The 57,671-nt window shown below is 56.3% G+C and carries 44 protein-coding genes, 4 tRNA genes and 1 pseudogene (2 of these 49 running past the window's edge); 25 read left to right on the forward strand and 24 right to left on the reverse strand.

The window, feature by feature from the left end:
- Both KW829_RS03470 and KW829_RS03475 read right to left on the reverse strand, forming a co-directional pair.
- On the reverse strand, positions 1–907 hold the 5' portion of the coding sequence (locus KW829_RS03470; RefSeq protein WP_371317567.1) for a DNA cytosine methyltransferase. Its footprint begins 509 nt before the window's first position; 907 of the gene's 1,416 nt are visible here — the first part of the coding sequence; its start codon is at positions 905–907; the stop codon falls past the left edge of the window.
- Positions 908–968: 61 nt separating this feature from the next.
- On the reverse strand, positions 969–1,670 hold the full coding sequence (locus KW829_RS03475; protein WP_218307597.1) for a phosphohydrolase: 702 nt from the start codon (positions 1,668–1,670) through the stop codon (positions 969–971).
- 285 nt (positions 1,671–1,955) lie between these two features.
- Here KW829_RS03475 and ompC point away from each other — a divergent pair, with 285 nt between their 5' ends.
- The gene (ompC, locus tag KW829_RS03480) at positions 1,956–3,110 is read left to right on the forward strand and encodes a porin OmpC (protein WP_218307598.1); all 1,155 of its coding nucleotides are present in this window, start codon (positions 1,956–1,958) and stop codon (positions 3,108–3,110) included.
- A 55-nt stretch (positions 3,111–3,165) separates the two neighbouring features.
- Here the strand turns inward: ompC and KW829_RS03485 are convergent, their stop codons facing one another.
- Positions 3,166–4,029 carry an N-acetylmuramic acid 6-phosphate etherase gene (locus tag KW829_RS03485; RefSeq protein ID WP_218307599.1) on the reverse strand — a complete coding sequence of 288 codons (864 nt, stop codon included), beginning with the start codon at positions 4,027–4,029 and terminating at the stop codon, positions 3,166–3,168.
- 163 nt (positions 4,030–4,192) lie between these two features.
- Between KW829_RS03485 and KW829_RS03490 the strand changes: the two genes are divergently transcribed.
- A complete protein-coding gene (locus KW829_RS03490) occupies positions 4,193–5,809 on the forward strand; it encodes a sensor histidine kinase (RefSeq protein ID WP_218307600.1) in 1,617 nt (538 codons plus the stop codon).
- The gene (gene dcuR / locus KW829_RS03495; RefSeq protein ID WP_218307601.1) at positions 5,806–6,525 is read left to right on the forward strand and encodes a two-component system response regulator DcuR; all 720 of its coding nucleotides are present in this window, start codon (positions 5,806–5,808) and stop codon (positions 6,523–6,525) included. Before KW829_RS03490 ends, dcuR begins: the two co-directional genes overlap by 4 nt.
- Here the strand turns inward: dcuR and KW829_RS03500 are convergent.
- Together KW829_RS03500 and KW829_RS03505 are read right to left on the reverse strand one after the other, a co-directional pair.
- Positions 6,506–7,468 (reverse strand): FAD:protein FMN transferase, encoded by a 963-nt coding sequence (locus tag KW829_RS03500; protein WP_218307602.1) that lies wholly within the window; start codon positions 7,466–7,468, stop codon positions 6,506–6,508. The two genes, dcuR and KW829_RS03500, sit on opposite strands and share 20 nt — an antisense overlap.
- A gap of 94 nt (positions 7,469–7,562) precedes the next feature.
- A complete protein-coding gene (locus KW829_RS03505) occupies positions 7,563–10,343 on the reverse strand; it encodes a flavocytochrome c (protein WP_218307603.1) in 2,781 nt (926 codons plus the stop codon).
- Between the two features lie 609 nt (positions 10,344–10,952).
- On the opposite strand from KW829_RS03505, the gene KW829_RS03510 reads away from it, so the two are divergent.
- Both KW829_RS03510 and fumA read left to right on the forward strand, forming a co-directional pair.
- The gene (locus KW829_RS03510) at positions 10,953–12,461 is read left to right on the forward strand and encodes an anion permease (protein WP_108417534.1); all 1,509 of its coding nucleotides are present in this window, start codon (positions 10,953–10,955) and stop codon (positions 12,459–12,461) included.
- A 55-nt stretch (positions 12,462–12,516) separates the two neighbouring features.
- Entirely contained in the window at positions 12,517–14,166 is a 1,650-nt protein-coding gene (gene fumA / locus KW829_RS03515) for a class I fumarate hydratase FumA (protein ID WP_214593825.1), read from the forward strand.
- On the opposite strand, the gene KW829_RS03520 is transcribed toward fumA, so the two are convergent.
- Positions 14,155–15,036, reverse strand: a complete 882-nt coding sequence (locus KW829_RS03520; RefSeq protein WP_010432293.1) for a LysR family transcriptional regulator — start codon at positions 15,034–15,036, stop codon at positions 14,155–14,157. The two genes, fumA and KW829_RS03520, sit on opposite strands and share 12 nt — an antisense overlap.
- A 116-nt stretch (positions 15,037–15,152) precedes the next feature.
- On the opposite strand from KW829_RS03520, the gene KW829_RS03525 reads away from it, so the two are divergent.
- The 3 genes from KW829_RS03525 to KW829_RS03535 all read left to right on the forward strand — a co-directional run bounded on the left by KW829_RS03525 (position 15,153) and on the right by KW829_RS03535 (position 18,878).
- Positions 15,153–16,451 (forward strand): serine hydrolase, encoded by a 1,299-nt coding sequence (locus tag KW829_RS03525; RefSeq protein WP_218307604.1) that lies wholly within the window; start codon positions 15,153–15,155, stop codon positions 16,449–16,451.
- A 327-nt stretch (positions 16,452–16,778) separates the two neighbouring features.
- On the forward strand, positions 16,779–18,074 hold the full coding sequence (locus KW829_RS03530) for an MFS transporter (RefSeq protein ID WP_218307605.1): 1,296 nt from the start codon (positions 16,779–16,781) through the stop codon (positions 18,072–18,074).
- A 15-nt stretch (positions 18,075–18,089) separates the two neighbouring features.
- On the forward strand, positions 18,090–18,878 hold the full coding sequence (locus tag KW829_RS03535) for a substrate-binding domain-containing protein (protein WP_218307606.1): 789 nt from the start codon (positions 18,090–18,092) through the stop codon (positions 18,876–18,878).
- Here KW829_RS03535 and KW829_RS03540 read toward each other — a convergent pair.
- The 3 genes from KW829_RS03540 to KW829_RS03550 form a co-directional block, all read right to left on the reverse strand.
- Positions 18,853–19,752, reverse strand: a complete 900-nt coding sequence (locus KW829_RS03540) for a LysR family transcriptional regulator (protein ID WP_218307607.1) — start codon at positions 19,750–19,752, stop codon at positions 18,853–18,855. The genes KW829_RS03535 and KW829_RS03540 overlap by 26 nt on opposite strands.
- Positions 19,753–19,844: 92 nt before the next feature.
- Positions 19,845–21,374 (reverse strand): cryptochrome/photolyase family protein, encoded by a 1,530-nt coding sequence (locus tag KW829_RS03545; protein ID WP_218307608.1) that lies wholly within the window; start codon positions 21,372–21,374, stop codon positions 19,845–19,847.
- Positions 21,371–21,517, reverse strand: coding sequence for a DUF2256 domain-containing protein (locus KW829_RS03550; RefSeq protein WP_074147234.1), 147 nt, complete (start codon positions 21,515–21,517; stop codon positions 21,371–21,373). Before KW829_RS03550 ends, KW829_RS03545 begins: the two co-directional genes overlap by 4 nt.
- Positions 21,518–21,730: 213 nt before the next feature.
- On the opposite strand from KW829_RS03550, the gene mtfA reads away from it, so the two are divergent.
- Positions 21,731–22,528, forward strand: a complete 798-nt coding sequence (mtfA, locus tag KW829_RS03555) for a DgsA anti-repressor MtfA (RefSeq protein WP_218307609.1) — start codon at positions 21,731–21,733, stop codon at positions 22,526–22,528.
- On the opposite strand, the gene KW829_RS03560 is transcribed toward mtfA, so the two are convergent.
- On the reverse strand, positions 22,525–23,736 hold the full coding sequence (locus KW829_RS03560) for an MFS transporter (RefSeq protein ID WP_218307610.1): 1,212 nt from the start codon (positions 23,734–23,736) through the stop codon (positions 22,525–22,527). The two genes, mtfA and KW829_RS03560, sit on opposite strands and share 4 nt — an antisense overlap.
- 138 nt (positions 23,737–23,874) lie before the next feature.
- Between KW829_RS03560 and KW829_RS03565 the strand changes: the two genes are divergently transcribed.
- The 6 genes from KW829_RS03565 to KW829_RS03590 all read left to right on the forward strand — a co-directional run bounded on the left by KW829_RS03565 (position 23,875) and on the right by KW829_RS03590 (position 32,081).
- Entirely contained in the window at positions 23,875–25,617 is a 1,743-nt protein-coding gene (locus tag KW829_RS03565) for an IucA/IucC family siderophore biosynthesis protein (protein WP_218307611.1), read from the forward strand.
- Positions 25,617–26,564: a GNAT family N-acetyltransferase gene (locus KW829_RS03570; protein ID WP_218307612.1), complete on the forward strand. Its 948-nt coding sequence runs from the start codon at positions 25,617–25,619 to the stop codon at positions 26,562–26,564. Before KW829_RS03565 ends, KW829_RS03570 begins: the two co-directional genes overlap by 1 nt.
- Positions 26,561–28,303, forward strand: coding sequence for an aerobactin synthase IucC (gene iucC, locus KW829_RS03575; protein WP_371317563.1), 1,743 nt, complete (start codon positions 26,561–26,563; stop codon positions 28,301–28,303). The genes KW829_RS03570 and iucC overlap by 4 nt, the downstream gene beginning before the upstream one ends.
- Complete coding sequence (locus tag KW829_RS03580) at positions 28,300–29,625, forward strand: lysine N(6)-hydroxylase/L-ornithine N(5)-oxygenase family protein (protein ID WP_218307613.1); 1,326 nt, start codon at positions 28,300–28,302, stop codon at positions 29,623–29,625. Before iucC ends, KW829_RS03580 begins: the two co-directional genes overlap by 4 nt.
- Before the next feature lie 26 nt (positions 29,626–29,651).
- Positions 29,652–31,841: a TonB-dependent siderophore receptor gene (locus KW829_RS03585; RefSeq protein WP_218307614.1), complete on the forward strand. Its 2,190-nt coding sequence runs from the start codon at positions 29,652–29,654 to the stop codon at positions 31,839–31,841.
- 164 nt (positions 31,842–32,005) lie between these two features.
- A tRNA-Asn gene (locus tag KW829_RS03590) sits at positions 32,006–32,081 on the forward strand.
- Between the two features lie 92 nt (positions 32,082–32,173).
- Here the strand turns inward: KW829_RS03590 and KW829_RS03595 are convergent.
- The 4 genes and pseudogenes from KW829_RS03595 to nac all read right to left on the reverse strand — a co-directional run bounded on the left by KW829_RS03595 (position 32,174) and on the right by nac (position 35,429).
- Positions 32,174–33,133 carry a zinc-binding alcohol dehydrogenase family protein gene (locus KW829_RS03595; protein WP_218307615.1) on the reverse strand — a complete coding sequence of 320 codons (960 nt, stop codon included), beginning with the start codon at positions 33,131–33,133 and terminating at the stop codon, positions 32,174–32,176.
- Positions 33,134–33,155: 22 nt separating this feature from the next.
- Positions 33,156–33,254, reverse strand: a pseudogene (locus tag KW829_RS03600) (RidA family protein); the annotation flags it as partial.
- A 210-nt stretch (positions 33,255–33,464) separates the two neighbouring features.
- Positions 33,465–34,415: an HTH-type transcriptional regulator Cbl gene (cbl, locus tag KW829_RS03605; RefSeq protein ID WP_010432106.1), complete on the reverse strand. Its 951-nt coding sequence runs from the start codon at positions 34,413–34,415 to the stop codon at positions 33,465–33,467.
- Between the two features lie 96 nt (positions 34,416–34,511).
- On the reverse strand, positions 34,512–35,429 hold the full coding sequence (nac, locus tag KW829_RS03610) for a nitrogen assimilation transcriptional regulator NAC (protein ID WP_010432103.1): 918 nt from the start codon (positions 35,427–35,429) through the stop codon (positions 34,512–34,514).
- 319 nt (positions 35,430–35,748) lie between these two features.
- Between nac and KW829_RS03615 the strand changes: the two genes are divergently transcribed.
- Positions 35,749–35,824 (forward strand) — tRNA-Asn (locus tag KW829_RS03615).
- A 134-nt stretch (positions 35,825–35,958) separates the two neighbouring features.
- Here the strand turns inward: KW829_RS03615 and ldtA are convergent.
- From ldtA to KW829_RS03630, 3 genes are all read right to left on the reverse strand, one after another.
- Positions 35,959–36,855 (reverse strand): L,D-transpeptidase, encoded by an 897-nt coding sequence (ldtA, locus tag KW829_RS03620; protein WP_218307616.1) that lies wholly within the window; start codon positions 36,853–36,855, stop codon positions 35,959–35,961.
- Positions 36,856–36,917: 62 nt separating this feature from the next.
- The gene (locus KW829_RS03625) at positions 36,918–39,611 is read right to left on the reverse strand and encodes a cation-transporting P-type ATPase (RefSeq protein ID WP_218307617.1); all 2,694 of its coding nucleotides are present in this window, start codon (positions 39,609–39,611) and stop codon (positions 36,918–36,920) included.
- Between the two features lie 47 nt (positions 39,612–39,658).
- Positions 39,659–40,090 carry a universal stress protein gene (locus tag KW829_RS03630; RefSeq protein WP_100165954.1) on the reverse strand — a complete coding sequence of 144 codons (432 nt, stop codon included), beginning with the start codon at positions 40,088–40,090 and terminating at the stop codon, positions 39,659–39,661.
- 397 nt (positions 40,091–40,487) lie between these two features.
- Here KW829_RS03630 and KW829_RS03635 point away from each other — a divergent pair, with 397 nt between their 5' ends.
- The 3 genes from KW829_RS03635 to KW829_RS03645 are packed head-to-tail and all read left to right on the forward strand — an operon-like array spanning position 40,488 to position 45,597.
- The gene (locus KW829_RS03635) at positions 40,488–41,573 is read left to right on the forward strand and encodes an efflux RND transporter periplasmic adaptor subunit (RefSeq protein WP_218307618.1); all 1,086 of its coding nucleotides are present in this window, start codon (positions 40,488–40,490) and stop codon (positions 41,571–41,573) included.
- Complete coding sequence (locus KW829_RS03640; protein WP_218307619.1) at positions 41,573–44,629, forward strand: efflux RND transporter permease subunit; 3,057 nt, start codon at positions 41,573–41,575, stop codon at positions 44,627–44,629. The genes KW829_RS03635 and KW829_RS03640 overlap by 1 nt, the downstream gene beginning before the upstream one ends.
- Before the next feature lie 2 nt (positions 44,630–44,631).
- A complete protein-coding gene (locus KW829_RS03645) occupies positions 44,632–45,597 on the forward strand; it encodes an acyltransferase (protein WP_218307620.1) in 966 nt (321 codons plus the stop codon).
- On the opposite strand, the gene pagP is transcribed toward KW829_RS03645, so the two are convergent.
- Positions 45,594–46,169: a lipid IV(A) palmitoyltransferase PagP gene (pagP, locus tag KW829_RS03650; RefSeq protein ID WP_174339782.1), complete on the reverse strand. Its 576-nt coding sequence runs from the start codon at positions 46,167–46,169 to the stop codon at positions 45,594–45,596. The genes KW829_RS03645 and pagP overlap by 4 nt on opposite strands.
- A gap of 256 nt (positions 46,170–46,425) precedes the next feature.
- On the opposite strand from pagP, the gene shiA reads away from it, so the two are divergent.
- The 3 genes from shiA (at position 46,426) to KW829_RS03665 (ending at position 51,058) form a co-directional block, all read left to right on the forward strand.
- On the forward strand, positions 46,426–47,742 hold the full coding sequence (gene shiA, locus KW829_RS03655; protein ID WP_010432076.1) for a shikimate transporter: 1,317 nt from the start codon (positions 46,426–46,428) through the stop codon (positions 47,740–47,742).
- Positions 47,743–47,815: 73 nt separating this feature from the next.
- Positions 47,816–49,270 (forward strand): AMP nucleosidase, encoded by a 1,455-nt coding sequence (locus KW829_RS03660; protein WP_218307621.1) that lies wholly within the window; start codon positions 47,816–47,818, stop codon positions 49,268–49,270.
- A gap of 15 nt (positions 49,271–49,285) precedes the next feature.
- A complete protein-coding gene (locus KW829_RS03665) occupies positions 49,286–51,058 on the forward strand; it encodes an aminopeptidase P family protein (protein ID WP_218307622.1) in 1,773 nt (590 codons plus the stop codon).
- A gap of 146 nt (positions 51,059–51,204) precedes the next feature.
- Here KW829_RS03665 and KW829_RS03670 read toward each other — a convergent pair.
- Positions 51,205–51,280, reverse strand: a tRNA-Asn gene (locus KW829_RS03670).
- 103 nt (positions 51,281–51,383) lie between these two features.
- Positions 51,384–52,838: a multidrug efflux MATE transporter EmmdR gene (emmdR, locus tag KW829_RS03675; RefSeq protein WP_010432069.1), complete on the reverse strand. Its 1,455-nt coding sequence runs from the start codon at positions 52,836–52,838 to the stop codon at positions 51,384–51,386.
- A 161-nt stretch (positions 52,839–52,999) separates the two neighbouring features.
- Here emmdR and KW829_RS03680 point away from each other — a divergent pair.
- Positions 53,000–53,075, forward strand: a tRNA-Asn gene (locus KW829_RS03680).
- Positions 53,076–53,128: 53 nt separating this feature from the next.
- Positions 53,129–53,461 (forward strand): gamma-glutamylcyclotransferase family protein, encoded by a 333-nt coding sequence (locus KW829_RS03685; RefSeq protein ID WP_218307623.1) that lies wholly within the window; start codon positions 53,129–53,131, stop codon positions 53,459–53,461.
- Between the two features lie 49 nt (positions 53,462–53,510).
- Here the strand turns inward: KW829_RS03685 and KW829_RS03690 are convergent, their stop codons facing one another.
- The 4 genes from KW829_RS03690 to dacD all read right to left on the reverse strand — a co-directional run bounded on the left by KW829_RS03690 (position 53,511) and on the right by dacD (position 56,902).
- Positions 53,511–53,846: a DUF496 family protein gene (locus KW829_RS03690; RefSeq protein WP_010432067.1), complete on the reverse strand. Its 336-nt coding sequence runs from the start codon at positions 53,844–53,846 to the stop codon at positions 53,511–53,513.
- A 147-nt stretch (positions 53,847–53,993) separates the two neighbouring features.
- Positions 53,994–55,052 carry an FUSC family protein gene (locus KW829_RS03695; protein ID WP_100165945.1) on the reverse strand — a complete coding sequence of 353 codons (1,059 nt, stop codon included), beginning with the start codon at positions 55,050–55,052 and terminating at the stop codon, positions 53,994–53,996.
- A 91-nt stretch (positions 55,053–55,143) separates the two neighbouring features.
- On the reverse strand, positions 55,144–55,617 hold the full coding sequence (sbmC, locus tag KW829_RS03700) for a DNA gyrase inhibitor SbmC (protein WP_010432063.1): 474 nt from the start codon (positions 55,615–55,617) through the stop codon (positions 55,144–55,146).
- A gap of 118 nt (positions 55,618–55,735) precedes the next feature.
- A complete protein-coding gene (gene dacD, locus KW829_RS03705; protein ID WP_256350436.1) occupies positions 55,736–56,902 on the reverse strand; it encodes a serine-type D-Ala-D-Ala carboxypeptidase DacD in 1,167 nt (388 codons plus the stop codon).
- Between the two features lie 198 nt (positions 56,903–57,100).
- Here dacD and sbcB point away from each other — a divergent pair, with 198 nt between their 5' ends.
- Positions 57,101–57,671, forward strand: the start of a protein-coding gene (gene sbcB / locus KW829_RS03710) for an exodeoxyribonuclease I (protein WP_371317564.1). 866 nt of this gene lie beyond the right edge of the window; only the first 571 of its 1,437 coding nucleotides appear in the window; its start codon is at positions 57,101–57,103; its stop codon lies beyond the right edge, outside the window.

A 57,671-nucleotide genomic window follows, 5' to 3' on the forward strand; every position in this document is an offset into this window, starting at 1 on the left:
GATACAGCGACGGGATATCCCGCAGGGTGAAATCGCCTTTCAGATTGAGGTCCCGGCGGAAACCTACCAGCACGATACGTTCGCGATGCTGCGGCAGGAAATATTTACCGTCGATGATTTTCGGATCGTCTGCGCCCATGTCCTGCGCATCGGCCACGTCGTAGCCCAGTTCATCCAGCGTTTGCATAATGATGCGGAAGGTTTTCCCGCCATCATGGCTTTTTAAGTTTTTGACGTTTTCCAGCACAAATATGGCCGGTCGGCGGGCATCGATAATGCGGACCACGTCAAAAAACAGCGTGCCCTGCGTATCACAGGCAAACCCGTGGGCGCGTCCCAGGGCATTTTTTTTCGACACCCCGGCGAGCGAAAAAGGCTGGCACGGGAAGCCAGCCAGCAGCACGTCGTGCTCAGGCACGGTTTGCCGAATATGCTCTGCGGCCTCTTCGTCGCTGACGCCGCTTTTGTGGCTCAGGGTCACATCGCGGATGTCAGCGTTGAAATGGTGTTCATCAGGGTCGCAATACCAGTTGGCCTTATAGGTACGCACCGCGTGTTTATTCCACTCGCTGGTAAACACGCACTGCCCGCCAATGGCCTCAAAACCGTGGCGGATGCCGCCAATACCGGCGAACAGATCGATAAAGCGGAACGCATAGTCTGGATGCGCGGCGGGAGGACGCGGCAGCAGATTTTGCAGGTAACGGAACTCGCCGTCGCTCATGCGGTGCCCTGCCCTGTCGCTTATCAGCAGTCTTTTGAGTATTGCCGGACTCCAGTGACTCTCGCCATGGGCCACCAGCTGGTTGGCAAGGGTTTTAACATCATAGATATCCAGCAGCTGCCGCAGTAATGCCTGCACGGCTGCCGTTGATTTCTCAGCCTGCGCTGGCGCGGGCTCAATCACTGATCGTATTTCCTGCATTCTCTTAACCGGGCAATAAAGACTGGAGACAGATTACCACAGTTTACCGGCTCACACTCCGACGGAAGCGGCTCAATACCTGGCCATCCAGCCCCAGGCAGTCGCCCTGCAGTTCAGCGCTCAGTTTCGCCATAAAATGAATCAGAAAATCGGCGTTATGTCGGGCAAGCTCACGCCCCACTTCGGTTTGCATCGTCTCAGGCAGGCGCAGCAGCTTCGTCTGGAAGTGATCGAGGGCGAAGGCTTTGTCGTCTACATCACGGGAATCCGCAAACGGATCGCGCGCATCAAACAGTGCGACACCCAGCGCACCGGATACGGCAAAAACGCGCGCAAGACCAATAGCGCCTAAGGCTTCCAGCCGGTCGGCATCCTGGACTATTTTTGCCTCGGGACTTTGTGGCGCAATCCCGGCGCTGAAGCTGTGCGCTTCAATGGCGTGTTCAACCGCGGCATACCTCTCTGGCGGAAAATCCGGGAAATCGCGCTGCAAAATATCACGCGTTTTACTCGCCGCCAGCCGTGAGGACTGGCGGCGTTCGGGATGATTTTTCGGCAGGCTGACAATGTCGTGAAAGTAACAGGCCGTCATCACCACCAGCGGGTCAGCGTGGTGATGAGACATGATTTTCTGCGCCGTCATCCAGACGCGACGAAAGTGTGAAATATCATGCGCAGCGTCGTCGGTAGCGTGATGTTGATCAAGCCAGGATTCGAAGCGCTGTTGCCACTGAGTGAGTTCCATCTTTCTTTCCTGTTACCAAAATTGAGAGTGAATTATAACATAGCCAAATTAAATCAATTAAAAAATAGACACACGAAATACTTAATAATAATTACCCCATATATTTTCAATAGATTAATTCACATGAAAAATAAAGAGATTAAAAGAAATATTTTGCAATATTTTTACTAATTTAATTACATTTATTTTTGAACCAAATTACTTGGCCATAGAATAGTATCAAACACGTAATTACGGAGGGTGATTACATATATTCATATAAATTATCTTTAAAGGGAATATATAATGAAAAGAAAAGTTCTGGCAATTCTTGTACCCGCATTATTAATGGCTGGCGCAGCAAACGCAGCTGAGATGTACAACAAAGACGGCAACAAAGTCGACCTGTACGGCAAAGTTGATGCACGTCATACCTTCTCAGATAACGCTGGCGACGACGGCGATGAAACCTATGTGCAGATTGGTTTCAAAGGCGAATCACAGATTACCAACGACCTGACGGGTTATGGCCAGTGGGAATATAAAACCTACGCTAACGATACGGAAGGCGCTGGTGATAAATCATTTAACCGTCTGGCGTACGCTGGCCTGAAATATGCTGAATTCGGTTCATTTGATTACGGCCGTAATTATGGCGTCGTGTATGACGTCGAAGCCTGGACCGATATGCTGCCGGTATTCGGCGGTGATTCCTACACCTGGACCGACAACTTTATGAATGGCCGTGCTAACGGTCTGGCAACCTACCGTAATTCAGGTTTCTTCGGCCTGGTTGACGGTCTGAATTTTGCGCTGCAGTATCAGGGCAATAATGAAGGCAGCAACGCAAATGAAGATCAGGAAGGCACCAAAAACGGCCATGAAAACGTACGTTTCCAGAACGGCGACGGCTTTGGTATGTCAACCTCCTATGACTTCGACTTTGGCCTGAGCCTGGGTGCTGCGTACTCTTCTTCTGACCGTAGCAACGCTCAGGAAGGAATGGGCCGAAATAGCGCCCTCATTGCCGGCGGCGAAAAAGCCGATGTGTGGACTGTTGGCGCTAAATACGATGCAAATAGCATCTACCTCGCAATGATGTACGCGCAAACCCGCAACATGACCCCATACGGTGATTATGGCATCGCGGATGAGACTCAGAACTTTGAAGCAGTTGCACAGTATCAGTTCGACTTCGGTCTGCGTCCATCCCTTGCCTGGGTTTACTCCAAGGGTAAAGACATGACTTATCCGGGTAACGGTAGCAATCCTCAGGGTCAACACGGCGATATGGATCTCGTGAACTATATCGACCTTGGCATGACCTACACCTTCAATAAAAACTTCTCTACCTACGTTGATTACAAAATCAACCTGCTGGATGAAGATAAGTATTTCTATGAAGCAAACGGCATCGCGACCGACGATATCGTTGGCGTAGGCATGACCTACCAGTTCTAATCCCCAGAAATACTCAAGCCCGCATTCGCGGGCTTTTTTATGCAGTGGTGAAATGTTACGGCGCTTCCTGCAGCGCCACGCGAATAAACCCGTTATTCTGCGCCAGCAGTTCATACGCCTTCCAGGCATCCAGCCCTGTCAGCACCATCAACACCGCCGTTTTGCAGTTGTGGTTACAGCTCTCAAGCGCGGCCTTCGCTTCAGCCCGGGTGCATCCGCCCGCTTCCATCACTATCGCGATTTGCCGTTCAGACCATTTGGTGCTGGTTGCCTCCAGATCCACGCGCAGGTTGCTGTAGACGCGCCCGGACCTCACCGCCAGCCCTGTGGTCACCATATTCAGGATCATTTTTTGCGCGATCCCCGCTTTGGCATTGGCGTATCCCGCTACCACGTCAGGCCCCAGTTCAGGCGCAATCACCATACTCGCTAACTGTGCCGCTTCGCTTTGCGCATCACCTGTCATCACCGCGACCGGTGAACCCAGCGACCATGCATGTCGCATGGCCCCCCATACCCACGGCGTTTTTCCGCTGACGGTCACCGCCAGCATCATGTCGTGCTCGCCAAACTTAAGCGCCTGCAGGTCGGCGACGCCGCGCTCGTAGCTTGCCGCTTCACCGTCCGTCGTAATAGCGATAACGGGATGTTTACCCGGCGCATACTCATCAGCCGCTTGCCTTGCTATACGTCCTGAAGGCCCCGCACCGACGAGCACCAGACGCCCGCCATGACTGAGCGTCGCCGCAGCGTTATCCACCACGCGCGCAATCGTTGTTAAGAAAGGGGTAATAGCAGAAGAGATTTGTGCATCATCCTGGTGAATGACGTTCAGCATATCCAGCGTGGACAATCTGTCGATATTCATCGTGCTGGCGTGCCGTCTTTCCTTGACCGAACCGGTAAGCATAATGCTCATAAACAGCCTCCTTATTATGAGTACCCCCACACTATAAAGTGTTTTATATGGGTCACATGAGAGGAGGGTCACGAAAAGAGGACCAAACACATGCTTTTACATGGCTTTAAGAAAAGCGCGTCATCAGCGATAATTACCTCTTTATAATCATCGCGGAGTGTTGATGAGCGATTTGCAGCCCTTCCCCCTGACGCGCAAGCGCCCTATGAAACTGAACACCCTCGTCACGTTGATGGTGTGCGCGATTATCGGTTCCGTGCTGCTGCTGGTCTTTGCGCTCTATTCTGTGCAAATCACCCGTGCGACTCGCGATGATGTCAAAGACACCGCGCTCGGCATTGCCCGCACCCTTGCGGACAGCCCTGAAGTCAAACGCGGCCTGATGCAGGCGCCCCAGGCGGATATTATTCAGCCCCTCGCCCAGGCGGTGACAAAACGTAACGATCTGCTGTTTACCGTGGTCACTGACATGCGCGGGATCCGCTACTCTCACCCGAACGAAGCGCTGCTGGGGCTGCATTTTATCGGTGACGATTTAACACCCGCGCTGGAAGGTAAAGAGAATGTCTCCGTCAACCGGGGCGCGCTCGCCGAAGCGCTGCGCGTTTTTACGCCCGTCTATGACGCGCAGCAAGAGCAAATCGGCGTGGTGGTGGTCGGCATCTCCCTCAAAAAAGTTGAAGAGCAGATCACCCGCGGACGGCTTAACGCCCTCTGGACCGTGTTATTCAGCATCTTGATGAGCTCGCTGGCGATCTGGGGCCTGGTCCGCGTGCTCAAACGCATCCTGTTTGGGCTGGAGCCGTACGAGATCTCCGCGCTGTTTGAACAACGTCAGGCGATGCTGCAGTCGCTCCGGGAAGGGGTTCTGGCGGTCGACATTCACGGCCGTGTGACGATGATTAACCACGCTGCCAGAGAGATTTTGCTCCTGCCGTCGGGCAAACAGACCGAAAACGCCAGCGAACCGCTGCTGGCAAGCCTGCGCGACGTGTCGAAAACCGGGGTGGCGCGTCAGGATCAGGAGATCAGCTGCAACGGACGGTTGCTGCTCTGTAATATGGTGCCCGTTAAAAGTCAGAATCGGGTGATCGGGGCGATCAGCACCTTCCGCGATAAAACGGAAATCAGCCAGCTGATGCAGCGCATCGATGGGATGGTCAACTACGTCGATGCCCTGCGCGCCCACACCCATGAATTTATGAATAAACTGCACGTGATCCTGGGTCTGCTGAATATTAAGCGCTATGACAAACTGGAGGAGTACATCCTGCAGACGGCGCATAATTACCAGACGGACATTGGCACCATCCAGAGCAAAGTCAAATCACCGGTTATCGCAGGCTTTTTGCTGGGTAAAATTCACCGTGCCAAAGAAGTGGGCATCACACTCACGCTGGCAGATGAGTGCCAGATACCGGATACCGCCAATGAAGAGCAGGTTGCGGTGCTGGTCACCGTGCTCGGTAATTTAATTGAAAACGCACTGGACGCAATGGAAGGCCAGCCGGAAGGCGAAATCACTCTGCTGTTACACTATCAAAATGGCTGGCTCAGCTGTGAAGTCAGCGACGATGGCCCCGGTATCGATCCGGTTCAGCTGGAGGCTATTTTTACGAAGGGCTTCTCAACAAAAGGTGAAAACCGGGGCGTTGGGCTGTTCCTTGCACGTCAGCAAATCCAGAATCTGGGCGGCGATATCACCGTCGAATCTGAACCTGGCGTATTTACCCAATTTTTTGTTCACATCCCCTGGGATAGCGAGAGGAATATCGCGTGATAAATGTATTAATTGTCGATGATGACGCCATGGTAGCCGACCTCAACCGTCTGTACGTTAACCGTGTTGAAGGCTTTAGCTGCTGCGGCGTCGCCTCCACGCTCAACCAGGCCGAGGCCATTATCAATAACCCGAACCAGCCCGTCGATCTGGTGCTGCTGGATGTCTACATGCAGCAGGATAACGGGCTCGATCTCCTGCCGATCATCCGTGTATCAGGCCGTCCGATTGATGTCATTATGATCTCGTCAGCGTCCGATGCGACCACTATCCAGACCTCCATGCATTACGGGGTTGTGGATTACCTGATCAAACCTTTCCAGTTTCCGCGTTTTGAAGAGGCGCTGAACGGCTGGAAGGCAAAGCACAGCCTGATGGGATCCCACCAGTATTATGAGCAGGCGGACGTGGACAGACTGATCCACGGCGGGGCGCCGGAACTCGCCGACAGCAAGAAATTGCCGAAAGGGTTAACGCCGCAAACGCTGCGCACGATTTGCCAGTGGATCGACGCGCACCCGGAGATGGAGTTTTCCACCGATGACCTGGCGAACGCGGTCAATATTTCGCGGGTGTCTTGCCGTAAATATTTAATCTGGCTGGCGCAAATCAACATTCTGTTCACCAGCATTCACTACGGCGCGACCGGGCGTCCGGTGTATCGCTACCGGCTGCAGCCGGAGCAAACGGGGTTACTCAAACAGTATTGTCAGTAACGCGATAGTCGTTATCCATCAGCGTGAAGCGGAAGTGGTGCATCGAGGAGATCACCACTTCTTTTGTTTTGGTCACAAAAATCGCTTCGATATCAGGACGAGCGCGCAGCGCAGCGCAGCCCTTTTCAACGCCCATGCCGTACATCAGCGTGGTCCAGATATCGCCGTCGATGGAATCTTTCGACACGATGGTGACGCTGTCCAGCTCGTTGTCCAGCGGATACCCGGTACGCGGGTCGAGAATATGGTGATAGCGCCTGCCGTTTTGTTCGAAGTAGCGCTCGTATGTTCCCGAGGTCACGATGGATCGGTTCTCTACCGCCATGGCGCCAATCAGCGCATCACCGGCGAACGGTTTTTTCAACCCGACGCTCCAGCCCCCTTCCGGTGACCCTAACGTCTGGATGTTTCCGCCGAGGTTGATCAGCCCCAGCCCGGCGCCCTCTTTGTGCAGATAATCCCGCACCCTGTCGGCAATATAGCCTTTCGCAATGGCTCCCAGGTCGATCTCCATTCCCGCTTTCATCAGAAAGACGCTGCTGTCCGGTTCATTCAGCACCACATCCGCAGGATCGGTTATGCCCAGCAGTGCCGTAATTTCATCGGCAGGCGGAACGCTATCGCCCTGAAAGCCAATTTTCCAGCGTTTCACCAGCGGGCCGATGGCCAGGTTAAACGCGCTGTCTTTAAGCACGCTTGCCGCTTTCGCGCAGCGAATCAGCTCAAACACCGGACGGCTGACGGCAACCGGATGCTGACCGGCCGCATGGTTGATATCCATCACCTGCGAATGCGCACGGTTAACGGTAAGCAGGTCTTCGTACTGTTTGATCAGGCGAAATACGCGGGACGCGAGGACTTCGTCATGGGAAAAGAGTTTGAGGAGGATGGGCGATCCCATCAGGACGGCGGAATAACTGTAAACGCGATGGTCATCAGGCATAGCATGAGTCCTCAGATGTAGCCCCGGCAAGCACCGCGCCGCCGAGGAAAATGCCGGATAACGCTGCGCGTATCCGGCATACAACACAGGGGTCTTACTGCTTTTTCGAACGCATGGCCGCCTGATGTCCTGCAAGCGTACCAAAAATAATGATATCTGCCACTGCGTTACCGCCGATACGGTTACCGCCGTGGATCCCGCCGACCACTTCACCGGCCGCAAACGCCCCTGGCAACACGTTGTGGTTGCTGTCCAGTACGCAGGTTTCGGTGTTGATGGTCACGCCGCCCATGGTGTGGTGCACGCCCGGCGCAATCTGAATGGCGTAGAACGGCCCTTCATTGATTGGCGCGCGCAGCGCGGTGGTACGGCCAAAATCATCATCGTGCTGTTTTTCAACGAAACCGTTGTAACGTTCCAGGGTCGCCAGGAAAGCGTGGTGGTCCATGCCCAGCGCTTCAGCCAGGGCTTTTGGCGAGCTGGCGCTGGTCACGAAACCTTTCGCGATGTACTCATCCGCCGCTTTATTTTTCGTGCGGACATGCTCATCAAAGACAATGTAGGCATATTTCTCCGGCAGGGCGATGATTGACGCCGAGACTTTATCGCGGGTCGACATTTCGTTGTAGAAGCGCTCCCCTTTCTGGTTCACCAGAATCGCCCCGCCGCCGCGGATAGATTCGGAAATCAGGTACGACGTTTTCTGCTCAACGGTTGGGTGGATCTGAATTTCGCCCATATCCACGGTGCCTGCACCGATACGTTCCAGCAGCGCGATGCCGCCACCCGTTGCCCCTTTATGGTTGGTGGTGACGAATCCTTCCAGGTCCGGACGGTATTTGACCACCATCTGGCTGTTGGCGCTGAAGCCGCCCGTCGCCACGATCACGCTTTTGGTGGCTACGGTGAGCGTTTCGTTCTCTTCGGTAGTCAGGCGCACGCCGGTCACTTCACCGTTCTCGAAGATAATGTCGCTGACGGAGGTATCCAGCATCACGTCGATGTTGCGTTTGTTGACGTTACGCACCAGGCCGCTGATCAGGTAACCCCCGACCGCAGAGCCGTCTTTTGGACGGTGAGTACGGTCGATGCTCATCCCACCGGTGGTGGTGATGTCGTTAAGCATAATGCCTCGCGTTGCCAGCCACTCGATGGCTTCTGGCGCATTTTCCACAAAGCGACGCAGCAGTTCAGGATTGTTCTTGTTACCGCCGCCTTTCAGGCTTTCCTGGTAGAACAGCTCTTTGCTGTCCTGAATGCCTTTCACGCGCTGGAAGCGGGTTTCAGCGGCGTTCATCCCGGCAGAGGCTTTGATGGTGTTCCCGCCGATGGTGGGCATTTTCTCGACGATCAGCACGCTTGCGCCTTCGTCGTGAGCCTGAATCGCTGCCGCCAGACCTGCGCCGCCGCTACCGATCACCACCACGTCCACGCATTTGCTTTCGTTCGGGTCAACGCCCTCTTCTGCCGCCAGCGCTTTGCTGGATTTCAGCATCGCTTTGGATACGGCTTTCTTCACCGCTTCGCTCTGGCTGGTTGCGCCAGTGATGGCATCCACGTGCGGAGTGTTAGCGTCCAGAATGCGGGTACGGATCTCTTCAAAGCTGGTCACAAACTCAACGTCTTCGCTCGGGCCAGATGCGAGCTCGATGTCGGCAATCCGGTCGGTTTCGAGGCTGACGTTAATCACCAGCTCGCTGGCGTCGTCCTGCACTTTCTCAGTGAAGGTGCCCGGTTTGAATTTAGATTCACCCATGCTCATGTCGCGGATCATCGCTTCCACCAGCGAGAAGCGCCACAGCGGTTCAGGGATGCTCAGTGCCTCGCGCTGGGTGCTGTCCATAAACAGCTCAAGGCTTTCGCCCGCTGCGATGCGGTCGGTCCAGTCAGGGTACGCAATGGTCGCACGACCAACGGCAATCAGATCGTAACCATGGTCCAGCGCTTCATTGACGTCAGCGGCATTCACCACGCCGCCCACGCCCATAACCGGAACCTGCGCCAGCGTGTCAGAACGCATCGCGCAGTATTTTTCGATAAGCGGCGTTGGGTCCTGGGTGTCGACAATGGAAGGACGCAGGGTCGCGCCGACGGAGAAGTGCAGATAGTCCACGCCGCGCGCCGCCAGTTTTTCCAGCAGGTACATGGTGTCGTCAAAGCGAATGCCGGGGACTTCCATCTCTTCTGGCGAGAAGCGATAGCCAATAATGAACGCGTCGTCCGCGTACTGGCGCACCATTTTGTGGGTGATATCCAGAACCGCCAGCGGGAATTTCGCGCGGTTATCGCGGCTGCCGCCCCACTCGTCGTCACGCTGGTTTGAATTCGGTGAGTAGAACTGCTGAATCAGATAGGTGTTTGCCCCGTGGATCTCCACACCGTCGAAACCGGCCTGAATGGCGCGGCGCACGGCTTCACCAAACTTACCGATCATGCCTTCCACTTCTGCAGCGGTCAGGGCAACCGGCGTTGCGGCACCGTCACGCGGCGCGGCAACGGCGCTTGGGCCAACCGGCGTGCGGCCACCGATCAGTTTTGGGTCGACCATACGGCCGCCGTGGTAGATCTGCAGCAGGGCTTTAGAGCCTTTAGATTTAATCGCCTCCGCGATTTTCGCCAGCCCGGCGATCTTTTCGTCGTTATCGATGCCGATTGCGCCCGGGAAGGCAAGGCCGAGATCGTCAACAAAACAGCACTCGACAATAATGGTCCCGATGCTGCCAGAACGCGCCCGATAGTACTCCACCAGCTCGCTGGTGACCGTGCCATCATAGTAGCCCGTGCAGGTTGTCATGGGTGCCATTAACAAACGGTTTTTCAGTTCAGTGCCATTCGGTAATGTGAAGGGGCTTAGAATACGTTCGTTAGTGCTCATAATAAAAACTCCAAACTTTAAAAATTAAGAATTCGTTATCGGACTCAGTTTTATTTCGCGTTTTTATGCCGATGTCATGATAGTAATATAATGATTTTTTTAGTTTCTAAAGTTATTACGTTAGTTAAAAAACTATTTAATCCCTTCAATAACATTAATAACACATTGGTGTTAGCAACAATAATTCACCCGTTCACAATAATTTAAAATTCGTTAAAATAACAATGGTCTTACCTTAGAGCCAATGTCAATTAAACATTATTAATATCAATTACTTAAATTGAAGCATATTTTTATCATGTTATCAGATTGATAAATTCAATCTTAAAAAAGCATAATACCCACATACGCCTGAGTGGTTATTAAAAAAAGAAGAAAAATAAGACGGCAATTCTGTTTTTTTGATCGTGATCAATAGTTATGGCATCCAAAGGCGCAATATATAAACATCATATTTTTTAATTTAACGCACACCAATATGCGTTAAACCATTATTTCAGAAACGACAAAAACGCACCTTAAATAACTAAATAAAGCTAAAGAAACTAAAGAAAGCGAATTTGTCATTTCAGTATAAAAAGCATTCTTAACAACTTAAGACGTGAAACTATGAATACAAAAACTGCTGTAACGCCTCCTGTGGCGAATCAGGCATCAAATGGACAAGCAAAACGACTGCTTATGATGGCGCTGCCCATCGTTGTCGCCGTACTGCTGCTGTTTGTTCCCGTTCCTGAAGGGTTGCCGCCTTACGCATGGCACTACTTCGCTATCTTTGTTGGCGTGATCGTGGGGTTGATCTTCGAACCGCTGCCGGGTGCGGTGATCGGTCTGACCGGTGTGGTCGCCATTGCCCTTTGCAGCCAGTGGGTACTCTTCAGCCCGGAACAGCTGGCTGACCCGAAATTCAAGCTGGCAGGTGCCTCCTTTAAGTGGGCGGTGAGCGGTTTTGGTAACTCAACCGTCTGGCTGATCTTCGGTGCCTTCATGTTTGCCGCAGGCTATGACAAAACCCGCTTCGGCCGCCGTCTGGCGCTGATTCTGGTGAAGTACCTGGGCCGTCGCAGCCTGACGCTTGGTTACGCTATCACCTTCGCGGACCTGCTGCTGGCACCGTTTACCCCGTCCAACACCGCGCGCAGCGGCGGGACTATCTACCCAATCATCGCTAACCTGCCGCCGCTGTACGGTTCAAAACCTAATGACCCAAGCGCGCGTAAGATTGGTTCGTACCTGATGTGGGTGGCGATCACCGCGGCCTGTATCACCAGTTCGATGTTCCTTTCTGCTCTGGCTCCTAATCTGCTGGCGCTGGCGCTGGTGAAAAGCACTGTCGGGATCAACATATCCTGGGGCACCTGGTTCATCGCCTTCCTGCCGCTGGGTGTGCTGCTGATTCTGACCATGCCGCTGCTGGCTTACTGGTTCTATCCACCTGAAGTAAAAGTGAACGACGAAGTACCGCTGTGGGCAACCCGTGAACTCGAAAAACTGGGCAAACTGTCCCGCAACGAAATCCTGCTGCTGGTGTTCGTATGCTGTGCTCTGCTGATGTGGATCTTCGCTGCCGCATGGATTGAACCGGCAATGGCTGCCCTGCTTATCGTCGGTCTGATGCTGTGGACCGGCGTACTGGAGTGGAACGATATCACCGGTAACAAAGCCGCATGGAACACCTTCGTCTGGTTCGCCACGCTGGTAGCGCTGGCAGATGGCCTCTCCTCCACCGGCTTTATTAGCTGGCTGGGTAAAGAAGGCGGTCTGTTAATGAGCGGTATCTCGCCGGGTGTGGCCACCATCGTCCTGCTGCTGGCGTTCTACCTGCTGCACTACCTGTTTGCCAGCACCACCGCGCACACTACCGCGCTGCTGCCAGCGATGCTGACCATCGCCTCCACCATCCCGGGCATGAATATGGAAGTGTTCGTTCTGCTGATGGTGACCTCGCTGGGCGTGATGGGGATCATCACCCCGTACGGTACTGGCCCAAGCCCGATTTACTACGGTAGCGGCTACCTGCCAACCAAAGACTACTGGCGCCTCGGCACCATCTTCGGAGCCATCTTCCTGGCGGCCCTGCTGCTGATTGGTTATCCGTGGATGTCCATGATGTTCTGATTCCTGACCGCCGGACTTCTCCTCCGGCGGTTTTATTTTTGTGGAGCAATACGCTATGTCAAACAAACCGTTTATCTACCAAAACCCCTTCCCTCTCGCGCACGATGACACCGAATACTATCTGCTGACCAAAGAGCACGTTTCCGTTGCCGAGTTCGACGGTCAGGAAGTCCTGAAAGTGGAGCCTGAAGCCCTGACCCTGCTGGCGCAGCAGGCCTTCCACGATGCTGCGTTTATGCTGCGTCCTTCCCATCAGAAGCAGGTTGCCGCGATCCTGAACGACCCGGAGGCCAGCCAGAACGACAAATACGTTGCCCTGCAGTTCCTGCGTAACTCTGAAATTGCCGCAAAAGGCGTGCTGCCAACCTGTCAGGATACCGGCACCGCGATCATCATGGGCAAAAAAGGCCAGCGCGTCTGGACCGGCGGCGGCGATGAAGCGGCCCTGAGCCAGGGCGTGTACAACACCTACATTGAAGACAACCTGCGCTACTCCCAGAATGCGGCGCTGGATATGTATAAAGAGGTGAATACCGGCACCAACCTGCCCGCGCAGATTGACCTCTACAGCGTGGACGGCGACGAGTATAAATTCCTGTGCATGGCGAAAGGCGGCGGTTCTGCCAACAAAACCTATCTCTACCAGGAAACCAAAGCGCTGATCACCCCGGCGAAGCTGAAAAACTACCTGGTTGAGAAGATGCGCACCCTGGGTACCGCAGCCTGCCCGCCGTACCACATTGCCTTTGTTATCGGCGGAACCTCAGCGGAAGCCACGCTGAAAACCGTGAAGCTGGCCTCCACCCGCTACTACGATGCGCTGCCAACCGAAGGCAACGAACACGGTCAGGCGTTCCGCGATGTTCAGCTCGAACAGGAACTGCTTCAGGAAGCGCAGAACCTTGGTCTGGGCGCGCAGTTTGGCGGCAAATACTTTGCCCACGACATTCGCGTGATCCGCCTACCGCGGCACGGTGCCTCCTGCCCAATCGGCATGGGCGTCTCCTGCTCCGCTGACCGTAATATCAAAGCGAAAATCAACCGCGACGGGATCTGGATTGAGAAGCTGGAACACAATCCGGGCCAGTATATTCCTGAGTCCCTGCGTCAACAGGGTGAAGGCGACGTGGTGAGCATCAATCTCGACAAGCCGATGAATGAGATCCTGGCGCAGCTTTCCGCGCACCCGGTCTCCACCCGCCTGTCGCTGAACGGCACCATCATCGTGGCGCGCGATATCGCCCACGCTAAGCTGAAAGAGCTGCTCGACAACGGGGAAGAACTGCCGCAGTACGTTAAAGATCACCCGATTTACTACGCAGGCCCGGCCAAAACGCCAGAAGGTTACGCGTCTGGCTCACTCGGCCCGACCACTGCGGGACGTATGGACTCCTATGTGGACTTACTGCAATCCCACGGCGCGAGCATGATCATGCTGGCGAAAGGTAACCGCAGCCAGCAGGTGACGGACGCCTGCCATAAACACGGCGGCTTCTACCTCGGCAGCATCGGCGGCCCGGCAGCAGTACTGGCGCAAAACAGCATCAAGAGCCTGGAATGCGTCGCGTATCCGGAGCTGGGAATGGAAGCCATCTGGAAAATCGAAGTGGAGAACTTCCCGGCGTTTATCCTGGTGGATGACAAAGGCAACGATTTCTTCCAGCAGATCCAGAACGCGCAGTGCAAAGGCTGTTCACAGCGCTGAGTCTTTCCACAATGACGGCAGCAGCGACAGCGTTTCATTAATTAACCCACGCTTGTCGCTGCCCGGTTTCCAGATCGTCACCATCGTCTGACCGATCCCCTGGCTGCCCACTTCGGTGTGCAGCCTTTTTACGTTTTGCCATCGCGCCGCCTGAAGATGCGTCGGCAAAAATCCCCAGCCGCACCCTTTCTCCAGCAGGCCGCGCAGCATCTCCAGCTCGTTGGTAAAAATCGTATGCCCAGAGATTTGCAGGCGACGCGCGACCGGTTCGTCAGACGCAGGGTGCATGACCACCTGCGGCACAAGGGAGAGGTCGAGGAGCGATACCGGCGACGCATTCTCCCTGAAAAGCACTTTCGAGGCGTAAAAATCCATATCAATGGCGCCGAGCGCCCGCCACTCCATCTCATTACCGACGCTGCGATTGCGCGCCTGGCAGATGCCCAGATCGGCCGCACCGCGCGCCAGCATCGCTTCCGCGTCGTCGCGCGAGGCGCAGGTCAAACTCAAACGCACGTTGCGCGTCGCCATTTTCGCCAGCAGCGCCTGCAAAAAAGCCCTTGGCGTGAACGGATCGTAGACGAGGGAAATGTCCTGCATCGCGCTGTCCGGCACCGCTCTGGCAAACGCCTCGAAGGCCCTCACCTGCCGCATCAGCAGATGGGCCTGACGCTGAAGCTGCTCCCCTTCCGGCGTTAATTGCAGGTGGCGCCCCTCGCGCACGAACAGCGCATAGCCCAGACCGTCTTCCAGAAAATCGATCAGATCGCGCAAGGTGGTGCGATCTTTTCCGAGCTTGCTGGCCGCCTTCATCAGGCTGCCGTGCTCAGCCACGGCGGTGAACGCCTCCAGCTGGGCAAACGAATACATCAATGTTGCCACACCTGACTCCCGTTAATTTACGGGGGATTTTCCCCCATAACGCGTTTTTTATTATAGACCTCGCGTTCGTAAACTGAAGCCCTCCCTGACCAAACGAGATAACCATGAAAAACAAAACCTTAAAACTTACTCTGCTTGCCGGTCTGGTTTTCAGCAGCCTGTTCTCCCCCGCCGTCATGGCTGCCTGTCACGGCAGCGAACTGACGGCCTGTCCTGCCCCGTATGATGCAAAACTGCCGGATGCGCATGCTATGCTGACCTGGAGCCAGACCGACCGCGTCGTGGGCTTTCGTAATGACTACCGCAACTATGCGGGAGACGTGTTCCGCCACGGCAACGCTACGCCGCTGCTGGCGGCAGATAAACCGCTCACCGATGCCCGTTACCGGGTTAACGGCAAGACCTGGAACCTTCAGGATTACCTTAAACGCCAGAACGTCAGCGGTATGCTGGTGCTGAAGAACGGCAAAGTGGCCTATAAATATCTGGGTGAAGGCAATACCGACTCCACGCTCTGGACCTCGCGTTCCGTGGGCAAATCGGTGGTCTCCGCGCTGGTGGGAGTGGCGCTCAAGGAGGGGAAAATCCATTCCCTGGACGATCTCATCACCCAATATGAACCGGATTTAAAAGGCACCGCCTGGGACGGCGTAACGCTGAAACAGCTCATCACCCATACCTCCGGCGTGGCGTGGAACGAAGACTACACCAACCCCAAATCAGACTTCGCGCAGCTTACCGAGTGTGAAGCGAAGCCGGGCACCTACGACTGCGTGCGAACGCTGGTGAAGGGGTTACACCACGAGCATCCCGCGGGCGAAAACTGGTCCTACTCCTCGGGCGGCGCATGGCTGCTGGGGGACGTGCTTGAACGCGCCACCGGCATGACGCTCGCGGCGTATCTGGAGAAAAGCATCTGGCAGCCTTACGGTATGGCGAGCGACGGCGTATGGCATGCCTACCGTAAAGGGCAGCACGACGTCGGCGCCCACGGCTTTAACGCCACGCTGGAAGACTGGGGCCGCTTCGGTCAATTCATCCTTCATAACGGCACATTGCCGAACGGGAAGTCGATCCTGCCCGCAGGCTGGGTGAAGCAGTCCGCAGACTGGGCGCAGGCAACGGGATCGGTGTCGAAGGCGCACCCGAAAGGGCTATACGGCTATCAGTGGTGGAATAACGAAGTGCCCGCCACGGCCACGGGGGTTAAGCCTGCGGTGCAGGATTCGCTGAAAGATTCACTCTGGGCGCTGGGGATCTTTGGCCAAATGATTATGGTGAATCAAAAGGAAAACCTGGTCATCGTCCAGTGGTCAACCTGGCCGCAGGCGGAACCGTCATTCAGCGCCCAGCCGCTGGAAGCGTCGCTGATGTTTAGCGCGATAGCGAACGCGCTGCGCTGAATAGTGCACTTCATTGATATTACTGCCGCTCGTAGAAGGCGGCTAAGTTGTTGATAACGGGTTAGCCATCCATCTCGGCCAGGTCTGCCTGGCTTCTTTTCTGCGCGATGTCACAAAACAGCGATATCAGCCACTTAGTGGAATATGGTGAACGAAAAATCAATGAATTGTTAAGTTATTGTTGGAACTGTAAATCCTGGTCAACGCCTTGTCATTGATGCACAGCACGCATCAGTTCATGCGCGATTTGCGCTTATTAAATTCCCTTTATTGAGCCAGTTTTCAGAAACAGACGAGCATAACGTCACGATAAAACTGGAGACAATCATGATTTCCTCGACCCCACCTGCAACCGTTCGTGCAAGAGCGGGCGCGATACTTCGCGTCACCTCCGGCAACTTCCTTGAGCAATTCGACTTCTTCCTGTTCGGGTTTTATGCCACCTACATCGCGCACACCTTTTTCCCGGCAAGCAGTGAATTTGCCTCGCTGATGATGACCTTCGCCGTCTTTGGCGCAGGTTTCCTGATGCGCCCTGTCGGCGCCATCGTCCTCGGGGCTTATATCGACAAAGTTGGCCGCCGCAAAGGGCTGATCGTCACGCTGTCGATTATGGCGGCGGGAACCTTCCTGATCGTGCTGATCCCCTCCTATGAGAGCATCGGCCTGTGGGCACCGCTGCTGGTGCTAATGGGGCGCTTGCTGCAGGGCTTTTCCGCCGGGGCGGAGCTTGGCGGAGTGTCGGTCTATCTGGCGGAAATCGCTACGCCTGGCCGCAAGGGCTTTTATACCAGCTGGCAGTCCGGCAGCCAGCAGGTGGCGATTATGGTTGCGGCGGCAATGGGCTTTGCCCTGAACGCGCTGATGGAAGAGAGCGCCATCCGCGAATGGGGCTGGCGCATTCCGTTCCTGTTTGGCTGCTTAATCGTGCCGTTTATCTTTTTCCTGCGCCGTAAGCTTGAAGAGACGGAAGAGTTTCGCGCGCGCCGCCACACGCTGGCGATGCGTCAGGTCTTTACCACCCTGCTGGCGAACTGGCCGGTTGTGGTTGCAGGCATGCTGATGGTGGCGATGACCACCACTGCGTTCTATCTGATCACCGTCTACGCGCCGACCTTCGGCAAAAAGGTGTTGATGCTGAGCGCCTCTGACAGCCTGCTGGTCACGCTGCTGGTGGCTGTTTCTAACTTTATCTGGCTGCCGGTAGGCGGCGCGCTGTCGGACCGCTTCGGGCGCAAACCGGTACTGATTGCCATGACGCTTCTGGCGCTGGCGACCAGCTACCCGGCGCTAACGCTGCTGGCGCAGGCCCCAAGCTTCTCCATGATGCTGAGCGTGCTGCTGTGGCTCTCTTTCCTGTACGGCCTGTATAACGGCGCGATGATCCCGGCACTGACGGAGATCATGCCGGTTGAGGTGCGAGTGGCCGGTTTCTCACTGGCGTACAGCCTGGCTACCGCCGTCTTTGGCGGGTTTACGCCGGTCATTTCAACGGCCCTGATTGAGTACACCGGCGATAAAGCCTCTCCGGGCTACTGGATGAGCTTCGCGGCAGTCTGTGCCATGCTGGCAACACTCTATCTCTACCGTCGCAGCGCGCTGCATCTGCAAACAGCCCGTTAATGCGGAGAGGATGATATGCACACATTTATACGTTCAGGACTGACCGGGCTGGTATTGCTGGCCACCAGCGCAGCGGCGCTGGCCCAGGAGGTGACCGTCATGATCTCGGGCGGTTTTAAAGCCGCCCTGGAAAAGCTCGCGCCAGAGTATGAAGCCAAAAGCGGCGACCGCATTGTGCTGATCCCGGGACCATCCATGGGAAAGACGCCTCAGGCGATCCCCAACCGGCTGGCGCGCGGTGAAAAAGCAGACGTGGTGATTATGGTCGGTGATGCGCTGGAGAAGCTTGAAAAAACCAGCCAGATCCAGCAGGGCTCGCGAACTGAACTCGCAGATTCCCCCGTTGGCATGGTGGTGAAAAAAGGTGCGGATGTCCCTGATATCAGTAGCGAGGCGACTCTGCGTAACGCGCTGCTACAGGCCAGCTCCATCGCCTACTCTGACAGCGCCAGCGGCAGGTATGTCAGCCAGGCGTTGTTCAAAAAGCTGGGGATTGAAAAGGAAGTGGCGGGCAAAGCGACAATGGTCGAACGTATTCCGGTCGCCTCAGAAGTGGCGAAAGGAAAATACGCCGTGGGTTTCCAGCAGGTCAGCGAGCTGCTGCCGGTTCAGGGCGTCACCTTTATCGGGAAAATTCCTGATAATCTGCAATACATCACGCGCTTTGCGGGTGCGGTCACCCGCCATGCAGAGCATCCCACGGAGGGGAAAGCACTGCTGAGCTATCTCGCCTCACCGTCCCCAAGGGCCGTCATCAAGGAGGCAGGGATGATTCCCATTACGTCCGGCGATACTGCTCGGTGATCTGCTTTTCCAGTTCAGCCGCAATGTAGGACTGGATGCGCCCCCGGCGCCGGATAAGCCCCACGGTGCGTTTCACTTCCGGCGCCATCAGCGGCAGATGCGTCAGCAGCGTGTGCGCTGACGTCGGCATCGACATGGCGGGAACGGCAGCAATGCCGATCCCCGCCTCTACCATGCCGAGCATCGTGGTAACGTGGCGCGTTTCACAGACGCTGGGGCGCTCGGGAACGATATTCCCCAGCATCCTATCGAGCAGGTTACGGTTGCCTGACGTTTTATCGAGGGAGATATAATCCTGCTGATAAAATGCCTTCCACGTCAGGTGACTCTTCTGCGCCAGCGGGTGATCCTTTCTGCACGCCGCAACATAGACATCCTCCACCAGCGGGAAAAATTCGATTTCCGACGGTAAGTTTCCTGCGAAGGAGATGCCAAAATCCGCCTGGCTTCGGGCCACGGCGTCAATCACATTCCCCGCGCTGCTGTCGATGATCTTAATGCGAACGCGCGGATAGCGAGACTGAAAACGACGGATCACATCAGGCATAAAGTAACAGGCGGCGGAAGGTACCGTTGCAACCGTAATCAGCCCCGTCCGCTCTTCACTGACTTTATCAACATCAGCCAGCATTGACTCAACGTTGTCGAGCAGCTGCGCGGAGCGTTCAGCAAAGTTTTGCCCGTATAACGTTAAGGCCACGCGGCGGGTGGTACGATCGAACAGCCGGTTTCCCAGCGCGGCTTCCAGCTTTTCAATCCTGCGGCTCAGCGCCGACTGGGATAAGCAGATAGATTCAGCAGCGACACGGAAGTTACCGTATTCCACTAACGCTCTGAAAGCATAAAGATCGTTAAGGTCAAAATTCACGGGCATAGCGTCTGGATGTCCTGTCAGGGAATACGCAACAAAGTCAAAAATAATAGCGTCTTATTGACCTACCGCAACCGGTGCGGTGTTGAAATACGTCAGAGGTCGTTGAGATGCAGGCGAACATACCCGGCGCGATCGGCAAGGGCCTGCCGCTCCTCTTCCTTCATGTTCTCAAGCTGTTTAAAAACGATGCCCAGGCGGGGATTGTTACCCAGACGCGCCTGATTGCGCGCAAAGAAATCCCAGTAAAGAGCATTGAAGGGACACGCCAGCTCTCCGGTATGCTGGTTGTGCTGATACCGGCACCCCTGACAGTAGTTACTCATCTTATGAATATATGACGCGCTTGAGACGTAGGGCTTACTGGCCAGTAACCCGCCATCGCCAAACTGGCTCATGCCGAGGGTATTGGGCAGCTCCACCCATTCAAAGGCATCAATGTAGACCCCCAGATACCATTTATGAACCGCCTGCGGCGACAGGCCGCTGAGCAGGCTAAAATTCCCGATGACCATCAGGCGCTGGATATGGTGGGCGTAAGCCTCGGTGAGCGACTGTCCAACGGCATGCGCCAGGCAGCGCATCTGCGTCTTGCCCGTCCAGAACCAGTCCGGCAGCGGGGTGTGCTGGTCTAAGGCATTCAGCTCCCGATAGCCCGGCATCTGCGACCAGTAAATCCCGCGCACGTACTCCCGCCAGCCGAGAATCTGTCGGATAAACCCTTCAACGGCAGGCAGCGGCGCATGGCCCGAACGCCATGCCTGCTGGGCGGCAGCCACCACTTCCCGCGGATTAAGCATTTTGGTGTTCAGCGCGAATGAAATTAACGAGTGGAAAAGAAAAGGTTCCTCCGCGTACATCGCGTCCTGCCAGGCGCCAAACTGCGGGAGCACGTGAGTGATAAAGTCATCCAGCCTGGCTTTGGCTTCCGAACGGTTGAGCGGCCAGCGAAAACTCCCGGCCTGCGGTTCGCCGAAGGTGTTTACGCCGCAGCGCTGGATCTCCGCCCATAAGGCTGAACGATCGTGGAGCGGACGCGAGTCTCCCGGCGCGGGCGGCTCGCCTGACCAGCGCCTGCGATTTTCAGCATCAAAATTCCATTTTCCCCCTTCCGGCTCGCCTTCTGACGTCAACAGTATGCCGTGCTGACGACGCATTTCCCGGTAAAAGTACTCCATTCGCCAGCTTTTGCGCGTTGCAAAGAACGCGCTCACCTGTTCACGGGTGGTGAAGAAATGCTCGCTGCTGACGCAGGCCGTTTCGACGGAGACCGTTTTCGCCCACGCCTGCAGCTGCGCATCAAGACGCCATTCGTCGGGTTCCTGCCACAACACCCTGTCAGCGCCGTAATGTGCAACAAGCGCGTTGAGATTGTCTTCCAGCGCGCCGCGGTTGGAGCTGTCAGAGAGCCGGACATACCTCACCCGATGTCCTTTCTCCTTTAACGAAGAGGCAAACGTGCGCATGGCCGCGAAGATGGCGATAACTTTCTGGGCGTGGTGAAGCACATACTCGGTTTCTGCCCGCAGTTCCAGCATCACGTAAATGACATTCGGATTGCAGTCATCAAACCAGCCGTGGTGTGGATTAAGCTGATCGCCCAGAATCAGGCGCAGTTCGGTCAACGGTGGCTCCTGCGACAACGCTCAGAACAGTATTTGACCTCATCCCAGCATTTCGCCCATTTCTTTCGCCACGTCATAGGCCGCTGGCAGTGCACGCATGCTCGGCTGGGCAGATCCTGCTTGTTACCTTTGAAATCGCTCATTTTTCAATACCGTACTGATTTCTTCACTGAACCTGTGGGCTAAGGCTACGACAGACTTCACAAAATGAAGGTGATGCCCGCAAACCGCTACCCACTGCTACGTACGAATGATAGTTTATTCAGGCTGGAATTGTCGCAGTGAGCGATTTTCTGGCATCTTAACCGAACCTGACTTTCCCTTTTTGTTCAAGTGACGAGTTTGCGAGCAAAGCGATGATTAAGTGGCCCTGGAAAACGAATGAGGCTGGCCGGGATATGGCGCTGCCGTGGGATGACGCGCTGGCGATCCCTGTTCTGGCTAATCTTAAGCCGGATGAACAATCGAAACTGGTTCAGATGGCGGATCGTTTTTTGCAGCAAAAACGCCTGGTTCCGCTGCAGGGGTTCGAGCTGGATCCGCTGAAAAATACCCGTATCGCCCTGCTTTTCTGTCTGCCGGTGCTGGAGCTCGGCATTGAGTGGCTGGATGGCTTCCACGAAGTGCTGATCTACCCGGCCCCCTTTATCGTCGATGACGAGTGGGAAGATGACATCGGGCTGGTGCACAACCAGCGCGTGGTGCAGTCCGGTCAGAGCTGGCAGCAAGGGCCGATCATCCTTAACTGGCTGGATATTCAGGACTCGTTTGATGCCTCAGGCTTCAACCTGATTATTCATGAAGTTGCGCACAAGCTGGATACCCGCAACGGCGATCGCGCCAGCGGTGTGCCGCTCATCCCGCTTCGTGAAGTTGCCGGATGGGAGCACGACCTGCATGCGGCGATGGAGAATATCCAGGATGAAATAGACCTGGTGGGGGAAAGCGCGGCCAGTATTGACGCCTATGCCGCAACCGATCCTGCCGAGTGTTTTGCGGTGCTGTCAGAGTATTTCTTTAGCGCACCGGAACTCTTTGCCCCACGCTTCCCGGCGCTGTGGCAGCGTTTTTGCCAGTTTTACCAGCAGGATCCGTTGCAACGTCTGCGGCAAAACGAAGACCCTGCCGGTCATTCATCCCACCAGGTTCATTAAGCTTTTTCAGCAGGGGCGCGCGCGGAGCAGCGTACCCCTATGCTCACCAGCAAAAACAGTAGCGCCATTCCCCATGCGGCAGCAATTAAAAACGACTCACCATAAAAACGGGTGACGACAGGCACCAGCATCGCACTCACCCCGTAACCTAACGTATGGCTGGTGGCGATAACTCCCGCCCCTTTCCCTGTCGTCAGCCTGTCGTTCAGCAGCAGTTGATAGCCCGGTGTGGCCATCGCCGCCCCGAGTGAAGTGATAACAATCCCCACGTAGAATAGCGTTAAACCCGCGACAGACATCAGCCCAAGTCCTGCCACCATTAACACCGCCGCGATGCAGAGCAGCGTCATCGGGCTGAAATGCTGCGGGCGAACCACCAAAAACTGGGCGGCGAGCGTGGCCAGTGCGGCCAGGCTCAGCAGCATCGCAACATGATGGCTGATTTGCACCGGGTCGCCCTGTAGCAACGGATGCAGGTGCGGTGACAGGCCAAGCTGCATCAGGCTCACCAGCGCCGCCAGCAGCAGTGCCAGCCCCAAGAACGGCAGCATCGATACCTTCAGCCGCGTCGACTGGTGCGCCACCGGCGGCAGCGGCGGATCGGCGGCTTCGCGCAGCACCAGCAGCAGCGCGCTGAAGGGCGCTACTGCCATTAGCCAGAGCGGCGCCACCGGGTTAACGCTAAGCATCAGCGCCGCCAGCGGCGGCCCCAGCAGACGTCCGCAGCTGAGACCCGAGCTAATGGTCGCCAGCGCCGCCATTCTCTTCTCCAGACCCGCGCGCTGAATGGCCCACGTCTGCGCGGCTGGCACCAGCCCGGAGACCGTCAGGCCGTACAGCGTGCGCGAGAGAACAAGCCCCGCCAGCCCCCACAAAGCATTCAACACGCCGTTACTCATCGCCCAGACCACCAGCGCCATCACCAGGAAACTGGCCAGATAGCCACCGAGGGAGGCGATCATGACCACCTTGCAGCCGTGTCGCTCGCTCTGCCGTCCCCACCAGGGAGAGGCGGGTAAAAAGAGCATTGAGCCAAACATCAGTAGCCCCGCCCAGACGGAGAGTGAGAGTCCGGTCAGGCTGACCAACTGCGGCAGCATGACCAGCAAACCATTTTGCCCGATACCTAATAAACCTGCGCACAGCGCCAGGGGCCAGTTCGCTTTCGGGGTGACGTTGTCCATCAAAGTTTCAGAGGTTGGGTGCATAGAATTGTGAAGATAGTGTCAATAAATATGTGGAAATTATGAAGTTTATGAAAACAAATATTGCAAAAATAGTTGCGACTGTAAACAGAATGAATATCATAACGAGAATTATTATCAGTCATGGAATGAGGTACTTTTATGCGTGCTCTGCTCCGCTCCGCCGGTACAGACGTTGCGGCCCAGTGTTTTTTGAACGCGCTGCTGCGCGAAACGAAGGACTGGCGCTATCACCCCGCTACCGCTGCGGATGAGTTATCGCAGATTCATATCCCGCTTTCCCAGACCCAGGCTATTCGGGTTCCCGTACGCTATTTTTCGCCTACCCAGCATCACCAGTATCATTTTCCGGCAACGCTGATCCACGCCGACAGCGATAGCGGTGTCGCCGTCACCTTTACGCAATTGGTTGATTTAATTCTTGAAAAATCCTCCGTAAAAGGCTCACTGGATAGCGAAACGCTGGCACGCTTTAAACAGCGCGTCCTTGAAAGCCATGCACATACCTGGCAGGCGATCGATCTGCGCCACAGCTGGGCAACCTTGCGCGATAAACCGCTGACGTTTGCCGAGGCGGAACAGGCGCTGCTGGTCGGCCACGCGTTTCACCCTGCGCCAAAATCCCATGAGCCGTTCAGCGAAACCGAGGCGCGGCGCTATCTGCCTGATTTCGCCTCCCGCTTCGCGCTGCGCTGGTTTGCCGTTGAGAGCACGCTTATTGCCGGCGATAGCCTGAACGTCTCTCTGCGCGAACGTCTGCTGCGCTTCGCGGCACAGAGCGCACCTGAGCTGCTCGGCCACTTCACCGACACCCGCTGGCTGCTGCCGATGCATCCGTGGCAGGCCGACTATCTGCTGGAGCAGGCGTGGTGCCAGCGTCTGGCGGAAAAAGGTTCATTGCAGGACCTGGGCGAAGCGGGCGCGCAATGGCTGCCCACCAGCTCGTCACGCTCGCTGTACAGCGAAACCAACAGCGACATGATTAAGTTCTCCCTCAGCGTGCGTCTGACCAATTCCGTGCGCACGCTGTCGGTGAAAGAAGTTAAGCGCGGGATGCGCCTGGCGCGCCTGGCGAAAACGGAACGCTGGCAAGATTTGCAGGCACGCTACCCGACCATGCGCGTGATGCAGGAAGACGGCTGGACGGGGCTGCGTGACGAAAATGGCATCGTTCAGGAAGAGAGCCTGATGGCCCTGCGCGTCAATCTGCTGTTCGATACGCCAGACACCCAGACCAACGTGCTGGTGAGCCTGACCCAGGCCGCGCCGGACGGCGGTGACAGCCTGCTGGCCGCGGCGGTGCGCCGTCTGAGCCAGCGTCTGGAATTACCGCTCGACCGGGCCGCCCGCTGCTGGCTCGACGCCTATTGCGACCGCGTGTTACTCCCGCTGTTCAGCGCCGAGGCGGACTACGGCCTTGTCCTGCTGGCACACCAGCAGAATATCCTCGTTGAAATGCAGCAGGATTTCCCCGTCGGGCTTATCTACCGCGACTGCCAGGGCAGTGCATGGACCGAAGGGGCCGATGCGTGGCTGAAAGAGGCGGGTGAAACGGAGGTAGAAAACCGCTTCGGCGACAGCCAGCTGCTGCGCTACTTCCCTTACTACCTGCTGCTGAACTCTACCCTTGCCGTCACCGCCGCCCTCGCCGCCGCCGGTTTTGACAGCGAGGAAAGCCTGATGTCCCGGGTGCGAGACGCGCTGGCCGAACTGCGCAAGACGGCAATGCAGACCCGCTGCCTCGACTACGTGCTCGACAGCCCGACCTGGAACTGCAAAGGCAACTTCTTCTGCTACCTGCACGATCGCAATGAAAACACCATCGTCGATCCGGCGGTGATCTATTTCGACTTTAGCAACCCGTTTTACAAGGAGAAGGCGTGATGGCCATTGCGAATATCGTCCATTCCGGCTACGGCTTTCGCTGCACGGCCACGGAAAAAAACCTGCCGCTGACGCTGGGTCTTGACGGCAGCGCTGTGCTGGAGCGTCTGAATGGGATCCCGGACGGCTGGCTGGCCGAGGCGCTGGATCAGCTGTTTGTTGCCGCCCCCACGCTGACCGGCATCACCCTGCCCTGGGCAACCTGGCAGGATGAACCGCAGGCGCAGGCACTGTTTCGTCTGGCAAGCGGGGATTATCTGGCGCGTGAAACCTTCTGGCAGCTGCCGCTGTGGCTAAAAGGCGAACAGCCCCAGTCCAGCGGCGGGATGCAGTTTGATGAGAGCCGTCAGCTGTACTTCCCGCTGCGTCCTCGCCGCCCGCAGGGCGAAGTGTACCGCCGTTACGATCCGCAAATTAAGCGCACCCTGAGCTTCCGCGTGGCCGACGTGACGCTGGACGGCGAGCGTTTTACCCAATGGATGAACAACCCGCGCGTGAACGCCTTCTGGGAGATGGCGGGCCCGCAGGCCGAGCAGGAAAGCTACCTGCGTCGCCAGCTTGACTCGACCTACTGCTACCCGGTTATCGGCTGCTTTGACGACCAGCCGTTCGGCTATTTTGAACTCTACTGGGCGGCGGAAGACCGCATTGGCCGTCACTATCGCTGGCAGCCGTTTGACCGCGGGCTGCACATGCTGGTGGGTGAAGAAAACTGGCGCGGCGCGCAGTACATCCGCAGTTGGCTGGGCGGCCTGAGCCACTATTTATATCTCGATGAGCCGCGCACCGCGCGCATTGTCGCCGAGCCGCGCTTCGACAATCAGCGCCTGTTCCGCCATCTGGCATCCGCCGGTTTTGACACGATGAAAGAGTTCGACTTCCCGCACAAGCGCTCGCGCCTCATCATGAGCCAGCGTCACCGCTTCTTCAGCGAGGTGGGCCTGTGAACGCGCTCTGGCAGAAAGTGAACCGCGAAATGGTGGCGAAGATCCTCGCCGAGCTGGAATACGAAGGCACCCTGCGCGCTGAGCAGGTTTCGTCGGGAGTCTGGCGCATCACCATGGGCAGAGAGTCCTGGCAGTTTCGCGCCGCTCGTGGGATCTGGGGCTGGCTGCACATCGATCCTGCCAGCCTGATCACCGCCAGCGGCGAAGCCGTCGAAGCGGAAAGCGCACTCCTGCAGCTCGCAACAGTGCTGGAGATGAGCGACGCGCAAACGGCAGAGCACATGGAAGATCTCTACGCCACACTGCGTGGCGATATGCAGCTGCTTCAGGCGCGTGAAGCGCTTGACGCGGACGCGCTGATCCACCTCGACCCGGACGAATTACAGTGTCTGATGAGCGGTCACCCGAAGTTTATTTTCAACAAAGGTCGCCGCGGCTGGGGGCTGGACGCGCTGCGTCAGTACGCGCCTGAGTATCGCGGACGTTTTCGTCTGCACTGGGTTGCCGTTCAGCGGGAGCATCTTGTCTGGAGCAGCGACGCCGATTGCGATATCAACGCTCTGCTGGCCAGCGCCATGGACAACGCCGAGCGCGCCCGCTTTGACGCCCGCTGGCAGGCGCTAGGTCTGAACGATAGCTGGCTGCCGGTGCCGCTGCACCCGTGGCAGTGGCAGCAGAAGATCGCCATTCATTTCCTGGCGCAGCTGGCGCGCGGTGAAATGGTTGAGCTGGGCGAGTTTGGCGATGAGTATCTGGCGCAGCAGTCCCTGCGCACGCTCACCAACGCCAGCCGCCGCGCGCCGTATGACATCAAGCTGCCACTGACCATCTACAATACCTCCTGCTATCGCGGCATTCCGGGCAAGTACATTGCCGCCGGGCCGCTGGCCTCGCGCTGGCTGCAGCAGCAGTTTGCCACCGACGCTACGCTTGCCCGCTCAGGCGCGCAGGTGCTTGGCGAACCCGCCGCCGGATATCTGTCGCATCCGGGCTATGCCGCGTTGCCGAAAGCGCCCTACCGCTATCAGGAGATGCTGGGGGTGATCTGGCGCGAGAACCCATCCTGTTATTTAGAGGACGGCGAACAGGCGGTGCTGATGGCGGCGCTGATGGAAACCGACAACGCAGGGCGCCCGTTGATTGACGCGTGGATTAACCGTTCGGGGTTAAGCGCCGACGCGTGGCTGGAAAAGCTGTTTGAAGCAACGGTGATCCCGTTCTACCACCTGCTCTGCCGCTACGGCGTGGCGCTGATCGCCCACGGCCAGAACGTGACGCTGGTGATGAAGGACTACGTCCCGCAGCGCATCCTGCTGAAAGATTTCCAGGGCGATATGCGCCTGGTGGATGAAGACTTCCCGCAGGCGCAGAGCCTGCCGGAGCAGGTGAAGGCCGTCACGGCGCGCCTCAGCGCGGATTACATTATTCACGACCTGCAAACAGGCAACTTTGTGACGGTGCTGCGCTTTATCTCGCGCCTCACCCTGCAATGCGGCGTCAGCGAAACCCGTTTCTACCAGATTCTGGCACAGGTGTTACATCGCTATATGGCCGCGCATCCGGAGCTTGCGGAGCGCTTCGCGACGTTCGACCTGTTTAAGCCGCAGATTATTCGCGTGATCCTCAACCCGGTCAAACTGACCTTCTCCGAACACGACGGCGGCAGCCGCATGCTGCCGAACTACGTTACCGATCTTGATAACCCTCTTTTTCTCGCCTCCCGGGAGTCAGCGCAATGAAAACCTATGATTTCATCGGCATTGGTATTGGCCCGTTTAACCTCAGCATCGCCGCTCTGGCGGAAGGGCTGGACGGCTTTAGCTCACTGTTCCTTGAGCGCAAACCGCACTTCTCCTGGCACCCTGGGATGATGGTGCCGGACTGCCACATGCAGACCAGCTTTTTGAAAGATCTGGTCAGCGCCGTGGAGCCCACCAACCGCCACAGCTTCCTGAACTACCTGGTGCAGCGTAAAAAGTTCTACCGCTTTCTGACCACCGAGCAGCGCACCGTCTCCCGCGAGGAGTTTGCGGACTACCTGTGCTGGGCGGCGGAAAACCTCACCAACCTGTCATTCAGCCAGCAGGTGCAGCAGGTGAGGTTTGATGAGAAAAGCAGCCTGTTTGAGGTGGTGACCCAGCGGGACCGCTTCCTGGCGCGCCACGTCTGCGTGGGAATTGGCAAACAGATCAACCTGCCTGACTGCGTCACGATGCAGGACGATACCTGCTTCCACGCCAGCGAGATGATGCTGCGCACGCCGGATCTCGCGGGCAAGCGCGTCACCGTGATCGGCGGTGGCCAGAGCGGTGCCGACCTGTTCCTGAATATCTTCCGCGGTGAATGGGGCCAGCCGCGGAGCCTGAACTGGGTATCGCGCCGCAACAACTACAACGCGCTGGATGAAGCTGCCTTTGCCAACGAATACTTCACGCCAGAGTACGTGGACAGCTTCTCCACGCTCGGTGAAGAGTCGCGTCGCCAGATGCTGCACGAGCAGAAGATGACCTCTGACGGTATTACCACGGAATCGCTGCTGGCGATTTACCGCGCCATGTACCACCGCTTTGAAGTGCTGCGTGAAAAACCCTGGGCTCACCTCCTGCCATCCCGCTCGGTGACGGCTCTCACGCGCCAGGAAAACGGACATCGCCTGAGCATTCAGCATCATCTTGATGGCGGTCAGGAACAGCTGGAGAGCGACGTGGTGATTTTCGCCACCGGCTACCGCGCCGTGCAGCCTGCATTCCTCGCGCCGCTGTTTCACCGCCTCCATCGGGATACGGATGAGGCCTTCTGCATTAACAACGATTTCACCCTTGAATGGGACGGCCCGCAGAGCAACCGCCTGTTTGCCGTAAACGCCGGGATGCACCGTCTCGGCATTGCCGAACCCCAGCTCAGCCTGATGGCCTGGCGCGCGGCGCGAATTCTGAATCGCGCGCACGATGACGAGCCGTTTGAACTGGCTACCACCCCTGGCGTTATCCACTGGCGAAGCACCGCCAGCCCGGAAAGTAGCCAGGTTTTTAAATCTTTAGCAAAAACGACCGAGTACTGACACACACATTCAGGATCAACATAACAATGAAACGTTCTCATCTTTGGGTTTTAAATCCTTGCTTGCTTGCAATGCTTTCTACCTCTGCGTGGGCGGAAGAACAAAAGGAAGAAGATATCGTGGTCTCTGCCAGCCGTGCTCACCGCAGCGTGGCTGAAATGGCGCAGACCACCTGGGTCATTGAACGGGCTGAAATTGAGCAGCAGGTTCAGGGCGGAAAAGAGATTAAAGAAGTGCTGGCCCAGCTGATCCCGGGCATGGACGTCAGCAGCCAGGGGCGCACCAACTACGGCATGAACCTGCGCGGTCGTTCGATGATGGTGATGGTGGACGGCGTGCGTCTGAACTCGTCACGCAGCGACAGCCGCCAGCTCGACTCTATCGATCCGTTCAATATCGATCGTATCGAAGTGATCTCCGGTGCCACCTCGCTCTATGGCGGCGGCAGCACCGGCGGCCTGGTGAACATCGTCACCAAAAAGGGCCAGCCGGATACCGAAGTGGAGTTCCAGACCGGGACAAAGAGCGGTTTTAACAGCCACAACGATCACGATGAGAACGTGTCGGCAGCCGTCAGCAGCGGCAACGATAAAGCCTCCGGTCGTCTGTCGGTGTCGTATCAGCGCTACGGCGGCTGGTATGACGGCAACGGCGACGAGGTGATTATCGATAACACCCAGACCGGCCTGCAGTATTCCGACCGTATTGACGTGATGGGCACAGGTACCATCAACATTGACGATCATCAGCAGCTGCAGCTCACCACGCAGTACTACAAGAGCGAGTCCGACGGGAAGCACGGTCTGTTCCTCGGCGAGAACTTCTCGGCGGTGACGGGCGATGCAAAAGCCTACAACAAAGACAACCTCAACTCCGATCGTATCCCCGGTACCGAGCGCCACCTGATTAACCTGCAGTACTCGAATACCGATTTCTGGGGCCAGGACCTGGTCGCGCAGATTTACTATCGCGATGAGAGCCTGACCTACTACCCGTTCCCGACGCTGAGTAAAGGCGCGGTAACCAGCATTGGCGCATCCCAGCAGAAAACCGACTTTTACGGCGGCAAGCTGACCCTGAACAGCAAGCCGGTGGATGATTTGACCCTCACCTGGGGTGTCGATGCCGACCATGAAACCTTCGATGCCAACCAGCAGTTCTTCGATCTGAGTAAAGCGGCGGCAAGCGGCGGTATGGATCTGGAAAATGCCTACAACGTGGGCCGTTATCCGGGTTACAGCATTACCAACCTTGCCCCGTTCCTGCAGGCCAGCTATGACATTGATGCCATCACCCTGAGCGGCGGCGTGCGCTACCAGTACACTGAAAACAAGGTGGATGACTTTGTTGGTTACGCCCAGCAGCAGGCCATCGCTAACGGGAAAGCCACCTCCGCCGACGCGGTGCCGGGTGGGAAAACGGATTACAACAACTTCCTGTTTAACGCCGGGATACTCGGTCGCCTGACCGAACAGCAGCAGCTGTGGTTTAACTTCTCGCAAGGCTTCGAAATTCCGGACCTGGCGAAATACTACGGCTCTGGCACCTACCAACTCGTCGACGGCCACTATCGCCTGCTGAACAGCGTGAACGTGAACGACTCGACTCTGGATGGGATCAAGGTTAATGCTTACGAGCTGGGCTGGCGTTTCACCGGCGACAATCTGCGCACGCAGGTCGCGGCATACTATTCGCTCTCGGATAAAACCATCACCATCAACAAGAGTGACATGACCATCAACCTCGAAGACGATAAACGTCGTATTTACGGGGTCGAAGGCCAGGTAGACTATTTCTTCACCGACAGCGACTGGAGCACCGGCGCGAACTTTAACGCCATTAAGTCTGAGACGCGTGAAAACGGAAAATGGGAGAAGCTGACGGTCGACAGCGCCAGCCCGTCGAAGGCCAGCGCATGGGTTAACTGGGCACCGGGCGACTGGGCGCTGCGCGTGCAGAGCACGCAGACCTTTGACGTATCTGACGCCGACGGTAAGAAGATCGATGGCTATAACACCATTGATTTCCTGGGCAGCTACGCCCTGCCGGTGGGCAAGGTCAGCTTCAGCGTGGAAAACCTGCTGGACAAAGACTACACCACCGCCTGGGGCCAGCGCGCGCCGGGGCTGTATAGCCCAACCTACGGCGCACCGGGCCTGTATACCTATAAAGGCCGAGGACGTACCTTTGGTCTGAACTACTCCGTACTGTTCTGATCCTGCGCGCCGCCTGCGGGCGGCGCATATTGCTGTGTAATTTCAACGCGAATTTGCTATAAAATCAGCGATTTGCTGAAATTGTCGGCAAACGAACGAAAAGTTTACTTTCCCCCTTTGACAAGGTGAACGCAGGTCGATAATATTCGCCCCGTTCACACGATTCCTCTGTAGTTCAGTCGGTAGAACGGCGGACTGTTAATCCGTATGTCACTGGTTCGAGTCCAGTCAGAGGAGCCAAATTTGAAAAGCCTGCTTTTGAAGCAGGCTTTTTGCTTTTGATATTCTCCTCCGCATCGGGAGCATGTTGGGGCCAGGTTGAGGTCCCCCTCTCACGGCTTCATAACGATGCGGCCAAGCGGTTTCGCTGTCTCAGCGTATTCATGGGCCGCGGCGGCGTTAGCCAGGGGGAAGATGCGGTCAATGACAACCCTGATGCGCCCTTCTGCCACAGCCTGCAAGATGTCGTCCACACTTGTCCGAACGCCGGGCCTTTCAAAAAGGGGCCCCATGAATACCCCCATGAGTGTCTGGTTAGACTGCATTGGCGGCCACAAGTCGACAGTCAGACTGCCACCGCCCGCATTACCGACGAAGACGAGGCGTCCTTGCGGAGCGAGTGCAGAAAGCGAAACAGGCAACGTCGTCCCTACCGGATCGATGACGAGGTCAACACCGGCGCCACGGGTGTACTCTCGGACACTGTCAACGATGTTGTCCTCTACACGATCCACGACATAATCGGCACCCAATTCAAGCAACCGACTTCTTCGCTGCGTTCCGCTTGCCACGGCGATAACCGTCGCGCCTTCTTGTGAGGCAAGCTGAACGGCCGCGAGCCCCACGCCCCCTGCTGCTGCCTGAATCAGGACGGTTTCTCCGTGCCGAAGCATGCCTCGTGTGAAAAGGCAATGATGCGCGGTTCCAAAAGAAATCGGTACCACCGCCGCGTCTGCTGCATCCACCCCATCCGGTATAAGCCAGGTTCGTTCCGCAGGCACAGCCCAACGTTCCGCATGCGATCCCTGCATGCTAAACGCAGTCACTCTGTCTCCAACCCTGCGATGACGGACTTTCGAACCGACGGCAACCACTGTGCCCGCGGCCGCGTAGCCGACGATCCACGAAGGAAGAGGCGGCGGCGTTGAACGCCGGTTGATCAGATCTCCCCCTTCAATCGAGATTGCCTCGACAGAAATCAGGACGTCATCAGGCCCTGCGACCGGATCCGGGACATCAATGTATTGCAGGACGTCGGGAGCGCCTTCCACGTCATAAACCGCTGCTTTCATTAATTTTCCTCTGTCATATCAAGACCCATAGGAAGCCGTTAGATTTGATGGCAGGTGAGTACCGATTACGATCATAGAGCGCCTGCCGTCCGAAGGGGAAAACGGCTTCGCGTGTTGTCATGATTGTACCTTTGTAATGGGGCGAAATCTGTCCGGTGAACACAAAGACACTTTACAGGTGCCAGATCGGGCGGATAAACAAGCGACGTTGTCCATCATTCTTTATAAGCTGCTCAAGGGTTCTTCCCATCGTGCTATTCCCTCTCTAAAAACTATCCTTTCAACTGAGCGACGAGCCCGGCCAGCGCAGCGCTACCGGGCAAGCCAGCAGCTAGATCTGGTAATCAATCGCCACTTCCTCCGGCTCCATTACCTGACGTTTAATCTCGTCCACCGACAGCCCGGCGTTGCACAGCTCGATAAAGCGCCAGACATAGTTGCGCTGCAGCTGTCCGCGCTTCAGCCCAAGCCAGACGGTATTGGCGTCAAACAGGTGACGCGTATCAAGACGCACGAGGTTCCCGTCTTCGCGTTCCCCGCTGGACTGTTCCGCCACCAGGCCTATACCCAGACCCAGCTCGACGTAAGTTTTGATCACATCGGAGTCCTGCGCGCTCAGCACCACGTCCGGCGTGAGCCCTTTGCGGTTGAAGGCTTCATCAATGCGCGAGCGTCCGGTAATGCCCTGGCGGTAAGTGATCAGCGGCCATTTCGCAATGTCTTCCAGCGTCAGGGGAGAGACCTGATTCAGCGGATGATCGACCGGGAGTAATAAACTGTGATACCAGCGGAACCACGGGAAGGCCACCAGCAGCGGGTCGTTGCTCAGACGCTCACTGGCGATGCCAATATCTGCCCCGCCGTTTTGCAGCAGCACTTCAATTTCCTGCGGCGTGCCCTGAATAAGCTCCAGACGGACATCCGGGAAAAGTTCGCGGAAGGCTTTAATCACCGGCGGCAGGCTGTAGCGCGCCTGCGTGTGGGTAGTGGCGATGGTGAGCACGCCCGAGGCGTCATTGGTGAAGAGATCCGCCAGACGACGCACGTTGCTGGCCTCGTTGAGGATCCGCTCAGCGATGGTCAGCAATGCCTTGCCCGGCTCCGTCATCCCAAGCAGACGCTTGCCGCGACGGATAAAAATCTCTATCCCCAGTTCCTCTTCCAGCTCGCGAATATGGCGGCTGACGCCAGACTGGGATGTATAAAGCATGTTAGCGACTTCGGTTAGGTTGTAGTCCCGCCTGGCCGCCTCACGGATAATTTTAAGTTGCTGGAAATTCACAATTCACTCCGGCGCATCTGACATAGCTCTATTGTTAGAGTCAGCTGAGCTGCAGAACAAATAATAAAAACCAGCATCTTATGCTTTTATGGAATATCAACTCACGAGCTGGAGTTCACGGTTCTCAAGCGACGGCTTGCTGACCAGCGACATCAAAATCTCTTTTACCGCCTGCGCCTGCGGCGACAGCGATCCGCGTGCGGACATATTCAGCGACAGCGGCAGGCTCATTGAAGGCGTGGTGATGCGCGCCATCCAGCCGTTTGCCGCACTGCACAGCGAGCGGGCGGCGGACTCCGGCAGGACCGTTACTCCCATTCCGCTGGCAATTGCTGCAGTCAGCGTGGAAATAGAATCAATTTCGCCAATAATTTTGGCCGTCAGGCGGCGCAGGGAGAACGCTTCATCCACGCGCACGCGCACCGCGCTGTAATCGCGCGGCAGGAAGAGATTCATCTCGGCCACGGCGGTTAAATCAACGCTCTGACCCGGGCAGTCGCGGGTGCCGACCAGATAAAGATCTTCTTTCAGCAGCGGCTGGCTGGTGATCCCGGCGACGGGAGAGCGATCGTAAAGGACGGCCATATCCAGCTGGCCGTTGAGCAGTTTGTCATTCAGAACGGAACCGCTGTTTTCGTGCAGGTAGACCAGTACTTCAGGCAGCTCAGCGCGAACGGCCTGCAGCAGTGGCATGGTGATAGACGATGCCGCGGTTCCTGGCGCTAAACCAATGGAAACGTGCCCGCTCAGGGTCTGGCCGACATTGTTCACCGCCAGCTGCGCCTGTTCACACTGACGCAGAATAGTGCGGGCATGGGTATACAAAATTTTGCCTGCTTCTGTTGGCGTTACGCCACGCTTGGTGCGGATCAGTAATTGCTGGTCCATCTCGCCTTCCAGCGTAGCCACCTGCTGGCTCAGCGCAGGCTGCGCGATATGCAGCACTTCTGCCGCTTGAGTCAGGCTGCCGATATCGACGATTTTTACGAAGTATTTCAGTCGTCTTAAGTTCATTTTGCCCCCTGTTCAAAAAACTGTGCCGGAACCGGCTGTCGTTGTTGAACTGGTTTTGCAATATGAATGCCAGTTTTGCGAAGAGGTCTGATTTGTTCCTAAGCGGCTGAAAATAAGGAAAGCTAATCATGGATGGGGGTTTAATGACTGAAACAGCGGTTTATGATCTGCCCCATTAGAGGTATGTTTGCACCATGACGGTGCATTACGTTGGCAAAAGCGCCACTTTGCTGATTTTGTCAGCAAACGATCAAAAGGTGTTGATCCATCCTTTGACAAGGCGAACGCAGGTCGATAATATGCGCCCCGTTCACACGATTCCTCTGTAGTTCAGTCGGTAGAACGGCGGACTGTTAATCCGTATGTCACTGGTTCGAGTCCAGTCAGAGGAGCCAAATTTGAAAAGCCTGCTTTTAAAGCAGGCTTTTTGCTTTTCTGCGGCGGGTAAAATTGTCGGGTGGCGGCTTCGCCTTACCCGACCTACGGGACCGTAGGCCCGGTAAGCGCAGCGCCACCGGGCGAAACGAACTTAATCGCTGAGCTTCACCGGCATCCCCGACCGCCGTTCCAGTTCAGCGCCCGCCCCCTCGTTTATCAGCTGCGTCCGTTGTGCGGCTGAAATGGGCAGAGGCACTTTCCGTGTTGACTCAAATTCCGCGCGGTTACGTGATAATGGCTCATGAACCTCAACCCAGCGGCTGCCGTCCGGCTCGGTGGTGGTTTTAACGGGCCTGTCGATAAGCTGCACGCGGGTTCCTACGGGGACATTATCGAAAAGGTATTTGATGTCGTTATTACGCAGACGAATGCAGCCCTGGCTAACCCGCAACCCGATGCCGAAATTCGAGTTTGTGCCGTGAATGGCATAGAGCCTGCCGATATAAATCGCATACAGCCCCATCGGGTTATCCGGCCCGGCGGGCACGAACGCCGGCAGGGTTTTCCCCTCTGCCGCATAGGCGCGGCGCGTATTCGGCGTCGGAGACCAGGTTGGCCCCTCCTGCTTACGCTCAACGGCCGTCACCCAGTTACGCGGCGTTTCGCGTCCGGCCTGACCAATGCCGATGGGCAGCACTTCTACGGTGTTGCCGCCAGGCGGATAGTAGTAGAGGCGCATTTCCGCCGCATTTACGATGATCCCCTCGCGGACGGTGTCAGGCAAAATCAGCTGCTGAGGTATTACCAGACGGGTGCCGGATTTGGGCAAAAAAGGATCCACGCCCGGGTTTGCTTCAAGCAGGTTGCTCAGCCCCTGCCCGTACTGCGCGGCAAAGGCTTCCAGAGGCAGCGTGTTGCCTTCGGGAACGGTGATGATAATCGGGGTTCCCACCAGACGACTGCCTTCCGGCGGAAGTGGATAGGTTACGGCAAACGCACCGGGAACAGCGGCGCACAGCGTAAGGACGAACCAGATAAGTCGAATCATAGTTTCCTGTGCTCATAAAAAGAGAAAGCCCGGGCTCAGGCAGGCTTTCTCAGTTTACGCTATCACGCCTCGGTTTTGCGCCACCTGCGCGTCAGTACTTTTTCCGCCTCGACAATAAGGAACATCACAAAACCAATCAGCAGGGTGATGACCCAGTAGCGGAACGGCAGCGCCTCGGTGCCAAACAGCATCTGCATGAAGGGTGCGTAAATAATAAGAAGCTGTAGCGCCAGCAGTACGCCGCTCACGATCCAAATCCCTTTGTTCGCCAGCAGGCCTTTGCTCAGCGAGAAGCCGTCATTCACGCGACAGTTGAGCATGTAGAACCACTGCGCAGTGACCAGGGTTTGCAGCAGCACGGTGCGGATAAATTCCGCCGAATAGCCGCGCGGCTGTAGCCAGGCTTCCAGCACGAAGGCGCTGATGGCAATCATCAGACCGACAAACACCACGCGCCAGATGGCATAGCCGTCCATCACATGGAGATTCGCCTTGCGCGGTGGCCGGTTCATGATGTTTTTCTCACCCGCTTCAAACGCCAGGCCAAACGACAGCGTGGCCGACGTCGCCATGTTCATCCACAGGATCAGGACCGGCGTTAGCGGGATCAGGTTCCCCGCCAGCAGCGCGATGATGATCAGCAGAGCCTGCGCGATGTTGCTGGGGATGACGAACAGAATGGTCTTTTTCAGGTTATCGTAAACCCGACGTCCCTCGTGCACCGCGCGGGCAATGGTGGCAAAGTTGTCATCCGTTAACACCATGTCGGCGGCTTCCTTGGTGACTTCCGTCCCCTTAATCCCCATGGCGATACCCACATCCGCCCGCTTGAGCGCTGGGGCATCGTTTACGCCATCCCCGGTCATGCCCACGACTTCCTGTTTACTTTGCAGAGCCTGCACAAGGCGGAATTTATCCTCCGGGCTGGTTCGGGCGAAAATATCGTACTGCTGGGCGGCGTCGCTCAGCTGGCGATCGTCCATCGCCTCCAGCTCACGTCCGGTGATAGCGCTTGTGGCGTTACCTATCCCCAACATTTGCCCAATGCTCATTGCCGTTTGCGGGTGGTCGCCGGTAATCATTTTCACGCGGATCCCGGCCTGCAGACAGTCGGCAATGGCGGTAATGGCCTCCGGACGCGGCGGATCCATCATTCCTGCAATACCCAGCAGGATCACGCCATCATGCAGGTCCGGGTGATCCAGCTCGCGTTGCCCCTCGTGGGCAGGTTTCCAGGCCGCCGCCACCATACGCAAGCCTTCCCGGGCATACTCTTCAATCTTCCCTTCCCAGTAAGGCTGATCGAACGGCTGCAGTCCGTCATTCGTCTGCTGGTACTGGCAGAGGCGGAACAGGACGTCTGGCGCGCCAGTGATTAAAATCACCTCTTCATCGCCCAGCCGGTACAGCGTGGACATGTATTTATACTGCGAATCAAACGGGATTTTACTGCGCATTTCGGTATCGAGCGGTGGGAGCGGAATTTTCGCCGCCAGCACCTTCAGCGCGCCCTCGGTCGGGCCCCCGGTGATTTTCCACAGCCCCTGCTCGTCTTTGATCAGCTGGCTGTCATTACAGAGGTCAATGGTGCGCAGGTAGCGTTCCAGCAGGGAACCCTGCGTCACGCTGACGGGCGTTGGGTCATCTACGGGGTGAATATTCCCCACCGGCTCGTAGCTGTCGCCCTCCACGCGATAGGTCGTGTCAGCGGTAATCACCGCTTTGACCGTCATTTCATTCATGGTCAGGGTGCCGGTTTTATCCGAGCAGATGACCGTCATCGCCCCCAGCGTTTCCACCGTGGGCAGCTTGCGAATGATGGCCTTGCGACGCGCCATGGCCTGTACGCCAAGCGAAAGGATGATGGAAATGATGGCCGGCAGGCCTTCCGGCACGGCGGCAACGGCGAGGCTGATAAGCGACAGCACCAGTTCAGAAACTGGCATATCCCGGAACAGGAGACTAAAGACAAACAGCGCCACCATCATCACCAGGATAGTGATAAAGATAGTCTTACCGAGCTTATCCATCTGCACCATCAGCGGCGTGCGGTGCTTTTCAATGTCGGACATCATCTGATTGATGTGACCCAGCTCGGTCTCGCCTCCGGTTGCTACCACCACGCCTTTACCGCCGCCGGAGCTGACGGTGGTGCCTGAGTAGAGCAGATTATACCGGTCACCTAAAGGCAGTTCCCCGCTTAACGCATCGCTGTTTTTCTCAACAACGGTGGATTCGCCGGTCAGGATGGCCTCCTCCACGCGCAGGTTGTGCGCTTCAATCACGCGCAGATCCGCAGGGATACGATCCCCGGCACGAATCACCACGATATCCCCCGGGACCAGTGCCGTGGTGGGGATCGTTTCATGATTCCCCTGTCTTACCACCACGGCTTCGCTGGAGAGCATATTGCGAATGCTCTGCAACGATTTTTCAGCATTGCTCTCCTGGATATGGCCAATCAGCGCGTTAATGATGGCAACCCCAAGGATCACAAACATGTCTACCCAGTGGCCCATAAAGAGCTTAAGCAACGCGGCCACCAGCAGAACGTAAATCAAAACGTCGTTAAAATGCGCCAGGAAGCGCAGCCAGGCAGGTTTGCCCTTTTTTTGCGGTAACGCATTCTCACCGTGCTGCTGAAGTCGGGCTGATGCCTCAGTGCCGCTAAGGCCTTCCAGGGTGGAGTGGATATTCGACAGGGTTTCGTCAACGGTTTGTTGATAATACGGACGTTCAGGTTTTCCTGTTTTCATCGTTCCTTCCTCAGGTTCTATTCAGAAATCACCTTGCTTCTCTGTAATTAACGAATAACGAAAACAGGAACATGTGCGTAACGAACAATACTTGCCGCCTCTGATCCTAACAAATGGGTTTGAATATTGGGATTTCGCGAGCCGACAATAATCGCGCCGACAGCCAGTTCATCCGCCAGCTTTATAACCTCATCACGAACATTCCCGCTACGGACATGGAGATGAACACGCGCGTCTGGCAGATTCAATTTTTTGACCAGGTCAGACAGCTTTTCTTTCGAATTATTAATCATATATTCATCCATTTTGCGCGCATCTGAAATAAAACCACGCGTCAGTTCGGCTGAAAACTTAGGCATGACGTGCAGCAAATGAATGTCACCCGATGCGCTTTGCGCCAGAAACTGAGCATGCTGCAACGCTTTATCCGCCAGGCTTGTCTCGTAGACATCCACCGGAACGAGAATGTTTTTATACATATCGAGCATCCTTTTTATAACCAACACGAGAGTGAATGAAGCAAAAAAACGCATTAAATGCAGGGGGTTGCCCTTAATGCCAGTTACGGTAAAAAGAGATGAATAATATTAAACGTAGCACAGGAATATCAGGTTTAGCGCTTCCCCACTGATAATGGTTATTTAACATTTATGTTTTCGCCGACTATGCTCATAGTCAGCCACCGCTTCCGGCTCATGGAGGAATGTATGTATGGTTTAAGCCTGATCCGCCTGGGTATGTTTATTGCACTCGCCATTATCGCCAGTACGGCGATTGGTTTATTTACCTATATGGTCGTCACTGTTCTGGCAGAATAGTGTCACCCCCTGTCCAGGTTATGGAATAAATAAAACAGTTATTTATTAGGGGAATACAGTGAACCGCTACCTCTCTCTTTTACCGTTCGTTTTGTTAACGCTCACGGCGTGCGACCCGAAACCGAAGCAAGCCTCCCCCCTGCCCAGAATGGTAAAAGTGGCGGAGGTGACGGTTCCCGGCCACGCCCAGCAGCGCGTTTTCCCCGCCCGCATTGAATCGGGCGATGCCACAGACCTTTCCTTCAAGCGCGCAGGGCAAATTGAAGCGCTCGATGTACGCCAGGGTGCTGCCATCAAACAGGGGCAACAGCTTGCCAGACTGAACGCCCGTGAAGCCCAGCAGCGGGTTAACGACAGACAAACAGCGGCGACGCTGGCCCAGAGGCAGTTCGACCGCTTCCAGACGCTGGCAGGACGACAGGCCATTTCAAAAGCCGAGATGGACGTGCAGCGTGCGAACCGCGATTCGGCGAATGCGGCGCTGCAGATTGCCCGGGAAGAGCTAAATCAGATGACGCTCGTTGCGCCCTTTAGCGGGACGGCGGCCAGCGTGCACGTGCGAAACCATCAGGTGGTGTCCGCCGGTCAGCCCATCGCGACGTTAACCCGTACCGATCTGCTGGACGTGGTGTTCAGCATTCCTGAAAACCTGTTTAAGACCTTTGATATTCGCAACGCGCAGTATCGCCCCGTGGTGAGAATTAACGCCCTTCCGGATCGGGAATTTACCGCCGTCTACAAAGAGCATTCGGGCAGCAGCGACAGCAATACCCTGACCTGGCAGGTGATACTCACCATGCCGCGACCCGATGATTTTCCCGCCGTCGGTGGCGTAAGCGGTACGGTGACCATCAATTTAACCAATCTCCCGGCCGGTGCGGGTGCTCAGGTGCTCGTCGTACCGGTTGAGGCAGTCTTTAACCCGGACAACAGCCCGCGCAATGAACCGCACGTCTGGGTCGTAACGGGAGAAGGCGACACGCTCCATCTTGAAGACCGCAAGGTCAGCGTGGGGCAAGTGAGTACCGAAGGTGTGGTAATCACCAGCGGGCTTAAGGCGGGCGAGCGCGTGGTGGCCGCAGGCGTTGGGGAGCTCCACGCTAACCAGCCAGTGCGTATCTGGACGCGTGAACGGGGACTGTAATGGATATCTCTCGTCAATTTATTAATAACCCTGTTCGCGTCTGGCTAACGATTCTGCTGCTGGGCATCGGGGGGATTTTCGCCCTGTTGAATATCGGCAGGCTGGAAGATCCCGCCTTTACCATCAAAACCGCCGTGGTGGTCACCCACTATCCCGGCGCATCCGCTCAGCAGGTTGAAGAAGAGGTGACGCTTCCGCTGGAGAATGCCCTGCAGCAGTTGCCTTATCTGGACAACGTGAGCTCCATCTCGTCAAACGGTCTGTCGCAAATCACCGTTAACATCGCTTCACGCTATCACTCGAACGAACTGCCGCAGATTTGGGATGAACTTCGCCGCCGCGTGGGCGATGCCTCGCGTCAGTTTCCGCCCGGCGTCGTCACGCCCTTTGTGAATGACGATTTCGGCGACGTGTTCGGCTTCTTCTTCGCCATTTCCGGAGATGAATTCAGTAATCCTGAACTGGTGAGATATGCGGAGCAGCTGCGCCGGGAGTTGATTCTGATCCCCGGCGTCGCGAAGGTTGCCATCGGCGGCGCTATTAGCCAACAGGTCAACATCGATATCTCCCTGACCAAAATGGCCGCGCGCGGCATTACGCTGAACCAGCTTTCCGTCCTGCTCAGCAGACTTAACGTCGTTTCCAGCGCAGGAGAAATCACCTCCGGCACCCAATCCATTCGCCTGCACCCGACCGGTGAGTTCGAGAATCTTGTTGAACTGGCGGATATCATCATCACGCCTTCCGGCATCGGGGCGGCGACGCGTCTGCGGGATATCGCCACGTTGTCGCGCGGGCTAAACGAATCGCCCGCCAGTCTCTACCATGCCAACGGCAAAAAAGCCGTCACCATGGGCGTCTCGTTTATTCCCGGCGTGAACGTAATCGACGTGGGCCACGCGCTGGAGGCGAAGCTAAACCAGATGTCGGCGGAAAAACCGGCAGGCATACAGATAGACCTGTTTTACGATCAGGCAGCCGAAGTGGGCCACTCTGTTAACGGTTTTATTATTAACTTCCTGATGGCGCTGGCGATTGTCATCGGCGTGCTGCTGATCTTTATGGGCGTACGCAGCGGGATCATCATTGCGTTTTCTCTCGCGCTCAACGTGCTCGGCACGCTGCTGATTATGTATCTGTGGGGTATTGAGCTGCAGCGCATCTCGCTCGGGGCGCTGATTATCGCCCTCAGCATGCTGGTGGATAACGCCATCGTGATTGTCGAAGGGGTGTTGATTGCCCGACAGCAGGGCTCGCCTCTGCTGTCCGCCGTGAACTACGTCATCCGCCGCTCCGCCCTGCCGCTGCTGGGGGCGACGGTGATTGCCATCCTGGCGTTTGCCCCTATCGGGCTGTCGCAGGATTCCACCGGGGAATACTGTAAATCCCTGTTCCAGGTGTTGCTGATTTCCCTGATGCTGAGCTGGTTTTCGGCGCTCACCCTCACCCCGGTGCTGATTAAGTGGTGGTTGTTTAAAAACGACAGTACCCCCGATAAAACCGATGAGTCAGATCCCTACGATAAACGACTCTACCGCGCCTACCAGCGCCTGCTTAACACGCTGCTGCACCATAAGGCACCGACGCTCATTGTGATGGCTGCGCTGCTGGCAGCGTCTGTCTGGGGTTTTGGCGCCGTACGGCAAAACTTTTTCCCGTCGTCTAATACGCCGATTTTCTTTGTCGACCTCTGGCTACCCTACGGCACCGATATTAAATGGACCGAGAAAATGACCGGCGATATCGAAAAAACCATTAACGGCCAGCCGGGTGTGGAAACCACCGTCTCGACCATTGGTCAGGGAAGTATGCGCTTTATTCTGACCTACAGCGGACAGCGGCAGTACAGTAACTATGCGCAGATCATGGTGCGCATGGACGACCAGCGCAACATCTCCGCCCTGACGCGCCACGTGGACGAGTACATCGCGCGAAACTATCCGCAGGTCAACGCCAGCACCAAGCGCGTGATGTTTGGCCCCTCCGGCGACAGCGCCATTGAGGTGCGCATTAAAGGTCCCGATCCTGACCGGCTGCGCCTGATTGCCAGCCAGGTGGACGACATCCTCACCCGCGACCCGGCCACGGGAAGCGTCAGGAACGACTGGCAAAACCGCAGCAAGGTGATCCGCCCACAGTACGTTGCCGCCCTGGGCCGCGAGCTTGGCGTAGATAAACAGGACGTCGACAACGCGCTGGAGATGAACTTCTCCGGCAGCCGGGCGGGGCTATACCGGGAAGGCAGCGACCTGCTGCCCGTGGTGGTGCGCCCGCCTGAGAGCGAACGGCTGGACGCCAATCACCTGAACAACGTGCTGGTGTGGAGCCAGACGCGGCAGCAGTATATCCCGCTGAGTAACGTCGTCAGCCGCTTCTCGCTGGAGTGGGAGGATCCGCTCATCCTTCGACGCGACCGTTCGCGGGTGCTGACAGTTCAGACAGACCCGGACCCGCTAAGCCAGCAAACCTCCGGCGATATCCTCGCCCGCGTGAAGCCGCAGGTAGATGCCCTTCCCCTGCCGCGCGGCTACAGCATTGAGTGGGGAGGCGACGCGGAAAACTCCAGCGAAGCGCAGCAGGGGCTGTTCACTACGCTACCTCTCGGGTATCTGGTGATGTTTGTCATTACGGTGCTGATGTTCAGCTCGGTGAAAAATGCCGTCGCCATCTGGCTGACCGTACCGCTGGCGCTGATCGGCGTGACGCCGGGATTTTTAATTACCGGCATTCCCTTTGGCTTTATGGCGCTGATTGGCCTGCTGAGCCTGAGCGGAATGCTCATCCGCAACGGCATCGTGCTGGTGGAAGAGATCGAACAGCAGAAAACGCAAAAGGATCAGCACGAGGCGATCGTGTACGCCGCCACCTCGCGCCTGCGCCCTATCCTGCTCACCGCGTTTACGACAGTTCTTGGCCTGGCTCCGCTACTGCTGGACGTTTTCTTCCAGAGCATGGCCGTTGTGATTATGTTTGGACTGGGGTTTGCTACAATCCTGACGCTGCTGGTACTCCCCGTGATCTATGCGTGTTTCCATCGTAAGGACGAAGCCAAATAACAATGAATGCGACAGGGCTGAACATTATCAAGACGCTGGGCTGTATGACGGCGGTGACCTTCTTTACCATTTACAACACCTGGGATCATTATGATTATGACTATCACTGGATCCTGGGGTTTTTAACCTTTATCTCGACCATCGCCACGCCGCTGTTTTTTGTGGTTTCGGGCTATCTCGACGGACAATCCCGGCACGGCACCCGCTGGCAGCTGGGTAAAATTAAAAGTCTGGTGATTGTTTTTCTGTTCTGGATAACGATCTACTACCTGTGGGAGCCCTATCAGCGCGGGTATTTAATCCAGCCCTGGTTCGTGTTCGCCTTTGTCGTGATTTACACCTTCCATCCGGCGGTGGAGTGGCTCAGCCAGCGGCGAGCGCTATTCTGCGGGGCGATTGCCGCCCTGCTGCTCTTTTCCTACGGATACGATCTGCTATCGGCGCTTTATCCTGAAACACACATCCTTTCCCTGTCACCGCAGTATCGGCTGTGGACATGGCTGCTGTTTTATCTGACGGGGCAACTCTTCTGCGACCCGAAAATCGCCGAGTGGATTAGCCGCAAAAATGTCGTCAGGGCGGCGGTTGTCGCCATCCCGTTTATCTATCTCTTTACCTGGTTTTACGAGCGCCACTTCTTCTTCGCGCTGTTCAAGGCGGACAGAAACGCCTTTATTCTCACCGGCTCTCAAATTTACATTTTGATCATCGCCCTGGTGATTGCGGCGAACGGCGTGCGCTTTCGTCGCAACGCCGAATTCAAAGAGTCGGTTCTGGCCGCCATCAGCAAAACGATGACCGGCGTGTATATTGTGCACTACTCGGTATTTCACCTGCTGACGGCGCTGATACCGGTGACCTCCCTCGGCATAAAGCTTTCGCTGATTGTGCTCACGTTCGTCACCTCTGTTCTCTTCTCCATGCTGGTATTGTCTAACGCCGTGGCAAAAAAGGTGATCACCCTTTAAAAGCCTAAGCGCAGCCAGGCAAAGAGCACGTTGCCGTTATTGTAGGTACCTGGAATATAGGTGAACTGGACGGTAACGCGCTTATACCCGGCCGAAAACAGCGGGAAAATGAACGGTAGCGGCACGTAGTTGGCAAAATCATCTCGCGCCGTGATGCCCGCAGCAGCACCGAGCCCCAGGCGGAAATCCTTCGCATTATCCAGATACCAGCCCTTCTCCCAGCCATAGCCCATCGCGGGCTGCCATTCGTTATGAGAGTCCTTGAACATCATCGCGAAGAGCGCGCTCCAGTTGCCCTCTTCGTTATAGCGGGAAACGCCCAGCCCGCCGCCCCACGGCATTTCATTGTAATTGTCCGTTTTTTCTTTGTCGTACATAAAGCGAGCGTGCCAGCTCAGGAACGGCAGGTACAAATCGTAACGTTGAGGCTCTTCCCAGGTCTGGGAGATATCCTCCGTCAGCGTATTCCACCAGCCGCTAATTCGCTGTTCTCCATAGACTTTCTGCTCAGCATGAAGTGGTGCGGCGAATAAAAACAGGACAATCCATATGGCCGAAAAGGTGCGTTGCATCGTTTTTCCCTCAGCTTAAGTCACGCAGCGGTTTCTAATACTGTAATCCATTCAGCACTAACCGGAGCCAAACAGACTGATTTATCTCAAGGCAGGGGTAGATGAAATTTATTTATTCAGCGCCTTCCGGAAAGATAAAAACGTTTTCTCAGGCGTTTTGTCGCGGTAGTCTCATAGGTTCCGTTTATATGACGGACGCAATGTGAGTGACCTTTTCTTATACCAATAATTAAAAATCAGTACAGACAGGACAACTATGGACTCCACCCTCATCTCCGAACGTCCCAACGAGGAGACACCTTCGCTCAACCGTGCCCGCCGCGCAGCCTTAGGCAGCTTCGCGGGTGCCGTCGTCGACTGGTATGATTTTCTGCTCTACGGCATCACTGCCGCCCTGGTGTTTAACCGCGAATTCTTTCCCCAGGTCAGCCCCGCGATGGGCACGCTCGCGGCGTTTGCCACCTTCGGCGTCGGCTTTCTGTTTCGCCCGCTGGGCGGGGTGATTTTCGGCCACTTTGGCGACCGCCTCGGCCGCAAGCGCATGCTGATGCTCACCGTCTGGATGATGGGGATCGCCACTGCGCTTATCGGTATTCTCCCCTCATTTGCCTCTATCGGCTGGTGGGCGCCGGTACTGCTGGTCACCCTGCGCGCCATCCAGGGCTTCGCCGTAGGCGGTGAATGGGGTGGCGCGGCGCTGCTGTCCGTCGAGAGCGCGCCGAAGCACAGGAAAGCCTTTTACAGCAGCGGCGTGCAGGTGGGTTATGGCGTCGGCCTGCTGCTCTCCACCGGGCTGGTCTCCTTAATCAGCCAGCTCACCACCGACGAGCAGTTCCTGAGCTGGGGCTGGCGCATTCCGTTCATCTTCAGCATTGTGCTGGTCATCGCCGCGCTGTGGATCCGCAACGGGATGGAAGAGTCCGCGGAATTCGAACAGCAGCAGCGGGAAAAACCGGTCGCTAAAAAACGGCTGCCAGTGATGGAAGCGCTGGTTCAGCATCCTGGCGCTTTTCTGAAAATTATCGCCCTGCGCCTCTGTGAACTGCTGACGATGTATATCGTCACCGCGTTTGCACTGAACTACTCGACGCAGAACCTCGGACTTCCCCGCGAGCTGTTCCTCAATATCGGCCTGCTGGTCGGTGGGATAAGCTGCCTGACTATCCCCTGCTTCGCCTGGCTGGCGGACCGGTTTGGTCGCCGTCGCGTCTATATTACCGGGGCGCTGATTGGCACTCTCAGCGCCTGGCCGTTCTTTATGGCGCTGGAGGCACAGTCGATCTTCTGGATTGTCTTCTTCGCCATCATGCTCGCCAACATCGCTCACGACATGGTGGTGTGCGTGCAGCAGCCGATGTTCACCGAGCTGTTTGGCGCAAGCTACCGCTACAGCGGCGCGGGCGTGGGCTATCAGGTGGCAAGCGTGGTCGGTGGCGGGTTTACGCCGTTTATTGCCGCCGCGCTGGTGACTTTTTCTGGCGGAAACTGGCACAGCGTGGCGATTTATTTGCTGGCCGGTTGCCTGCTCTCTGCCGCCACGGCGCTGTTTATGAAAGAGCCGCGCCACACCTGATCTCACTTTTGTTTCACGGGCGTGTGACATACTATCGGGTAGAGTCACACACCTGTGGAACAAGGAGACAGAGATGAATAATAAGGGCTCCAGCCTGACCCCGGCTCAGGCGCTGGAAAAACTCGACGCGCTGTATGAACAGTCCGTCAACGCGCTGCGCAGCGCCATCAGTGAATACATCGAATCAGGGAAACTTCCCGATGAAAAGGCCAGAACTCAGGGCCTTTTTGTTTATCCATCGCTCTCTGTTACCTGGGACGGCAGTGCCAGCAGTAATCCCAAAACCCGTGCCTACGCGCGCTTTACCCACTCCGGCTGTTACAGCACCACCGTCACCCGCCCTGCGCTGTTCCGCCCCTATCTTGAGGAACAGCTGACGCTGCTGTATCAGGATTACGGCGCGCACATTTCTGTAGAACCTTCGCTGCACGAAATCCCTTATCCGTACGTGATAGACGGCTCGGCGCTGACGCTGGATCGTTCCATGAGCGCGGGGCTGACGCGCCACTTCCCGACCACCGAGCTTTCCCAGATTGGCGATGAGACGGCTGACGGCATCTATCACCCGGCTGAATTTTCTCCCCTGTCGCACTTTGATGCTCGCCGCGTGGACTTCTCCCTGGCGCGCCTGCGTCACTACACCGGCACGCCTGCGGAGCACTTCCAGCCGTTTGTGCTGTTCACCAACTACACCCGCTACGTGGATGAGTTTGTCCGCTGGGGCTGTAGCCAAATTCTCGATCCGGATAGCCCTTACATCGCCCTTTCCTGCGCGGGCGGGATCTGGATCACCGCGGAGACCGAAACGCCCGAGCAGGCTATCTCCGACCTGGCGTGGAAAAAACACCAGATGCCCGCGTGGCACCTGATCACCGCCGACGGACAGGGCATTACGCTGATCAACATCGGCGTGGGCCCGTCAAACGCCAAAACCATCTGCGACCATCTGGCGGTCCTGCGTCCGGACGTGTGGCTGATGATTGGCCACTGCGGCGGCTTGCGCGAAAGCCAGCTGATTGGCGATTACGTGCTGGCCCACGCCTATCTGCGTGATGACCATGTGCTGGACGCGGTACTGCCGCCGGACATCCCGATCCCAAGCATCGCCGAAGTACAGCGCGCGCTCTATGACGCCACCAAAGAGGTCAGCGGTATGCCGGGTGAAGAGGTTAAGCAGCGCCTGCGTACCGGCACCGTCGTCACTACCGATGATCGCAACTGGGAGCTGCGCTACTCTGCCTCCGCGCTGCGCTTCAACCTGAGCCGCGCGGTGGCGATTGATATGGAGAGCGCCACCATTGCCGCGCAGGGATATCGCTTCCGCGTCCCTTACGGCACGCTGCTGTGTGTCTCCGATAAGCCGCTGCACGGCGAAATTAAGCTGCCGGGGCAGGCCAACCGTTTTTACGAAGGGGCTATCTCTGAGCATCTGCAGATCGGTATTCGTGCGATTGATTTACTTCGCGCGGAGGGCGACAAGCTGCATTCACGCAAGCTACGTACCTTCAACGAGCCGCCGTTCCGCTAATAACAAGGAAAAACCATGCACACCACATCACCTCTCTCTGCCCTGCGCCACTGGCTTGAAGCCCGTCATCTCGACGGAATGATCGTTCCGCGTGCGGATGCCTGGCAGAGCGAATACTGCGCCCCGTACGACGAAAAGCTGGCCTGGCTGACGGGCTTTGACGGCTCGGCCGGTCTGGCTCTGGTGCTGAAAGACAAAGCGCTACTCTTCGTCGATGGACGTTATCAGGTTCAGGCCCGCGTTCAGGTCAATATGGACGAGATTGAGATCCACCATCTTCACAACGAACCGCTGGCTGAGTGGCTGGCGAAAAACGTGGAGGCAGGGACGCGCATTGGCTTTGACGCGATGCTGATGACAAATTCAGAGTTTGAGCAGCTGTCTGCCACGCCGTGTGAGCTGGTGCCTCTGGATGCCTCTCCGTTTGACACGCTGTGGACTGACCGCCCAGCGGCGCCAGCAGGGCTTATCCGCGAAATGCCCGTTGAGGTCAGCGGTGAAAGCAGCGCAGAAAAACGTCAGCGTGTTGCCGCCGTGCTGGCAGAACACAATGCTGATTTCCTCGCCGTGACGCTGCCGGACAATATCGCCTGGCTGCTGAACGTGCGTGGATCAGATATCCCCTTTAGCCCGGTTCCTCTCTCCTTCGCCCTGCTCAGCCGTGATGGTAGCGTGGAGTGGTTTGTTGACGATGCGAAGCTCACCGCGTTGCCGGCTCCCGTGCGTGATGCTTTCACTCTCGCCCCGCAGAGGGCGTTTATTGAACGCTGCCAGCAGCAGGCTGCGGGCAAACGGGTGCTGGTCGATGCAGATTCTGCGCCTGTTGCATTGCGCTTTGCCATCGAGCCGCAGGGAGAGATCGTCTGGCAGACCGATCCCATCACCCTGATGAAAGCCACGAAAAACCCGATGGAGCTGGCGGGCTATCGCGAATGCCATCATCAGGACGGTGCTGCGTGGGTTAATTTTCTTGCCTGGCTGAGTCGGGAAGTTCCACGACGCGTGGCGGCAGGGAAACCGTTGACCGAGCTGGAGGTACAGGCACAACAGCTGGCGTTCCGCAGGCAACAGCCCGGTTTTATTGAGCAGAGTTTTGCGACCATTTCCGCGTCGTCGAGCAATGCGGCAATGTGCCATTACCACTCAAGCGAAGCCAGTAACAAGCCCATCGGACATGACCATTTTTATCTGAATGATTCCGGTGGTCAGTACCACAACGGCACCACCGATGCCACGCGCACGCTGGCGTGGGGTAAAGTCGATCCGCAGCAGCGCCTACACTATACCGCCGTGCTGAGAGGCTTCCTGTCGCTCATTACCCTGCAGTTCCCTTCAGGAACTCAGGGACATCAGCTGGATGCCTTCGCCCGTCGTCCGCTGTGGGAGATGGGGCTGGATTACGATCACGGTACCGGGCACGGCGTGGGGCATCAGTTGCTGATCCATGAAAACCCACATCGCATCGCCAAAAAGGTCAACCCGTGGCCGCTGGTGGCGGGGAATATCATGACCATCGAACCGGGCTACTATCTGGGCGATAGCCACGGCATTCGCATTGAAAATCAGGTAGAGATTGTGGAAAGCCGCCCGGGGTTCTGCAAATTTGCCTCGCTGACGCTGATCCCGATTGACCTAAGCCAGGTGGAATTGCATCTGTTGAGCGAGCAGGAAAAGCAGTGGCTGGATGAATATCATCAGCAGGTACGGGAGGCATTGTCACCGCTGGTGGATAGCGATGCGCGTCCGTGGCTAATTGAGGCGACGGCGCCGATTCGTATGAACGGATAGTGCGGCTTTTTGCCGGGTGGCGGCTTCGCCTTACCCGGCCTACTATTCGAGGTTTTTGTAGGTCGGGTAAGGCAAAGCCGCCACCCGACAATTTTACCCGCCGCAGAAAAGCAAAAAGCCTGCTTTAAAAGCAGGCTTTTCAAATTTGGCTCCTCTGACTGGACTCGAACCAGTGACATACGGATTAACAGTCCGCCGTTCTACCGACTGAACTACAGAGGAATCGTGTGAACGGGGCGCATATTATCGATGCTCCCCGATGATGTCAAAGGCAGAATGCAGATTTACGTTCGTTTGCCGATTTATTCTCCATTTCGCGCATTTGTCAGGCATTCTTCCGTGGATATTTCCATAACCAACGCCCACTTACCATGCGCCAGTAGAACAGTGCACCGCGGACGGCCCAGTCCAGGAACATACCCAGCCAGACCCCTACAACGCCCATTCCCAGCATAATCCCCAGCGTATAACCCGCCACCACGCGGCACCCCCACATCCCGAGCATGGATACCCACATGGCAAACCGGGCATCGCGCGCGCCCTTTAAGCCAGCGGGCAACACCCAGGACGCGGCCCAGATCGGCATAAACGCGGCGTTGAGCCAAATCAGGATCTTAACCACCTCTTTAACATCGTTTTCGTGGGTGTAAAACGAGGCCATCAACCCGGCAAAAGGCGCGGTTCCCCAGGCTATCATTGTCAGCCCAATGGTCGATAGCCAGAAGACATGCCGGAGCTGACGCTCCGCCTGCCCTATCTGCCCTTTCCCGAGCCGTTTGCCGGTGATAATCGTGGAGGCGGAACCAAGGGCGTTGCCCGGCAGGTTAATCAGCGAGGCGATGGAGAAGGCGATAAAGTTACCGGCGATAACATCTGTCCCCATACCGGCCACAAACATCTGCGTGAGCAGCTTGCCGCCGTTGAACAGCACCGACTCAATGCTGGCCGGAATACCGATGCCCATCACTTCCCAGATAATGGCAAAGTTAAACGGCCTGAAATAGCTTTTCAGCGTGAGGCGCAGCGACGGGGTGATCCCCGTCATCAGCACGCCGATAATCGCTGCCGCGCCAATGTAACGTGAAATAGTCAGGCCAAGGCCAGCACCAACAAACCCCAGACCGTCCCAGGAAAAGACCCCGTAAATCAGTACACTACTGATGATAATGTTCAGGATATTCATCCCGCCGTTGATCAGCAGCGGAATTTTGGTATTGCCCGCCCCGCGCAGCGCACCGCTACCAATCAGGGCAATAGCCGCCGCCGGATAGCTTAACACCGTCATTTCCAGGTATGTCAGCGCAAGGTCTTTTACCTCACTGGTCGCCTCACCCGCGACAATATCAATAATCTCTTTGCCGTAGTAATGGATAACCGCCGCCAGAACGATCGAAAAGATGGTCATGATCATCAGCGACTGGCGTGCCGCCTCACGCGCGCGCTTCGGATCAAGTTTCCCCAGACTAAAGGCAACGACGACCGTTGTACCCAGATCGATGGCGGCAAAGAAAGACATCACCACCATGTTAAAGCTGTCCGCCAGCCCTACCCCTGCCATCGCCTCTTTACCCAACCAACTGACCAGGAACGTACTTAGCACGCCCATCAGCAGTACGCAGGTATTCTCCAGGAAAATAGGCACAGCAAGGGGGGTGATTTCACGCCAGAACAGAACACGATAACTTTTACGTTTTGCATACCAGGGCGTGCGCATGATCGCCTGGCGTAAGGGGGCAGTGACGTTCAAAATGGACCTTAGCGAGAAAAGTTGAAACTCCATTTCAAATGATGGGGGAGAAATGGCTATCCTGCAAAGTATTTCCATAAAAAAGATGTTTGGATTTACAACAAACTGACGACAGAATCAGCAGTCAGTCGATTTTCCCTAAGATCAGGTTTGACAAAACTTTTTTCGCCGCTAAGATAAGCCTCCACAACGATTCCTCTGTAGTTCAGTCGGTAGAACGGCGGACTGTTAATCCGTATGTCACTGGTTCGAGTCCAGTCAGAGGAGCCACATTTAGAAAAGCCTGCTTTCGAGCGGGCTTTTTGCTTTTCCGGTGAGGATAAATGGACGCACTGTTTGTTTACGGCACTCTACGCCCCGGTCACTCTAACGCGCATATTCTTGAAAACATTGGCGGTGAATGGCTCGCTGGCTTCGTATCCGGCACGTTTTACGAACGCGGCTGGGGCGCAGCAGCGGATTTCCCGGGGATTGTGCTCCACCCGGACGGGCCCCGCGTCGAAGGCTATTTGTTTATCTCTGATAACCTTGCCGCACACTGGCAAATGCTGGATGAGTTTGAAGACGGCTACGATCGGGTTGAGGTCACGGTGACGACCCTTGAGGGTAAACAGGTTAAGGCCTGGATTTATCAGCTACAGCCGCGCTCTACGTAATAAAAAAGGCTCTCTGTCACCAGAGAGCCTTTTTCACAATTCGCAGCGATTACTCGCTTTTTGCTTCAGCGTTTTTGATTTCGCCCATCACTTTCAGCTTCTTGGAGATGTCGCGACGCTCTTTGGACAGCTCAGCATTTTTGATGATGTAGTCATCAACACGGTCTTCGTAATCGCTCTTCATGCTGGCGATGATGCCCTGAATAGCTTCAACGCTCATGCCTGGCTTGATGTAGTCGCTCAGGTTGTCGAGCAGCAGAACACGTTTCTGGTTGTCACGGATCTTCTTCTCAACGTCCTGGATTTCACGCTGCAGTTTGTTTTTGCGGCGGAACAGGCGGACGAATTCCAGAACATCCTGGAACGAAGGCTTGGTAGTTTCCATTTTTACACCCCTGATAATGTGAGATTCGGATTCGTTAAGGCAACCGTTGTAACAGACAGCGGCTGCGAATGACAATGAGTATATCGTTTAAATCTATCATAACCCCAATTGCTGCTGAATCGAAGCAGCAGGCGTCACATACGCCTTTTATTTGCGCAGCGCCCGGCAAATAAGATGCGATAACAGCTCAAGCTGCCGCGCCAGTTCCATACTCAGCCAGACGTAGCCATGAATGGGCGTTTCCGCCACGTTATCGCTCTGGCGTTCATTGATTAGCTGCTTCAGCTCCGCGACGATCTCATTCAGTCGCTCGCTGTTGGCCAGTATCGGCTGCGGGTTGCCTTCATAGAGCGCATGGGCGATGGTCAGCAGCGTTTGCTGCGTCATCTGCTGGGTCTCTTTGAGCGTATGCGCATTAAGCATCAGTAGATGGCTGGGGCGCGAGGCCCAGTGCGCGTTGATCTGCAGCTCAAGCATGCAGACCAGGTTGCGGCTTACCGTCTGGATGGCTTCGAAAATCGCTTTCTGAATATGGGTTTCTTTGCTGGCGGGCGTGATCAGGCCGCGCATTTTGACGACATCATTGAGGATCTTCTGCAGGTGTTTTTCCAGCCGTGGCCGTTCAACCAGATTCGGGGAAAAGCCGGCCTGATAGACACGGTTAAATGCCGTCACGTAATTCGCCATCTGGATGCGCCAGTGCAGAAAGGCGCGTTGCGGCCAGATCCCCGTAAACAGCATCGCCAGCAACGAGCCGAGCACCACATCCCCGCTTCGCCACAGCGCCGTAGTCATATCCCCGGCGGGCGCACCGACCACCACCGCGAGAGTAATCCCAATCAGCAACGCCTGATACGGTCTTTTGCCCAACGCCAGCCAGCCGCAGAGGAACATGGCGGCGCCGCACCATGCCAGCATGACAGGAAAGGAGATCAGCTCCAGTTTCAGGGCGATTAGCCCAAGGGCGGAGCCTAAAACGGTCCCGCCAATTCGCTCAAGCGCGCGCGGAACAACGTTTCCCCAAAAGGAGATGGGCCCCATCACAACCACCAGCGTAATCAGCGGCCACGTCCCCTCCGGAACATCCAGCAAGCGAACCAGTACAAACGTCAACACGAACGCCAGCGCGATGCGACACCCATGAACCACGCGGTAATGTTTGTACAACCGAATTTCAAACGGCGTTAATGATTTGTCGGGACGCACACCCGCTCTCCAGCTACACGGCAAATCACAATTGTACTGTGTTTTCAGCCGGGTGGATCGCCCCCGGCTAAAAATCCCACTTTTTACAGGGTTAACCCGCTTTATGCTCTACCGCGACGAACATCTCAATGTCCCAGTAGCCATCTGCATTACCATCATTGAGATAGCGTTCAAAGCAGGGTTTTGGAGCAATCTGGTACTTATTGTCCTGCAGGAGGGAATTAAAGAACTGATACCACGGGGTCGCAAAGTCGTAATTTTCAACACGTGCCGTCGCGACCGCATAATCCCCGGCCACAATTTCGGTCATCATCACCCCTTCACTGTTATCGGGAATGATAAAGTCGTCGGGTACCGTGACGGCGGTGTCACAGCGCAGTTTTTCTGCCGGGACCTCATCAGGATTATCGTAGTAAACTGCTACCCACTCCAGCGGCTGAATGTGACGCCCATCCACCCACATGACCAGTTGTTCAAAGCCCTGCTTAACGGTTTTTTCCCACGGCCCAACTAGGTGAAAACCTGCGATTTTACGTTTCTGTTGCTGCTTGATGCTGTAGTCCATGCTGCCTCCATTTATTACTGTATATTTATACACTATAAAGCAGAATGAATATTATCGGCAAACGAGGAGTGTTTATTATGTGAGCAGACTCGCAACCCTGCCAGTCTGCTCAGAAAGGTTAGATGGTGTGATGCAGATAATCACTCAGGCGGGAGAAAATACCGCCTTTATCAACGCGTTCCAGCGTGACCAGCGGCCAGTGCGCCACCAGCTTATCGCGGTCGTACAGCTGAATTTCACCGACCCGCTGATGGGCAGCAATTGGGGCTTCCAGCGCTTTTGTATCCAGCACGTATTTAGCCTTAATGTTCGGCACTTCCGCTTTTGGCAAGGCCAGCCAGAAGTCCTGATCGGTTCCCAGGTTTACCTGTTCTTTATCACCGTACCAGATCCGCTCGGTCCCCACTTTTTTACCGCTGTGCAGGATCTGCACCGTATCAAAGTTCTGTTGTCCCCAGTGGAGCAGCTTGCGCGCCTGATCTTCACGCCCCTTCGGGCTGTCTGCGCCCATTACCACGGCGATCAAGCGACGCTGCCCGTCCACCGCGGAGGCAATCAGGTTAAAGCCCGCGCCGGAGGTATGCCCCGTTTTCAGACCGTCCACGTTCATGGTTTTATCCCACAGCAGGCCGTTGCGGTTCTGCTGGGTGATCCCGTTCCAGGTCAGGCTCTTCTCGCTGTACATATGATAAAACTCTGGCTCACCGTGAATGATCGCGCGGGAGAGAACGGCCAGATCGTAAGCGGAGCTGTGCTGCCCAGGCGCATCCAGTCCGTGAACGGTTTCGAAATGGGTGTCGCGCAGGTTCAGCTTTTGCACAAAGTCATTCATCATATTCACGAACTGCGGCTGGCCACCCGCGACGTGATCGGCCAGCGCCACGCAGGCATCGTTACCGGAGTCGACAATCAGGCCCCGGCTGAGATCGCGTACGGAAACGCGATCGCCCTCTTTCAGAAACATCAGAGACGATCCGTCAAAGACCGGGTTACCTTTTGCCCACGCGTCGCGCCCAACCGTGACGATATCATCCGGGCTGATGCGATGGCTGTCGATAGCGCGGTCGACGACGTAGCCCGTCATCAGCTTAGTCAGGCTTGCCGGATTACGCTGTTGATGTTCGTTGCCCGCCGTTAATATCTGACCAGTAGTGTAATCCATCAGCACCCAGGACCCCGCCTGGATGGCAGGTGGCTGCGGGGAGAAATCCAGCGGATCGGCAGCCAGCGCAGATGTGATACTCGAAGCAAGTAAAGAAACAGCAATAAACAGACGGCGTTTCAACGGTATATCCTCAGGTCATTAAAAATCGATGACCTTTTTACGGGAGTTCTGCTGTCGTTACCTGCCTTAATTGCAAAAAAATGTGACAGAGAGCATATTTTTCTCTGACGCTGTCTCGCAAATTTCACGCATGACCGCGCTTTTTATTCGGACTGCTTAGCGCGATCGTTTACCATAGCGTCGTGAATTTTTTACAGGATGATATTACTGGTGTCTGATTCTGCCGCGCGCCCAACTTTTTTGTTCCACGATTACGAAACCTTTGGCACCCACCCGGCGCTGGACAGACCGGCGCAGTTTGCTGCCATCCGTACCGACGACGAATTCAACATCATTGGCGAGCCAGAGGTCTTTTACTGCAGGCCCGCGGATGATTATCTGCCGCAGCCGGGCGCGGTGATGGTTACGGGCATTACACCGCAGGAAGCACGGGAAAAAGGCGTGAGCGAAGCGGAATTTGCCCGCCGCATCCACGATCTGTTTACCGTTCCCAATACCTGCGTGGTCGGTTACAACAACATCCGTTTCGATGATGAAGTGACGCGCAATATCTTCTACCGCAACTTCTACGATCCCTATGCCTGGAGCTGGCAGAACCGCAATTCGCGCTGGGATTTACTCGATATTATGCGCGCCTGTTATGCCCTGCGTCCTGAGGGCATTAACTGGCCGGAGAACGAGGATGGCCTGCCGAGTTTCAGGCTTGAACACCTGACGCGCGCCAACGGCATCGAGCACAGCAATGCTCACGACGCGATGGCAGACGTCT

Origin of the sequence: Enterobacter sp. ENT02, assembly GCF_019219165.1 — a bacterium.
Lineage (GTDB): Bacteria > Pseudomonadota > Gammaproteobacteria > Enterobacterales > Enterobacteriaceae > Enterobacter > Enterobacter mori.

Bases quoted from the DNA above. Each gene is read 5' to 3' on its own strand.
- KW829_RS03565 (WP_218307611.1), top strand. From the start codon at position 23,875: ATGCGTGCTCTGCTCCGCTCCGCCGGTACAGACGTTGCGGCCCAGTGT.
- nac (WP_010432103.1), bottom strand. From the start codon at position 35,429: ATGAACTTAAGACGACTGAAATACTTCGTAAAAATCGTCGATATCGGC.
- KW829_RS03530 (WP_218307605.1), top strand. From the start codon at position 16,779: ATGATTTCCTCGACCCCACCTGCAACCGTTCGTGCAAGAGCGGGCGCG.
- KW829_RS03505 (WP_218307603.1), bottom strand. From the start codon at position 10,343: ATGAGCACTAACGAACGTATTCTAAGCCCCTTCACATTACCGAATGGC.
- KW829_RS03685 (WP_218307623.1), top strand. From the start codon at position 53,129: ATGGACGCACTGTTTGTTTACGGCACTCTACGCCCCGGTCACTCTAAC.
- KW829_RS03630 (WP_100165954.1), bottom strand. From the start codon at position 40,090: ATGTATAAAAACATTCTCGTTCCGGTGGATGTCTACGAGACAAGCCTG.
- KW829_RS03500 (WP_218307602.1), bottom strand. From the start codon at position 7,468: ATGCCTGATGACCATCGCGTTTACAGTTATTCCGCCGTCCTGATGGGA.
- fumA (WP_214593825.1), top strand. From the start codon at position 12,517: ATGTCAAACAAACCGTTTATCTACCAAAACCCCTTCCCTCTCGCGCAC.
- KW829_RS03625 (WP_218307617.1), bottom strand. From the start codon at position 39,611: ATGAAAACAGGAAAACCTGAACGTCCGTATTATCAACAAACCGTTGAC.
- KW829_RS03585 (WP_218307614.1), top strand. From the start codon at position 29,652: ATGAAACGTTCTCATCTTTGGGTTTTAAATCCTTGCTTGCTTGCAATG.
- KW829_RS03520 (WP_010432293.1), bottom strand. From the start codon at position 15,036: ATGTATTCGTTTGCCCAGCTGGAGGCGTTCACCGCCGTGGCTGAGCAC.
- pagP (WP_174339782.1), bottom strand. From the start codon at position 46,169: ATGCAACGCACCTTTTCGGCCATATGGATTGTCCTGTTTTTATTCGCC.
- shiA (WP_010432076.1), top strand. From the start codon at position 46,426: ATGGACTCCACCCTCATCTCCGAACGTCCCAACGAGGAGACACCTTCG.
- KW829_RS03525 (WP_218307604.1), top strand. From the start codon at position 15,153: ATGAAAAACAAAACCTTAAAACTTACTCTGCTTGCCGGTCTGGTTTTC.
- KW829_RS03485 (WP_218307599.1), bottom strand. From the start codon at position 4,029: ATGAGCATTATGCTTACCGGTTCGGTCAAGGAAAGACGGCACGCCAGC.
- KW829_RS03580 (WP_218307613.1), top strand. From the start codon at position 28,300: ATGAAAACCTATGATTTCATCGGCATTGGTATTGGCCCGTTTAACCTC.
- KW829_RS03535 (WP_218307606.1), top strand. From the start codon at position 18,090: ATGCACACATTTATACGTTCAGGACTGACCGGGCTGGTATTGCTGGCC.
- KW829_RS03550 (WP_074147234.1), bottom strand. From the start codon at position 21,517: ATGAGCGATTTCAAAGGTAACAAGCAGGATCTGCCCAGCCGAGCATGC.
- KW829_RS03660 (WP_218307621.1), top strand. From the start codon at position 47,816: ATGAATAATAAGGGCTCCAGCCTGACCCCGGCTCAGGCGCTGGAAAAA.
- ompC (WP_218307598.1), top strand. From the start codon at position 1,956: ATGAAAAGAAAAGTTCTGGCAATTCTTGTACCCGCATTATTAATGGCT.
- KW829_RS03560 (WP_218307610.1), bottom strand. From the start codon at position 23,736: ATGCACCCAACCTCTGAAACTTTGATGGACAACGTCACCCCGAAAGCG.
- mtfA (WP_218307609.1), top strand. From the start codon at position 21,731: ATGATTAAGTGGCCCTGGAAAACGAATGAGGCTGGCCGGGATATGGCG.
- KW829_RS03570 (WP_218307612.1), top strand. From the start codon at position 25,617: ATGGCCATTGCGAATATCGTCCATTCCGGCTACGGCTTTCGCTGCACG.
- KW829_RS03645 (WP_218307620.1), top strand. From the start codon at position 44,632: ATGAATGCGACAGGGCTGAACATTATCAAGACGCTGGGCTGTATGACG.
- KW829_RS03595 (WP_218307615.1), bottom strand. From the start codon at position 33,133: ATGAAAGCAGCGGTTTATGACGTGGAAGGCGCTCCCGACGTCCTGCAA.
- KW829_RS03510 (WP_108417534.1), top strand. From the start codon at position 10,953: ATGAATACAAAAACTGCTGTAACGCCTCCTGTGGCGAATCAGGCATCA.
- KW829_RS03490 (WP_218307600.1), top strand. From the start codon at position 4,193: ATGAGCGATTTGCAGCCCTTCCCCCTGACGCGCAAGCGCCCTATGAAA.
- KW829_RS03475 (WP_218307597.1), bottom strand. From the start codon at position 1,670: ATGGAACTCACTCAGTGGCAACAGCGCTTCGAATCCTGGCTTGATCAA.
- KW829_RS03690 (WP_010432067.1), bottom strand. From the start codon at position 53,846: ATGGAAACTACCAAGCCTTCGTTCCAGGATGTTCTGGAATTCGTCCGC.
- KW829_RS03540 (WP_218307607.1), bottom strand. From the start codon at position 19,752: ATGCCCGTGAATTTTGACCTTAACGATCTTTATGCTTTCAGAGCGTTA.
- ldtA (WP_218307616.1), bottom strand. From the start codon at position 36,855: ATGATTCGACTTATCTGGTTCGTCCTTACGCTGTGCGCCGCTGTTCCC.
- emmdR (WP_010432069.1), bottom strand. From the start codon at position 52,838: ATGGAGTTTCAACTTTTCTCGCTAAGGTCCATTTTGAACGTCACTGCC.
- sbmC (WP_010432063.1), bottom strand. From the start codon at position 55,617: ATGGACTACAGCATCAAGCAGCAACAGAAACGTAAAATCGCAGGTTTT.
- KW829_RS03640 (WP_218307619.1), top strand. From the start codon at position 41,573: ATGGATATCTCTCGTCAATTTATTAATAACCCTGTTCGCGTCTGGCTA.
- KW829_RS03665 (WP_218307622.1), top strand. From the start codon at position 49,286: ATGCACACCACATCACCTCTCTCTGCCCTGCGCCACTGGCTTGAAGCC.